This window comes from Pseudoxanthomonas putridarboris (genome assembly GCF_038321125.1).
Classification (GTDB): Bacteria; Pseudomonadota; Gammaproteobacteria; order Xanthomonadales; family Xanthomonadaceae; genus Pseudoxanthomonas_A; species Pseudoxanthomonas_A putridarboris.
Genome location: NZ_JBBWWT010000001.1, coordinates 437,501 through 493,403 on the forward strand (window position 1 = coordinate 437,501; position 55,903 = coordinate 493,403).

At 67.7% G+C, this 55,903-nt stretch carries 49 protein-coding genes, 2 tRNA genes, 2 rRNA genes and 1 pseudogene (2 of these 54 cut by a window edge); 27 read left to right on the top strand and 27 right to left on the bottom strand.

Features of this window, described 5'->3' with window-relative positions:
• The 5 genes from AAD027_RS01945 to tyrS all read right to left on the bottom strand — a co-directional run.
• Positions 1-2,053: ribosomal RNA gene (locus AAD027_RS01945) — 23S ribosomal RNA — on the bottom strand; it reaches 825 nt to the left of the window's first position.
• Positions 2,054-2,305: 252 nt separating this feature from the next.
• Positions 2,306-2,382: transfer RNA gene (locus AAD027_RS01950), tRNA-Ile, on the bottom strand.
• 15 nt (positions 2,383-2,397) lie between these two features.
• A tRNA-Ala gene (locus AAD027_RS01955) sits at positions 2,398-2,473 on the bottom strand.
• 129 nt (positions 2,474-2,602) lie between these two features.
• Positions 2,603-4,147: ribosomal RNA gene (locus AAD027_RS01960) — 16S ribosomal RNA — on the bottom strand.
• The 16S and 23S rRNA genes sit together here with 2 tRNA genes alongside, the layout of an rRNA operon.
• Positions 4,148-4,611: 464 nt before the next feature.
• Positions 4,612-5,820, bottom strand: coding sequence for a tyrosine--tRNA ligase (gene tyrS / locus AAD027_RS01965; protein ID WP_341724325.1), 1,209 nt, complete (start codon positions 5,818-5,820; stop codon positions 4,612-4,614).
• A gap of 185 nt (positions 5,821-6,005) precedes the next feature.
• Here tyrS and AAD027_RS01970 point away from each other — a divergent pair, with 185 nt between their 5' ends.
• Together AAD027_RS01970 and AAD027_RS01975 are read left to right on the top strand one after the other, a co-directional pair.
• A complete protein-coding gene (locus tag AAD027_RS01970) occupies positions 6,006-7,469 on the top strand; it encodes a peptidoglycan DD-metalloendopeptidase family protein (RefSeq protein ID WP_341724326.1) in 1,464 nt (487 codons plus the stop codon).
• Positions 7,470-7,544: 75 nt separating this feature from the next.
• Positions 7,545-8,708, top strand: a complete 1,164-nt coding sequence (locus AAD027_RS01975; RefSeq protein ID WP_341724327.1) for an anhydro-N-acetylmuramic acid kinase — start codon at positions 7,545-7,547, stop codon at positions 8,706-8,708.
• Positions 8,709-8,714: 6 nt separating this feature from the next.
• Here the strand turns inward: AAD027_RS01975 and AAD027_RS01980 are convergent, their stop codons facing one another.
• The 3 genes from AAD027_RS01980 to AAD027_RS01990 all read right to left on the bottom strand — a co-directional run bounded on the left by AAD027_RS01980 (position 8,715) and on the right by AAD027_RS01990 (position 11,199).
• Positions 8,715-8,942 (bottom strand): hypothetical protein, encoded by a 228-nt coding sequence (locus tag AAD027_RS01980; protein WP_341724328.1) that lies wholly within the window; start codon positions 8,940-8,942, stop codon positions 8,715-8,717.
• 95 nt (positions 8,943-9,037) lie between these two features.
• A complete protein-coding gene (locus tag AAD027_RS01985; RefSeq protein ID WP_341724329.1) occupies positions 9,038-10,429 on the bottom strand; it encodes an AmpG family muropeptide MFS transporter in 1,392 nt (463 codons plus the stop codon).
• Positions 10,429-11,199 carry an exodeoxyribonuclease III gene (locus tag AAD027_RS01990; protein WP_341724330.1) on the bottom strand — a complete coding sequence of 257 codons (771 nt, stop codon included), beginning with the start codon at positions 11,197-11,199 and terminating at the stop codon, positions 10,429-10,431. The genes AAD027_RS01985 and AAD027_RS01990 overlap by 1 nt, the downstream gene beginning before the upstream one ends.
• A gap of 124 nt (positions 11,200-11,323) precedes the next feature.
• Between AAD027_RS01990 and pyrE the strand changes: the two genes are divergently transcribed.
• The 3 genes from pyrE (at position 11,324) to AAD027_RS02005 (ending at position 13,827) form a co-directional block, all read left to right on the top strand.
• Positions 11,324-12,001, top strand: a complete 678-nt coding sequence (pyrE, locus tag AAD027_RS01995; RefSeq protein WP_341724331.1) for an orotate phosphoribosyltransferase — start codon at positions 11,324-11,326, stop codon at positions 11,999-12,001.
• 18 nt (positions 12,002-12,019) lie between these two features.
• Entirely contained in the window at positions 12,020-12,682 is a 663-nt protein-coding gene (locus AAD027_RS02000; RefSeq protein WP_341724332.1) for a hypothetical protein, read from the top strand.
• A gap of 254 nt (positions 12,683-12,936) precedes the next feature.
• Entirely contained in the window at positions 12,937-13,827 is an 891-nt protein-coding gene (locus tag AAD027_RS02005) for a LysR substrate-binding domain-containing protein (RefSeq protein WP_341724333.1), read from the top strand.
• Positions 13,828-14,062: 235 nt separating this feature from the next.
• On the opposite strand, the gene AAD027_RS02010 is transcribed toward AAD027_RS02005, so the two are convergent.
• The 3 genes from AAD027_RS02010 to coaBC are packed head-to-tail and all read right to left on the bottom strand — an operon-like array spanning position 14,063 to position 18,100.
• On the bottom strand, positions 14,063-16,393 hold the full coding sequence (locus AAD027_RS02010) for a phosphomannomutase/phosphoglucomutase (protein WP_341724334.1): 2,331 nt from the start codon (positions 16,391-16,393) through the stop codon (positions 14,063-14,065).
• Positions 16,394-16,406: 13 nt separating this feature from the next.
• Entirely contained in the window at positions 16,407-16,874 is a 468-nt protein-coding gene (gene dut, locus AAD027_RS02015) for a dUTP diphosphatase (protein WP_341724335.1), read from the bottom strand.
• Positions 16,871-18,100, bottom strand: coding sequence for a bifunctional phosphopantothenoylcysteine decarboxylase/phosphopantothenate--cysteine ligase CoaBC (gene coaBC / locus AAD027_RS02020; protein ID WP_341724336.1), 1,230 nt, complete (start codon positions 18,098-18,100; stop codon positions 16,871-16,873). The genes dut and coaBC overlap by 4 nt, the downstream gene beginning before the upstream one ends.
• Before the next feature lie 96 nt (positions 18,101-18,196).
• Between coaBC and radC the strand changes: the two genes are divergently transcribed.
• The 5 genes from radC to AAD027_RS02045 all read left to right on the top strand — a co-directional run bounded on the left by radC (position 18,197) and on the right by AAD027_RS02045 (position 22,759).
• Positions 18,197-18,871: a RadC family protein gene (gene radC, locus AAD027_RS02025; RefSeq protein WP_341724337.1), complete on the top strand. Its 675-nt coding sequence runs from the start codon at positions 18,197-18,199 to the stop codon at positions 18,869-18,871.
• A gap of 191 nt (positions 18,872-19,062) precedes the next feature.
• On the top strand, positions 19,063-20,751 hold the full coding sequence (argS, locus tag AAD027_RS02030; RefSeq protein ID WP_341724338.1) for an arginine--tRNA ligase: 1,689 nt from the start codon (positions 19,063-19,065) through the stop codon (positions 20,749-20,751).
• Between the two features lie 15 nt (positions 20,752-20,766).
• A complete protein-coding gene (locus tag AAD027_RS02035; protein ID WP_341724339.1) occupies positions 20,767-21,579 on the top strand; it encodes an SPOR domain-containing protein in 813 nt (270 codons plus the stop codon).
• Entirely contained in the window at positions 21,576-22,013 is a 438-nt protein-coding gene (locus tag AAD027_RS02040; protein WP_341724340.1) for a hypothetical protein, read from the top strand. Before AAD027_RS02035 ends, AAD027_RS02040 begins: the two co-directional genes overlap by 4 nt.
• The gene (locus tag AAD027_RS02045) at positions 22,010-22,759 is read left to right on the top strand and encodes an SDR family NAD(P)-dependent oxidoreductase (protein WP_341724341.1); all 750 of its coding nucleotides are present in this window, start codon (positions 22,010-22,012) and stop codon (positions 22,757-22,759) included. Before AAD027_RS02040 ends, AAD027_RS02045 begins: the two co-directional genes overlap by 4 nt.
• Positions 22,760-22,910: 151 nt before the next feature.
• Here AAD027_RS02045 and speA read toward each other — a convergent pair whose 3' ends face one another.
• Positions 22,911-24,812 carry an arginine decarboxylase gene (speA, locus tag AAD027_RS02050; protein ID WP_341724342.1) on the bottom strand — a complete coding sequence of 634 codons (1,902 nt, stop codon included), beginning with the start codon at positions 24,810-24,812 and terminating at the stop codon, positions 22,911-22,913.
• 291 nt (positions 24,813-25,103) lie between these two features.
• Here speA and speE point away from each other — a divergent pair, with 291 nt between their 5' ends.
• A complete protein-coding gene (gene speE / locus AAD027_RS02055; RefSeq protein WP_341724343.1) occupies positions 25,104-25,961 on the top strand; it encodes a polyamine aminopropyltransferase in 858 nt (285 codons plus the stop codon).
• Positions 25,962-26,036: 75 nt separating this feature from the next.
• Here speE and ppk2 read toward each other — a convergent pair whose 3' ends face one another.
• Positions 26,037-26,867, bottom strand: a complete 831-nt coding sequence (ppk2, locus tag AAD027_RS02060; protein ID WP_425605382.1) for a polyphosphate kinase 2 — start codon at positions 26,865-26,867, stop codon at positions 26,037-26,039.
• 312 nt (positions 26,868-27,179) lie between these two features.
• On the opposite strand from ppk2, the gene AAD027_RS02065 reads away from it, so the two are divergent.
• A complete protein-coding gene (locus AAD027_RS02065; RefSeq protein WP_341724345.1) occupies positions 27,180-27,332 on the top strand; it encodes a hypothetical protein in 153 nt (50 codons plus the stop codon).
• 42 nt (positions 27,333-27,374) lie between these two features.
• Here AAD027_RS02065 and AAD027_RS02070 read toward each other — a convergent pair whose 3' ends face one another.
• Positions 27,375-27,806 (bottom strand): helix-turn-helix domain-containing protein, encoded by a 432-nt coding sequence (locus AAD027_RS02070; RefSeq protein WP_341724730.1) that lies wholly within the window; start codon positions 27,804-27,806, stop codon positions 27,375-27,377.
• A 107-nt stretch (positions 27,807-27,913) separates the two neighbouring features.
• Here AAD027_RS02070 and AAD027_RS02075 point away from each other — a divergent pair, with 107 nt between their 5' ends.
• Positions 27,914-28,144, top strand: coding sequence for a hypothetical protein (locus AAD027_RS02075; protein WP_341724346.1), 231 nt, complete (start codon positions 27,914-27,916; stop codon positions 28,142-28,144).
• 222 nt (positions 28,145-28,366) lie between these two features.
• On the opposite strand, the gene AAD027_RS02080 is transcribed toward AAD027_RS02075, so the two are convergent.
• The gene (locus AAD027_RS02080; RefSeq protein ID WP_341724347.1) at positions 28,367-28,705 is read right to left on the bottom strand and encodes a P-II family nitrogen regulator; all 339 of its coding nucleotides are present in this window, start codon (positions 28,703-28,705) and stop codon (positions 28,367-28,369) included.
• 188 nt (positions 28,706-28,893) lie between these two features.
• Between AAD027_RS02080 and ubiK the strand changes: the two genes are divergently transcribed.
• The 4 genes from ubiK to AAD027_RS02100 all read left to right on the top strand — a co-directional run bounded on the left by ubiK (position 28,894) and on the right by AAD027_RS02100 (position 33,365).
• Positions 28,894-29,157 (top strand): ubiquinone biosynthesis accessory factor UbiK, encoded by a 264-nt coding sequence (gene ubiK, locus AAD027_RS02085; protein WP_341724348.1) that lies wholly within the window; start codon positions 28,894-28,896, stop codon positions 29,155-29,157.
• Between the two features lie 8 nt (positions 29,158-29,165).
• Positions 29,166-30,677 (top strand): YifB family Mg chelatase-like AAA ATPase, encoded by a 1,512-nt coding sequence (locus AAD027_RS02090; protein ID WP_341724349.1) that lies wholly within the window; start codon positions 29,166-29,168, stop codon positions 30,675-30,677.
• A gap of 128 nt (positions 30,678-30,805) precedes the next feature.
• The gene (locus tag AAD027_RS02095; RefSeq protein WP_341724350.1) at positions 30,806-32,872 is read left to right on the top strand and encodes an alpha/beta fold hydrolase; all 2,067 of its coding nucleotides are present in this window, start codon (positions 30,806-30,808) and stop codon (positions 32,870-32,872) included.
• Between the two features lie 79 nt (positions 32,873-32,951).
• Positions 32,952-33,365 carry a GFA family protein gene (locus tag AAD027_RS02100; RefSeq protein ID WP_341724351.1) on the top strand — a complete coding sequence of 138 codons (414 nt, stop codon included), beginning with the start codon at positions 32,952-32,954 and terminating at the stop codon, positions 33,363-33,365.
• Positions 33,366-33,475: 110 nt separating this feature from the next.
• Here AAD027_RS02100 and aceA read toward each other — a convergent pair whose 3' ends face one another.
• Both aceA and aceB read right to left on the bottom strand, forming a co-directional pair.
• A complete protein-coding gene (aceA, locus tag AAD027_RS02105) occupies positions 33,476-34,768 on the bottom strand; it encodes an isocitrate lyase (protein WP_341724352.1) in 1,293 nt (430 codons plus the stop codon).
• Between the two features lie 126 nt (positions 34,769-34,894).
• Positions 34,895-36,541, bottom strand: coding sequence for a malate synthase A (gene aceB, locus AAD027_RS02110; protein ID WP_341724353.1), 1,647 nt, complete (start codon positions 36,539-36,541; stop codon positions 34,895-34,897).
• A gap of 109 nt (positions 36,542-36,650) precedes the next feature.
• Here aceB and AAD027_RS02115 point away from each other — a divergent pair, with 109 nt between their 5' ends.
• The 3 genes from AAD027_RS02115 (at position 36,651) to AAD027_RS02125 (ending at position 38,763) form a co-directional block, all read left to right on the top strand.
• Positions 36,651-37,619 carry a LysR family transcriptional regulator gene (locus tag AAD027_RS02115; protein WP_341724354.1) on the top strand — a complete coding sequence of 323 codons (969 nt, stop codon included), beginning with the start codon at positions 36,651-36,653 and terminating at the stop codon, positions 37,617-37,619.
• A gap of 12 nt (positions 37,620-37,631) precedes the next feature.
• Complete coding sequence (locus AAD027_RS02120) at positions 37,632-38,342, top strand: helix-turn-helix domain-containing protein (RefSeq protein ID WP_341724355.1); 711 nt, start codon at positions 37,632-37,634, stop codon at positions 38,340-38,342.
• A gap of 70 nt (positions 38,343-38,412) precedes the next feature.
• On the top strand, positions 38,413-38,763 hold the full coding sequence (locus AAD027_RS02125; RefSeq protein WP_341724356.1) for a VOC family protein: 351 nt from the start codon (positions 38,413-38,415) through the stop codon (positions 38,761-38,763).
• Between the two features lies 1 nt (position 38,764).
• Here AAD027_RS02125 and AAD027_RS02130 read toward each other — a convergent pair whose 3' ends face one another.
• Both AAD027_RS02130 and AAD027_RS02135 read right to left on the bottom strand, forming a co-directional pair.
• The gene (locus AAD027_RS02130; RefSeq protein WP_341724357.1) at positions 38,765-39,715 is read right to left on the bottom strand and encodes an alpha/beta hydrolase family protein; all 951 of its coding nucleotides are present in this window, start codon (positions 39,713-39,715) and stop codon (positions 38,765-38,767) included.
• A 166-nt stretch (positions 39,716-39,881) separates the two neighbouring features.
• Positions 39,882-40,163: a hypothetical protein gene (locus tag AAD027_RS02135; protein WP_341724358.1), complete on the bottom strand. Its 282-nt coding sequence runs from the start codon at positions 40,161-40,163 to the stop codon at positions 39,882-39,884.
• Between the two features lie 153 nt (positions 40,164-40,316).
• On the opposite strand from AAD027_RS02135, the gene AAD027_RS02140 reads away from it, so the two are divergent.
• The 3 genes from AAD027_RS02140 to AAD027_RS02150 all read left to right on the top strand — a co-directional run bounded on the left by AAD027_RS02140 (position 40,317) and on the right by AAD027_RS02150 (position 45,908).
• A complete protein-coding gene (locus AAD027_RS02140) occupies positions 40,317-41,144 on the top strand; it encodes a CHAD domain-containing protein (protein WP_341724359.1) in 828 nt (275 codons plus the stop codon).
• Positions 41,145-41,408: 264 nt separating this feature from the next.
• On the top strand, positions 41,409-44,069 hold the full coding sequence (locus AAD027_RS02145) for a bifunctional diguanylate cyclase/phosphodiesterase (protein ID WP_341724360.1): 2,661 nt from the start codon (positions 41,409-41,411) through the stop codon (positions 44,067-44,069).
• Positions 44,070-44,312: 243 nt separating this feature from the next.
• Positions 44,313-45,908: a tetratricopeptide repeat protein gene (locus tag AAD027_RS02150; protein WP_341724361.1), complete on the top strand. Its 1,596-nt coding sequence runs from the start codon at positions 44,313-44,315 to the stop codon at positions 45,906-45,908.
• Between the two features lie 42 nt (positions 45,909-45,950).
• Here AAD027_RS02150 and AAD027_RS02155 read toward each other — a convergent pair whose 3' ends face one another.
• From AAD027_RS02155 to AAD027_RS02175, 5 genes are all read right to left on the bottom strand, one after another.
• Entirely contained in the window at positions 45,951-46,676 is a 726-nt protein-coding gene (locus AAD027_RS02155; RefSeq protein ID WP_341724362.1) for a hypothetical protein, read from the bottom strand.
• Between the two features lie 204 nt (positions 46,677-46,880).
• Entirely contained in the window at positions 46,881-47,909 is a 1,029-nt protein-coding gene (gene adhP, locus AAD027_RS02160; protein ID WP_341724363.1) for an alcohol dehydrogenase AdhP, read from the bottom strand.
• A gap of 236 nt (positions 47,910-48,145) precedes the next feature.
• A complete protein-coding gene (locus AAD027_RS02165; RefSeq protein ID WP_341724364.1) occupies positions 48,146-49,264 on the bottom strand; it encodes an alpha/beta fold hydrolase in 1,119 nt (372 codons plus the stop codon).
• A gap of 194 nt (positions 49,265-49,458) precedes the next feature.
• Positions 49,459-49,854, bottom strand: a complete 396-nt coding sequence (locus AAD027_RS02170; RefSeq protein WP_341724365.1) for a DUF1801 domain-containing protein — start codon at positions 49,852-49,854, stop codon at positions 49,459-49,461.
• A gap of 61 nt (positions 49,855-49,915) precedes the next feature.
• Positions 49,916-50,311: a hypothetical protein gene (locus AAD027_RS02175; RefSeq protein ID WP_341724366.1), complete on the bottom strand. Its 396-nt coding sequence runs from the start codon at positions 50,309-50,311 to the stop codon at positions 49,916-49,918.
• Positions 50,312-50,521: 210 nt separating this feature from the next.
• Between AAD027_RS02175 and AAD027_RS02180 the strand changes: the two genes are divergently transcribed.
• Entirely contained in the window at positions 50,522-51,631 is a 1,110-nt protein-coding gene (locus AAD027_RS02180; protein ID WP_341724367.1) for a sensor histidine kinase, read from the top strand.
• Positions 51,628-52,407 carry a LytR/AlgR family response regulator transcription factor gene (locus tag AAD027_RS02185; protein ID WP_341724368.1) on the top strand — a complete coding sequence of 260 codons (780 nt, stop codon included), beginning with the start codon at positions 51,628-51,630 and terminating at the stop codon, positions 52,405-52,407. The genes AAD027_RS02180 and AAD027_RS02185 overlap by 4 nt, the downstream gene beginning before the upstream one ends.
• Positions 52,408-52,629: 222 nt before the next feature.
• On the opposite strand, the gene AAD027_RS02190 is transcribed toward AAD027_RS02185, so the two are convergent.
• Positions 52,630-53,469, bottom strand: coding sequence for an arylamine N-acetyltransferase family protein (locus AAD027_RS02190; protein WP_341724369.1), 840 nt, complete (start codon positions 53,467-53,469; stop codon positions 52,630-52,632).
• A gap of 154 nt (positions 53,470-53,623) precedes the next feature.
• Between AAD027_RS02190 and AAD027_RS02195 the strand changes: the two genes are divergently transcribed.
• Both AAD027_RS02195 and AAD027_RS02200 read left to right on the top strand, forming a co-directional pair.
• Entirely contained in the window at positions 53,624-54,619 is a 996-nt protein-coding gene (locus AAD027_RS02195) for a DUF2272 domain-containing protein (protein ID WP_341724370.1), read from the top strand.
• Positions 54,620-54,727: 108 nt separating this feature from the next.
• Complete coding sequence (locus AAD027_RS02200; protein WP_341724371.1) at positions 54,728-55,225, top strand: hypothetical protein; 498 nt, start codon at positions 54,728-54,730, stop codon at positions 55,223-55,225.
• Between the two features lie 82 nt (positions 55,226-55,307).
• Here the strand turns inward: AAD027_RS02200 and AAD027_RS02205 are convergent.
• Together AAD027_RS02205 and AAD027_RS02210 are read right to left on the bottom strand one after the other, a co-directional pair.
• Positions 55,308-55,627: pseudogene (locus AAD027_RS02205) on the bottom strand (DUF3817 domain-containing protein).
• Positions 55,628-55,805: 178 nt separating this feature from the next.
• A protein-coding gene (locus AAD027_RS02210) for a hypothetical protein (protein WP_341724372.1) crosses the window boundary here: on the bottom strand, positions 55,806-55,903 show its 3' end. 280 nt of this gene lie beyond the right edge of the window; the window shows 98 of its 378 coding nt (coding positions 281-378); its start codon lies off the right edge, out of view; its stop codon occupies positions 55,806-55,808.

Genomic DNA, 55,903 nt, shown 5'->3' on the forward strand with positions numbered 1-55,903 from the left:
TAAAGGTTCACGGGGTCTTTCCGTCTTGCCACGGGAACGCTGCATCTTCACAGCGATTTCAATTTCACTGAGTCTCGGGTGGAGACAGCGCCGCTGTCGTTACGCCATTCGTGCAGGTCGGAACTTACCCGACAAGGAATTTCGCTACCTTAGGACCGTTATAGTTACGGCCGCCGTTTACTGGGGCTTCGATCAAGAGCTTCGCCTTGCGGCTGACCCCATCAATTAACCTTCCAGCACCGGGCAGGCGTCACACCCTATACGTCCACTTTCGTGTTTGCAGAGTGCTGTGTTTTTGATAAACAGTCGCAGCGGCCTGGTTTCTGCGGCCCTCGACAGCTCAGCTACGCATGTAGCCACCATCAAGGGCGCACCTTCTCCCGAAGTTACGGTGCCATGTTGCCTAGTTCCTTCACCCGAGTTCTCTCAAGCGCCTGAGAATTCTCATCCTACCCACCTGTGTCGGTTTACGGTACGGTCTGCGTGAGCTGAAGCTTAGGAGCTTTTCCTGGAAGCGTGGTATCGGTGACTTCGCCCAAAAGGGCTCGTCTCGGTGCTCGGTCTTAAAGGATCCCGGATTTGCCAAAGATCCAAACCTACCGCCTTTCCCCGGGACAACCAACGCCCGGTACACCTAACCTTCTCCGTCCCTCCATCGCACTCACGCGAGGTGCAGGAATATTAACCTGCTTCCCATCGACTACGGCTTTCGCCCTCGCCTTAGGGACCGACTAACCCTGCGTCGATTAACGTTGCGCAAGGAAACCTTGGGCTTTCGGCGTGCGGGCTTTTCACCCGCATTATCGTTACTCATGTCAGCATTCGCACTTCCGATACCTCCAGCAACCTTCTCAAGTCACCTTCAACGGCTTACGGAACGCTCCTCTACCGCGCACACAAAGTGTGCACCCCAAGCTTCGGTTCATCGCTTAGCCCCGTTAAATCTTCCGCGCAGACCGACTCGACCAGTGAGCTATTACGCTTTCTTTAAAGGGTGGCTGCTTCTAAGCCAACCTCCTGGCTGTCTGTGCCTTTCCACATCGTTTTCCACTTAGCGATGAATTTGGGACCTTAGCTGTGGGTCTGGGTTGTTTCCCTTTTCACGACGGACGTTAGCACCCGCCGTGTGTCTCCCGTACAGTCTGTCTTGGTATTCGGAGTTTGCCATGGTTTGCTAAGACGCGATGTCCCGCTAGCCATAACAGTGCTCTACCCCCAAGAAGATTCATACGAGGCGCTACCTAAATAGCTTTCGAGGAGAACCAGCTATCTCCGGGTTCGATTAGCTTTTCACTCCTAATCACACCTCATCCCCTACCTTTGCAACGGGAGTGGGTTCGGGCCTCCAGTACCTGTTACGGCACCTTCACCCTGGGCATGACTAGATCACCCGGTTTCGGGTCTACTGCCCGCGACTATGCGCCCTTATCAGACTCGGTTTCCCTTCGCCTCCCCTATACGGTTAAGCTTGCCACGAACAGTAAGTCGCTGACCCATTATACAAAAGGTACGCAGTCACCCTTGCGGGCTCCTACTGCTTGTACGCACACGGTTTCAGGGTCTATTTCACTCCCCTCTCCGGGGTTCTTTTCGCCTTTCCCTCACGGTACTGGTTCACTATCGGTCGGTCAGGAGTATTTAGCCTTGGAGGATGGTCCCCCCATGTTCAGACAGGGTTTCTCGTGCCCCGCCTTACTCGTCTTCACTGAAAAGGTCCTTTCGAATACCGGGCTGTCACCGTCTATGGCCAGTCTTTCCAGACTGTTCTTCTAAAACCAATCCAGCTTAAGGGCTGGTCCCCGTTCGCTCGTCACTACTCAGGGAATCTCGGTTGATTTCTTTTCCTCCGGTTACTTAGATATTTCAGTTCACCGGGTTCGCTTCCAGCAGCTATGTATTCACTGCAGGATACTGCCGAAGCAGTGGGTTTCCCCATTCGGACATTGCGGGATCAATGCTTGTTGCCAGCTCCCCCGCACTTTTCGCAGGCTGCCACGTCCTTCATCGCCTCTGACCGCCAAGGCATCCACCGTGTGCGCTTATTCGCTTGACCATATAACCCCAAGTCGCCTCGGAGCTACACGCCGTGCCGGTGGGGTACAAAGCCACCGACGCGAACATACGACTCAATTTACTAGGGACTCGAAGTCCCCGCCTTAGCCTCAACGACACGTCTAGATGAAAATCTAAAACGCTCGCTACGTCACAAGTTGTTAAAGAACACGAGGCCGGCTTCAGCGCCAACCCGTTTCAAATCTTTTAGTGTGCGGTGCAATTTCCAGAGAGTGCCATGGCTGACCTGGTTTGGTGGGTCTGGGAGGACTCGAACCACCGACCTCACCCTTATCAGGGGTGCGCTCTAACCACCTGAGCTACAGACCCAAAAGTCGTCCTCAGTGGTGGAGCCAGTCGGGATCGAACCGACGACCCCCTGCTTGCAAAGCAGGTGCTCTCCCAGCTGAGCTATGGCCCCGTAAGGCTTTCCCCTGGAAAGTCCGCACAGCGATGTGCGGGCTCTTGCGGAGGGACCCGCGTACGGGATTACTCTGAAAAATGCAGGTGTCTTGTGTGGGCGCCTGACAAGAAGCGCTTGTCGTGCTCAAAAGGAGGTGATCCAGCCGCACCTTCCGATACGGCTACCTTGTTACGACTTCACCCCAGTCATCGGCCACACCGTGGCAAGCGCCCTCCCGAAGGTTAAGCTACCTGCTTCTGGTGCAACAAACTCCCATGGTGTGACGGGCGGTGTGTACAAGGCCCGGGAACGTATTCACCGCAGCAATGCTGATCTGCGATTACTAGCGATTCCGACTTCATGGAGTCGAGTTGCAGACTCCAATCCGGACTGAGATGGGGTTTCTGGGATTGGCTCACCCTCGCGGGTTTGCAGCCCTCTGTCCCCACCATTGTAGTACGTGTGTAGCCCTGGTCGTAAGGGCCATGATGACTTGACGTCATCCCCACCTTCCTCCGGTTTGTCACCGGCGGTCTCCTTAGAGTTCCCACCATTACGTGCTGGCAACTAAGGACAAGGGTTGCGCTCGTTGCGGGACTTAACCCAACATCTCACGACACGAGCTGACGACAGCCATGCAGCACCTGTCTCACGGTTCCCGAAGGCACCAATCCATCTCTGGAAAGTTCCGTGGATGTCAAGACCAGGTAAGGTTCTTCGCGTTGCATCGAATTAAACCACATACTCCACCGCTTGTGCGGGCCCCCGTCAATTCCTTTGAGTTTCAGTCTTGCGACCGTACTCCCCAGGCGGCGAACTTAACGCGTTAGCTTCGATACTGGGTTCCAAGTTGAACCCAACATCCAGTTCGCATCGTTTAGGGCGTGGACTACCAGGGTATCTAATCCTGTTTGCTCCCCACGCTTTCGTGCCTCAGTGTCAGTGTTGGCCCAGGATGCCGCCTTCGCCACAGATGTTCCTTCCGATCTCTACGCATTTCACTGCTACACCGGAAATTCCGCATCCCTCTACCACACTCTAGTGATCCAGTATCCACTGCAATTCCCAGGTTGAGCCCAGGGCTTTCACAACGGACTTAAACCACCACCTACGCACGCTTTACGCCCAGTAATTCCGAGTAACGCTTGCACCCTTCGTATTACCGCGGCTGCTGGCACGAAGTTAGCCGGTGCTTATTCTTTGGGTACCGTCATCCCCATCGAGTATTAATCGATGGGATTTCTTTCCCAACAAAAGGGCTTTACAACCCGAAGGCCTTCTTCACCCACGCGGTATGGCTGGATCAGGCTTGCGCCCATTGTCCAATATTCCCCACTGCTGCCTCCCGTAGGAGTCTGGACCGTGTCTCAGTTCCAGTGTGGCTGATCATCCTCTCAGACCAGCTACGGATCGTCGCCTTGGTGGGCCTTTACCCCGCCAACTAGCTAATCCGACATCGGCTCATCTATCCGCGTGAGGCCCGAAGGTCCCCCACTTTCACCCGTAGGTCGTATGCGGTATTAGCGTAAGTTTCCCTACGTTATCCCCCACGAAAAGGTAGATTCCGATGTATTCCTCACCCGTCCGCCACTCGCCACCCAGAGAGCAAGCTCTCCTGTGCTGCCGTTCGACTTGCATGTGTTAGGCCTACCGCCAGCGTTCACTCTGAGCCAGGATCAAACTCTTCACTTAAAACTACATGCCCGAAGGCAAAAGCTTTGAATGCAGATCGCTTGATCACAAGCTTTACGTATCGCTTGCATTTCTACAATTGACAAGATGCTCATGAATCGAACGTCTGCAAGATGGACAGCTTGTCCTTCCTGCAGGCGCCCACACAAGTCACCTGCGCACACTGTCAAAGAGCTGCGAAGTCGGCCTCAGCGCCTTCCTTCGTGACCCCAACGTTTCCGTCGAGGTGAGCCGCACATTATGGCGGGTTTTTGCGTTTCGTCAACACCCTGTTTGGGAGGCTGTTGGCGATTCGTTTCCCTTCGTTCGTGGCCGTTGCCTTCCGGCAAAGCCCCTGGCGACGGGGGAGGGAAAGTATGACGGGTTCCACCCCGTTTGGGAAGGCCGCCCGCGAAAAATTTCACGCTGCCAGCCACCCCGTCCGGAGCCCCCTCGGCCGGCCCCGGCGGATGCCTTGCCAGGCCTTACTGCGCGACCAGCCGGACCCGGGCGAAGTTGCGCTTGCCTACCTGCAGGACACCCTCGAAACCGGGCGCCAGGGCCGTATTGGGGTCCTCCACCACGGCGCCGTCGATCTTCACGGCCCGTTCCTTCAGCTTGCGGCTGGCTTCCGAGTTGCTGGGCGTGATGCCGGCGGCGGTCAGCAGGGCGCCGATGCGCAGGCCCTCGGCCGGGACCGCGACATCCTTCAGCTCGAGCAGGGATGTATCGCCTTCGCCGCGGACGACGGCATGCCAGCCGGCGACGGCCTTTTCGGCCTCGGCCGCTCCGTGGAAGCGCGCGGCCAGTTCCTGCGCCAAGCGCAGCTTGACGTCGCGGGGGTTCAATTCGCCTGTGGCCACGGCCTGCTTGAGCGCGGCGGCTTCGGCCACGCCGATCTCGAAGCTGAGCAGTTCGATCCAGCGCCACATCAGGTCGTCGCCGATCTTCATGGTCTTGGTGACGATGTCGATGGCCGGTTCGTTGATGCCGATGTAGTTGCCCAGCGACTTGGACATCTTCTGCACGCCGTCCAGCCCTTCCAGCAGCGGCATGGTCAGCACGATCTGCGGCGGCTGGCCGAAGTGCTCCTGCAGGCCGCGGCCCATCAACAGGTTGAACTTCTGGTCGGTGCCGCCCAGTTCGACGTCGGCCTTCAGCGCGACCGAGTCGTAGCCCTGCACCAGCGGGTAGAGGAATTCGTGGATGGCGATCGACTGCTGCGCGGCGTAGCGCTTGGCGAAGTCGTCGCGCTCCAGCATGCGCGCCACGGTGTGCTGGGCCGCCAGCTTGATCATGTCGGCCGCCGTCATCTGGCCGAACCATTCGGAATTGAAGCGGACCTCGGTGCGCGCCTTGTCCAGCACCTTGAACACCTGGTCGGCGTAGGTCTGGGCGTTGGCCAACACGTCATCGCGGGTCAGCGGCTTGCGGGTGACGTTCTTGCCGGTGGGGTCGCCGATCATCCCGGTGAAGTCGCCGATCAGGAAGATCACCTGGTGCCCGAGGTCCTGGAACTGCCGCATCTTGTTCAGCAGGACGGTGTGGCCGATGTGCAGGTCCGGGGCGGTGGGGTCGAAGCCGGCCTTGATCCGCAGCGGGCGGCCCAGCTTGAGGCGGGCTTCCAGCTCTTCGGTCTTGAGGATTTCGTCGGCTCCGCGGCCGATCAGGGCAAGGGCATCTGCAGGGGACAAGGCATGGATTCCGGTGGGTGTGGCGCGCGTGAAGGCGAAGTCAGTTAGGTGAAGCTTATGTTAAAGCAGGACGAATCGTGATGCGGATCAAAAAAGTCAATCGGCTCAATGGTTTGACGCGAAGTCTTCGTGTGACTATGGTACGCCGATTGGGGCCTTGTTCTTGGGCCCGGGATGCAACCTTGATGCAATCTCATGGGGGCGGCAACGGCCGCAAGCAACAGTTCCGGGAACGCCTTGGGGTGCTTCGCGATACCGCGCTGCACGAGCGTGTGAAGCACGCGCTGCCGGCCGGCCGCTGGACGCGCCGCCACTGGATCCAAGCCAGCCTGTTCACCACCATCGGCGTACTGATGGCGACCATCGTGCCGGGCTTCTCCAATGCGATCCAGGCCCCGGTTTCCACGCCGCACGCCACCTTCGCGCTGGATCTCCCGGAATTGTCCGAAGCGCGCCAGGCCGACGCCGATGCCGACAGCTGGCAGATCGTGCGGGTGAAGCCGGGCCAGACGATGGGCGCGATCTTCGAGGAACTGGGCATTCCGGCCGCCACCCTGTACCGCCTGCTGGAGAACGCCGACGCCAAGCAGGCGCTGACGCGGCTGAAGCCGGGCGCCGAGATCGCCTTCGACCTGCCCGCCACCGGCGGCCTGCGCACGTTGCGCTACGACCGCGACCCCGGCCACCGGGTGGAACTGACGATCGGCCCGGACAAGATCACCGAACGCGTGATCGCCCGCGAGACCACCACCCGCACCGTGGTGCTCAGCGGCAAGGTGGGGCGTTCGCTCAACCGCTCGGCGCGCAAGGCCGGCCTGACGGCGGCGAACATCAACTCGCTGACCGACGAGATCTTCAAGTACGACATCGACTTCAATTCCGACCTGGGGCCGGAAGACCGCTTCAGCGTGGTGGTCGAACAGACCTGGCGCGAGGGCGAGCTGATCAGCACCGGCCCGGTGCAGGCGGCCACCTTCACCGTGAACGGCAAGCTGCGGTCGGGCTTCCGCTTCACCCGCCCGGGCGGCAAGCCGGAGTACTTCACCGCCGACGGCCGGCCGCTGAAGAAAAGCTTCATCCGCATGCCGATCCAGTACGCGCGCATGAGCTCCAAGTTCGGCGCGCGCCGCCACCCGGTGCTGGGCACGATGCGCATGCACAAGGGCGTGGACTACGCCGCCTCCACCGGCACGCCGATCATGGCCGCCGGCGACGGCCGGGTGCAGTTCGCCGGCTGGCAGGGCGGCTACGGCCGCACCGTGATCCTGGACCACGGCAAGGGCCACACCACGCTGTACGGGCACATGTCGCGGCTGGGCAACATCAAGCCCGGCCAGCGCGTGGCGCAGGGCACGGTGATCGGCTACGTCGGCACCACCGGCCTGTCCACCGGCCCGCACCTGCATTACGAATTCCGCATCAACGGCGTGCACCGCAATCCGCTGTCGGTGACGATGCCGCCGCCCGAACCGCTGTCCGGCGCCCAGTTGGCCTCGTTCCGCACCTATACCGCCAATGCGCTGGCGCGCATCCGCACGGTGGAAGACATCATCTACGCCGATGTCGGCCCGGCTGAGCCGGAGAACGCCAAGGTCACCGCGGCGGCCAAGCCTGCCGCCGCCGGCAGGAAGGGCAGCGGCAAGGGCTGATCCCTGCTGCCGCATGGCGATGAATCGCAAAAGGCGGGACACTGTCCCGCCTTTTTCTTTGCCCGCCGGATCCGCATGCCCCATTCCACCGATGCCGCCGCTCCCGAGCTTTACCTGGGCCTGATTTCGGGCACCAGCGCCGATGGCATCGACGCCGCCCTGGTGCGCTTCGAAGGCTCCGGGGAGTCGCTGCGGTGCGAACTGGTGCGCGGCAGGACCTATGCATGGCACGACACGCTGCGCGTGCCCTTGATCGCCCTGGGCCAAGGGGTGGACAACGTGTCGCTGGACCAACTCGGCTCGCTGGATGCGCGCGTCGCGCAGGCGTTCGCCGATGCCGTGCTGGCGCTGCTGGAGGAATCCGGCGTGCCGCGCGGCCGCGTGCGTGCGATCGGCTCGCACGGGCAGACCATCCGCCATCGTCCGCATGCCGATCCGCCGTTCACTTGGCAACTGGGCGATGGCAACGTCATCGCCGAACGCAGCGGCATCGACACGGTGGCCGACTTCCGCCGCCGCGATGTCGCCGCCGGCGGCCATGGCGCGCCACTGATGCCGGCCTTCCACGCCGCCTTGCTGGGTTCTCCGCATGAGGACCGCGCCGTGCTCAACCTGGGCGGCATCGGCAACTTCACCCTGCTGCCCGCCGCCAGCGAGCCCGGATCGAGTCCGGAGCGGGCGGTGCGCGGCTTCGACACGGGTCCGGCGAATGCATTGATGGATGGCTGGTGCGAACGCCATACCGGCCGGGCTTTCGATGCATCGGGCGCGTTCGCGGCCAGCGGCCAAGCGGACGCCGCGCTGCTGGCGCGCCTGCTGGCCGAGCCGTGGTTTGCGCTGCCGCCGCCCAAGAGCACCGGCCGCGAGCAGTTCCACCTGGATTGGCTGCAGGCACGGCTGGGCGACACGCCGCCGGCGCCCGCCGACGTGCAGGCCACCTTGCTGGAACTGACCGCGCGCACCGTGGCCGACGCGTTGGCGATGACCCAGCCGACCACACGACGCGTGCTGGTCTGCGGGGGCGGCGTGCACAACGCGGTACTGATGGCGCGATTGGCCGCGCACCTGCCGCAGGCGGTGGTGGAATCGACCGCGGCGCACGGGCTGGACCCGGACTACGTGGAGGCGATGGGCTTCGCGTGGCTGGCCCGCGAGACGCTGGCCGGGCGGCCGGGCAACCTGCCGGCGGTCACCGGCGCGCGCGGGCCGCGCGTGCTGGGCGCGGTGTATCCGGCGTGAGCGGCCTCAGAACCCCTTGCCGGCGGGCACGTCCTTCAGTGCGTTGATCGCGTCGGAAAGCACGTTGACCTCGGCGTCGTTGAAGCCGCCGCTCACTTCCGCCTCGCAGGTGAACAGGCCCTGCTCCAGCAGGTTCAGGATGGTGTCGTGGATGTTCCATCCGCGCGCCTGCGACACCCGGCGGATGCGATCGGCCAGGATCGGGTCGATGTCCTTCAGCACGATGTCGGTCATGGATTCCCCTGTGGTCCGGCGAGGCGTCGCCGCGCCCCGCGCCCACTAGATACGCGCCCGTCGATGATTCGGCAAGCCACCGCCCGTGCCCGCGCTCATGTCGCGGCGGTGGTGCCCATCCGCTTCCGGTCGTGCCAGATCAGCAGCAGGCAGAGCAACAGCACCGGCACGCCCAGCAGCGCGGTGCCGGTGAAGAACAGGCTGTAGCCTTCCAGCAGCGTGCGTCCCTGCGCGAGATATTCCACGCTGACGCCGGACAGTCCCTTCAATACCTTGCCCAGCAGCGCATAGAACGAACTGAGCAGGGCGTACTGGGTGGCGGTGTAGCCGATGCTGGTCAGGCTGGACATGTAGCCGATCAGCGCCACGCCGGCGAAACCGCTGCAGAAATTGTCGATGACCATCGTGGCGGTGAACACGCCCGCGTCGGCGCCGTGCAGCGCCAGGTAGGCGAAGGCCAGGTTCGAGCCCGGCCCCAGCACCGCGCCCGCCAGCAAGGTGGGAATGAAGCCGAAGCGCACCGCGCACAACCCCGCGGCGGCGATGCCGGCGATGGTGGCCACCAGGCCGAACGAACCGCGCACCGCGCCGACGGTCTCCTTGGCGATGCCCAGATCCGCATAGAACGGGTTGGCCATCGGCCCCAGCACGAAATCCGGCAGGCGGTACAGGCTGATCGCCAGCAGCATCAGCAGCGCCCACTGGCCGTGCTCGCGGAAGAACGCCACGAACGGCCCGATCAGCGCGTCGAACAGCCCGCGCGGCGTGAACAGCTTCGGGTCCGTCGCCGCCGCCAGCCGCGTGGCCTCGGGCTCGCGCGCCATGAACGTGGCCAGCACGCCCACCGCCATCAGCGCACCCATCAGGTGGTAGGACATCGACCAGCCGATGCCGGCGGCGAAGATCAGGATCAGCGCATCGGTGACCAGCAGCGCGCCGCGGTAACCCAGCGCCGCGGTGGAGGTCAGCAGACCCTGCTGCTCGTTGCTGTCGGCGATCTCGATGCGCCAGGCATCGACCACGATGTCCTGCGTGGCCGAGGCGAACGCCACCACCAGCGCCAGCGCGCCGAACACCAGCAACTGGTCCAGGGTGAAGCCGGCCAGCAGCAGCTGGCCTTCGCGCGGTTCCACCAGCGCCATGCCGACCAGCGCCGCCGCCGCGACCACCTGCGACCACAGCATCCAGCCACGGCGACGGCCCAGCCAGCGCCCCACCAGCGGCGCGTCCAGCTTGTCCACCAGCGGCGCCCACAGGAACTTCAGCGAGTACGCCAGGCCCACCCACGACAGGAAACCGATCATGGACAGCTCGATGCCGTTCTCGCGCATCCAGAAGCCCAGCGTATTGCCCACCAGGTAGATCGGCATGCCCGAGCTGAAGCCCAGCAGCAGCATCACCAGCACCTTGGGCTGGCGCAGGTTCAACAGCACTTCCTGCCAGGGCTTGCGGCGGCGGGCGGGCGCCGCGTCGGCGGACTGGCTCATCAAGCGTAGTCCACCGTGAACGGCGCATGGTCGGAGAAGCGCTGTTCGCGATAGATCGAGCACGCCTTCAGGCGATCGCGCAGCGACGGCGTGACGAACTGGTAGTCGATGCGCCACCCCACGTTGTTGGCGCGCGCCGCGCCGCGATTGCTCCACCAGGTGTAGTCCTGGCCCTCGGGGTTCAGCACGCGGTACGCGTCCACCCAGCCGCCATCGTCCACGCACAGACCGTTCAGCCAGTCGCGTTCGGGCGGCAGGCAGCCGGAATTCTTCTGGTTGCTGGTCCAGTTCCTGATGTCCAGCCGGCTGCGCACGATGTTCCAGTCGCCGCACAGCACGTAGTGGCGGCCGCTGCGGCGCCACTCGTCCAGGATCGGCGCCAGCCAGTCCATCACCTTGAACTTGAAGCCCTGCCGCTCGTCGCCGGACGAACCCGACGGAATGTAGAACGACACCACGCTCAGGTCGCCGAAGCGCGCCTCGATGTAGCGCCCTTCCTCATCGAACTCGGGCCAGCCCAACGCCGTGCGCACCTCGTCCGGCTCGCGCCGTGCGTAGATCGCCACGCCGCTGTAGCCTTTCTTGGTGGTGGCGTCGCGATAGAAACAGTGGTGGCCATCGGGACGGAAGGCGGCGTCGGTCAACTGGTTTTCCTGCGACTTGGTTTCCTGCACGCAGACCACGTCGGCCTGCTGGGCCCGGAGCCAGTCGAAGAAACCCTTGTTGGCGGCCGAGCGGATGCCGTTGGCATTGAAGCTGATGATGCGCATGGGAAGCCGGGATTCGGGAATCGGGATTCGCAAAGCGTACCGCATGCGCCGGAAAGGCATGCGCCAAGACAGGCTATGCTTCTTGCCAATCCCCATTCCCGAATCCCCAATCCCGGCTTCTCCCATGTCCAGCCATCGCTCCCGCTTCCTCCAGCTCGCCCTGCACGCCCAGGCCCTGCGCTTCGGACAATTCACGCTGAAATCGGGGCGGTTGAGCCCGTACTTCTTCAACGCCGGCCGCTTCGACAGCGGCGCCAAGCTGGCCGACCTGGCCGCGTGCTACGCCGATGCGGTCGAAGAATCCGGCGTGTCGTTCGACCTGCTGTTCGGCCCGGCCTACAAGGGCATCCCGTTGGCCACCGCGCTGGGCTGCGAGTTCGCCCGCCGCGGCCGCGACCTGCCGGTGGCCTTCAACCGCAAGGAAGCCAAGGACCACGGCGAGGGCGGGCTGCTGATCGGCGCGCCGCTGGAGGACCGCCGCGTGCTGATCGTGGACGACGTGATCACCGCCGGCACCGCCATCCGCGAAGCGTTGGGTTTGATCCGTGCCGGCGGCGGCACCCCCGCCGGCATCGTCGTGGCGCTGGACCGGCAGGAGGTGCTGGGCGACGCCGGCGACGATACCGACACTCCACGCCGTTCCGCCGCCCAGGCCGTGGCCGAGGAAACCGGCGTGCCGGTCGTCGCCGTGGCCAGCCTGCACGACCTGCTTGCTTTTGCAGGCGAAAGCGCCGACCTTGTGCAGCATCGCGACGACCTGCTGGCCTACCGGGCCCGCTACGGCAGCGCGCTCCAGGGTTGATTGCAGCAGGGGGCTGCCATGACGATCCGTTCGACACTCCTTCTGGCCGGCGCCTTGCTTGCGCTGGCGCCCGCCGCCATCGCGCAGAAGGCGCCCAAGAAGCTGTTCTGCTGGGAAGAGAACGGCCGACGCGTCTGCAGCGACGCATTGCCGCCCGAAGCCGTCAACGCCGCGCGCGAGGAAATCAGCGCCGCCAGCGGCCTGCGCACCGGCGAAATCGGCCGCGCCCTGACCGACGAGGAACGCGCCCAGGCCGCCGTCGAGGCGCAGCAGCGCATGATGGACAAGGCCGCCGAGGAAACCCGCCGCCGCACCGACGCGGCCATGCTGCTGTCGTATCGCAGCGAGGACGACTTGCGCCGGGTGTTCACCGAGCGCACCACCATCGTCGACAACAACGTGCGCACCGCGCGTTACAACGTGGTCAGCCTGCGCGAGGGCCTGGTCAGTCTGCTGCAGACCGCCGGCGACCGCGAACTGGCCGGCCGCCCGGTCGCGCCGGAAATGGCCGCCAACATCCGCCAGCGCCACGCCGAACTGGTCCGCACCCGCCGCCTGCAACAGAGCTTCGAGACCCAGCGCGCGGAGCTGGACGTGGAGATCGCCGACATCCTGCAGCGGTACCGCACGATGACGGGCACGGCGCCGTCGGCAAGCCAGGCCCCGCCGCGGCAGCCATAGCCTCCCCGCCCCCGGATCACGTCCGCATCCGCCGAAGGCTCATCGCCGGTACCGCCTCCGGGCGGCCGTTTCCGTGCGTTCCCTGTCCCACCCTGCCGACAGCGACTGACAGGTGAGGGTCCGCAACACGTCCACCAGCACTTCGTACACCTTGTTCCACATGGCCGCACTCCCTGTTTGCCGGCCATTGCAGGCGACTTGCGGCCCGCGCTCAAACGAGTTTATCGTCGCCCTGCCATAACCTGAGGTTGTGCATGAGACGCGGACGCATCCCCCTGACCGCCTTGCGCAGCTTCGAGGTCGCCGGACGCCTGCAAAGCTTCACCCGGGCCGCGGAGGAACTGTGCATTTCGCAGGCGGCGGTCAGCCGCCAGGTCAATGAACTGGAACAGCGGCTGCAGCGTCCGCTGTTCGTCCGCATGCACCGTGGCGTGCGGCTTACGGACGACGGACGCCAACTGCTCGGCGTACTGACACGCTGCTTCGACGAAATGGGCGATGCCCTCGATGGCCTGGATGGCATGAAGGCGGGTTCGACGATCACCATCAGCTGCGAACCGTCGTTCGCGGCCTGCTGGCTGGCGCCGAACCTGGCGGAATTCCAGCGCGTCCATCCCGCCATCGACGTGGAACTGGATTCCGATCCGCGGCTCACGGACTTCCGCGGCGGCCGACCCGCATTGGCGATCCGCTACAGCGCCACCGCCACGCATTGGCCGAGAAGCGAGAGCCGGCACCTGGCCGACGTGGAGATCCTTCCGGTGGCCGCACCGTCGTTGCTGGAGCAGGCCGCCCCCTTGCGGCAACCGCGCGACCTGGCCGACTTCACCCTGCTGCATGAGGAAAACCGCGACCTGTGGCGCGCCTGGCTAAGCCGGACAGGCGTGTCCGTCGCCGCCAATCGCGGCCCCATCTTCGCCGACGGGGGCCTGGTGCTGCAGGCCGTGTTGCGAGGACAGGGCGTGGCGCTGATGGATGCGCTTTTCGCGGCCGAGGAAATCGAGGCAGGCCGCCTGGTCCACCTGTTCGATGCTGCGCCGATGCCGCACGGCGCCTATTGGCTGGTCGCCCGCCGCTTCGGCGCATTGCCCGTGCCGGCATCGTCGTTCGTCGACTGGATCGGGACACGCCTGGGCGCGGCCTGATCGTGCCGTTGCATCTGTCGCCCGCCGGGCCTCGGAACCTGTTCACGATCTCGAGCGGCGCGGCCGGCTCGAGCAGCGCGGCCGGTATTCGAGAAAAAAGGCCCGTCATTCCGGCGCAAGCCGGGACCCAGTGTCTTTAGCTCTTCGGAATGCTCGCGTCGACTCAATGAAAGTCGCTGGGTTCCGGCTTGCGCCGGAATGACGAACTCACTTTTTCGAGAGCGTGAACAGGTTCTCAGAAGGTCATGGTCAATTCCGGCGCCAGCGCCTGCAGGCGGGTGCGGAATTCGGTCTTGATGCGTTCCAGCGCCTGGTTGTTGTCGGCCTCGAAGCGCAGCACCAGGATCGGCGTGGTGTTGGACGCGCGCACCAGTCCCCAGCCGTCGTCCCAGTCGGCGCGCAGGCCGTCGATGGTGGACAGGCGGGCACCCTCGAAACTGGCGCCCTCGACGAAGCGCTCGACGATGGCGTGCGGCGTGCCTTCGTCCACCGCCACCTTGATCTCCGGCGTGGACACGCCGTCGGGCAGTTCGGCCAGCACCTCGGACGGGGTTTCGGCGCGGTTGGCCAGGATCTCCAGCAGGCGCGCGGCGGAGTACAGGCCGTCGTCGAAGCCGTACCAGCGTTCCTGGAAGAAGAAGTGGCCGCTCATCTCGCCGGCCAGCTCGGCGCCGGTCTCGCGCATCTTGGCCTTGATCAGCGAATGGCCGGTCTTCCACATCATCGGCGTGCCGCCGTGGCGCAGCACCCAACCTTGCATCTTTCCGGTGCATTTGACGTCGTAGATGATCAGCGCGCCGGGGTTGCGTTCCAGCACGTCGGCGGCGAACAGCATGAGCAGGCGGTCGGGGAAGATGATCGCGCCTTCCTTGGTCACCACGCCCAGGCGGTCGCCGTCGCCGTCGAAGGCCAGGCCAATGTCCGCGTCGAACCGCTTCACGGTCTGGATCAGGTCCTCCAGGTTGTGCGGCTCGCTGGGATCGGGATGGTGGTTGGGGAAAGTACCGTCCACGTCGCAGTACAGCGGGATCACTTCCGCGCCGATGGTTTCCAGCAGTTGCGGGGCGATGTCGCCCGCCACGCCGTTGCCGGCGTCCACCACGACCTTCAGCGGACGGTCCAGCTGCACGTCGTCGGCGATGCGCTGGATGTAGTCGCCCGAGACGTCGCGCTGCTGCAGGTCGCCGCGCACGTTGGCCACGTGCAGGCGGTTGTCGCGGATGCGCTCGTACAGGTCGGTGATGGCGTCGCCGGACAGGGTCTGCCCGCCGACGACGATCTTGAAGCCGTTGTAGTCCGGCGGGTTGTGGCTGCCGGTCACCGCCACGCAACTGCCGGTGCGCAGGTGATAGGCGCCGAAGTAGGCCACGGGCGTGGGCGCCAGGCCGATGTCGATGACGTTGCGGCCGGCCTTGCGCAGGCCTTCGATCAGTCCGCCGACCAGGTCCGGGCCGGACAGGCGGCCGTCGCGGCCGACGACGATGTCGGCAAGGTCTTCCTCGCGCATCACCGAACCGATGGCCAGGCCGATCAGTTCGGCCACGTCCACGCTCAGGGTCTGGCCGACGATGCCGCGGATGTCGTAGGCGCGGAAGATGCCCGGGTCCACTTCCACCGCCTTGGGTTCGGCCTGGGTGTAGGTGTCCTTCGGCGCCGTCGCGGCGCGGCTGCTGGGCGGCGGCGGCGGCTCGCGCAGCAGGGCTTCGCCGAGGGTGGGTTCGTCCGCCTCTTCCACGACCGCCGCTTTCTTCCCGAACGTCGGCAGGCGCACCCCGCCGCGCATGACCAGCAACGCCAGCACCGCCAACGCCGCCAGCACCACGGCGGCCACCAGCGCCGGGATCGCCTCCAGGCCCAGCGGGCCGGATTCGCTGTCGGGCACGGCGGCGGCCACGCGCAGGCCGGTCCTGCCGACGGCATGGGCCATCACCTCGGCGCCGTCCCGCAGCCCGGCATTGCCGCGCTCGCGCACGCTGAAGCCGCCCTGGCGCAGCGCCAGGTAGCCACCGCCTGAAATCGCGACCGCATCGAAGCCCTGGGTCAACTGCGACAGAGGCAGGCGCACATAGACCACGCCCTGCGGCACGGCGGCGGCCAGGCCGAAGGCGGTGGCCTCGCCGTCCTTGATCACGCGCGCGGCGACGGCATCGCCCTGCATGGCGGCTTCCAGCAGCGCCAGCTTGGCGAAACCGTAGGCGGCCGGGTCCTGGTAGGCGGCATCGAGGCTGCCTTCGAGGATCTCCGCGTGCTCCACGCCGGCCCACCCCTCGCGCAGCGCGGCCACGGCGGCGGCGGTGTCGCCGGCGGCCAAGGCGGCCTTGACCGGTTCCGACGCCAACCGGCTGGCCAGTTGCCGGGTCTGCGCGTCGTAGGTCGACAGCACGGCCGCAGCGGCGGCATCGCGTGCGCGCTCCACGTCTTCGCCCAGGCGGGCATCGCGCCACTGGCGCACGCCGCTCCATGCCATCAGGCCGGCCAGCAGGGCCAGCAGCACGGTCGCCAGCGGCAGCGCGCGGCGCAGGTCGCCCACGGGAATCCGTGTACGGCTCTCGTTCGTCGTGTTCATAGGTTGTCCCCTGTCACCGCACGCCGGTGTGGCCAAAGCCACCCGTCCCCCGTGCGCTGTCGGCGAAAGTATCCACCACCTGCAGGGTCACGCGCACTATCGGCAGCACCATGACCTGGGCGATGCGGTCGCCGGGCTGGATGGTGAAGGTCTCGTGGCCCCGGTTCCACACGCTGATCAACAGCGGACCCTGGTAGTCGGCGTCGATCAGGCCGGTGCCGTTGCCCAGCACGATGCCGTGGCGGTGCCCCAGGCCGGAACGCGGCAGCACCACCGCGCACAGTTGCGGATCGCCCAAGTGCAGGGCGATGCCGCTGGGCACCAGCGCGGTGTCGCCGGGCTGCAGCACCAGCGGGGCCTCGATGGCGGCGCGCAGGTCCATGCCGGCGCTGGCTTCGGTGGCGTAGGCCGGCAGCGGCCATTCGTCGCCGAAGCGCGGGTCGAGCAGCTTCACTTCCACGGCGTGCGGGGCAGGGGTCATGCGTCCAGGCGCTCCACGATCAGGTCGATCAGTTCTTCGGCCAGTTGCGTCTTCGGCGCGGAAGCGAAGGCGCGCTCGCCGTCCTTCCAGTACGCGGTCATCGCGTTCTGGTCGCTCTCGAAGCCGCCATCGGCGATGCCGACGCGGTTGGCGACGATCATGTCCAGGCGCTTGGCGATCAGTTTCTTGCGCGCGTATTCGGCCACGTTGTTGGTTTCGGCGGCGAATCCCACCACCAGCTTCAGCGCCTGCGTCTGCGCCGCCACCTCGGCCAGGATGTCGGGCGTGCGCACCAAGTCCAGCGCCAGCGATTCGCTGGACTTCTTGATCTTGTCGGCGGCCGGTTCGCGCGGCGTGTAGTCGGCCACGGCGGCGGCGCCGATGTAGATGTCCGCCGGCAGGGCGGCGAACACCGCGTCATGCATCTGCGCGGCCGAGCGGACGTCCACGCGGGTCACCCCCGGCGGCGTGGGCAGGCCGACCGGACCGGCGACCAGGGTGACCTGCGCGCCGCGCCGCGCCGCGCTGGCGGCCACCGCGAAGCCCATCTTGCCGCTGCTGCGGTTGCCCAGGTAGCGCACCGGGTCCAGGTCTTCGTAGGTGGGACCGGCGCTGACGACGATCTTCAGGCCGCCCAGTTCCGCGCTGATGCCGGCCGGCGCACCCATGGCCTCCGCCAGCGCCGCGACGATCTCGTCCGGCTCGGCCAGCCGGCCGGGCCCGGATTCGCCTTCGGCCAGCGGGCCGTCGTTCGGCCCCACCACCTGCACGCCGCGCGCGCGGAGCGTGGCCAGATTGGCCTGCGTGGCCGGGTGCTGCCACATGCGGTGGTTCATGGCCGGCGCCACGCTCAACGGCGCCGTGGTGGCCAGGCACAGCGTGGTCACCAGATCGTCGGCCAGACCGTGAGCGAGGCGCGCCAGCAGGTCGGCGGTGGCCGGGGCGATGACGATGCGCTCGGCCCAGCGGGCCAGTTCGATATGGCCCATCGCCTGCTCGGCGGCGCCGTCCCACAGGCTGGTGCGAGTGGGCTGGCCGGACAGGGCCTGGAAGCTCAGCGGGGTGACGAACTGCTGCGCGCCGGCGGTCATCGCGACCTGCACCTCGGCGCCGGCGTCCTTCAGCCTGCGCACCAGCTCCAGCGATTTGTAGGCGGCGATCCCGCCCCCCACGCACAGCAGGAGACGACGTCCTGCCAGGCCCAGCGCCTTGTTCGATCCACTCACGTCGGCCCTTTCCTACGTCCGTACAGGCGATTAGCTTACCCGAACGCCCCGTGAAGCCCGATGGCCCGCACGCCGGCGCGGGTCGAGACTGCCGCCATGCACATCCGCGACTGGCCCCACCACGAACGTCCCCGCGAAAAACTGCTCGACCGCGGGCCCGGCAGCCTCAGCGACGCCGAACTGCTGGCGGTCTTCCTCGGCTCCGGCCTGCGCGGCCGCGATGCCGTCGCCACCGCGCGCGAGCTGCTGGCCACCCACGGCTCGCTGCGCGCCCTGCTGGAACGCCCGGCATCCGAACTGACCACGTTGCCCGGGCTGGGGCCCGCCCGCGCCAGCGCCTTGGCCGGCGCGCTGGAACTGGGCACGCGCCTGCTGCATTCGGCGCTGGAGCGCGGCGACGCCATCAGCGACCCGCAGGCCGCGGGCCGCTACTTCGCCCAGCGCCTGCGCGGCCGGCCGCACGAGGTGTTCGCGGCGCTGTTCCTGGATACACGGCACCGCGCGCTGGCCTTCGAGGAGCTGTTCCAGGGCTCGGTGGACAGCGCTGAGGTGTATCCGCGCGAAGTGGCCCGCCGCGCCCTGGCGCACAACGCCGCCGCGCTGATCGTGGGCCACAACCACCCCTCCGGCTGTGCCGAGCCTTCCACCGCCGACCGCGCCGTGACCGTGAAGCTGAAACAGGCCCTGGCGCTGGTGGACATACGGCTGCTGGACCATTTCGTCATCGGCGACGGCAGCCCGCAGTCGATGGCGGCGCGGGGGTGGGTGTGAAGTGGATGGGGGTTTCTGGTTCCTGGTTGCTGGATGGCAGGCTGATGGAGTGGGGCTGACATAGCGGTCTGGACGAGAACCACCGCAACTTCCCGGAACCCGCAACCAGAAACCAGCAACCCCTTCGCAAGAACACGGAAAAACCTGCGAGAAGCTAGAATGGCCGGCCTGATGCCATCTCCAGCCACTCCGTGAAAGCCTCCCTCCGCGCCCTGATCACCCGGGGCATCGACGCCCTGCGCACCGCCGGCACGCTGCCGGCCGATACCGCCACGCCGGACTTCGTGGTCGAACGCCCCAAGACGCGCGAGCACGGCGACTTCGCCACCAACGCCGCCATGCAGTTGGCCAAGGCCGCGCGCAGCAATCCGCGCGCCATCGCCACCGCCCTGGTCGCCGCACTGCCGGCCAGCGATGACGTGGCCAGGGTCGAGATCGCCGGCCCGGGCTTCATCAACTTCCACCTCACGCCCGCCGCCTACCAGCGCGAAGTGGCCACGGCGCTGTCGCAGGGCGCGGCATATGGCCGCAATGCCACCGGCGCCGGCAGGACGGTCGGCGTGGAATACGTGTCCGCCAACCCGACCGGCCCGCTGCATGTCGGCCACGGCCGCGCCGGCGCCATCGGCGACTGCATCGCCCGGGTGCTGGAAGCCAACGGCTGGAACACCCGGCGCGAGTTCTACTACAACGACGCCGGCGTGCAGATCGACAACCTGGCCAAGTCCACCCAGGCCCGCGCGCTGGGCAAGGCGCCGGACAGCGAAGGCTGGCCGGAAGACGGTTACCGCGGCGACTACATCGCCGACGTGGCGCAGGCCTACCTCGACGGCGAAACGGTCGACGTGGAAGGCCATTCGGTCACCGGCGAGAAGGACCCACAGAACCTGGACGCGATCCGCCGCTTCGCCGTGGCCTACCTGCGCCGCGAGCAGAACCTGGACCTGGAAGCGTTCGGCGTGTCGTTCGACACCTACTTCCTGGAAAGCTCGCTGTATACCGGCCAGAAGGTGGAGGAGACCGTGCGCAAGCTGGTCGCCTCCGGCCACACCTACGAGGAAGGCGGCGCGCTGTGGCTGCGCAGCACCGATTTCGGCGACGACAAGGACCGCGTGATGCGCAAGTCCGACGGCAGCTACACCTACTTCGTGCCGGACGTCGCCTACCACCTCAGCAAGTGGCAGCGCGGCTACCAGCGCGCGATCACCGAACTGGGCGCCGACCACCACGGCTCGCTGGCGCGCGTGAAGGCCGGCCTGCAGGCGCTGAACGAAGGCATCCCCCCCGGCTATCCCGAGTACGTGCTGCACCAGATGGTCACGGTGATGCGCGGCGGCGAGGAAGTGAAGCTCTCCAAGCGCGCCGGCAGCTACTTCACCCTGCGCGACCTGATCGAGGAAGCCGGCCGCGACGCGACGCGCTGGTTCCTGATCGCGCGCAAGCCCGATTCCCAACTCACATTCGACATCGACCTGGCGCGCCAGCAGAGCAACGACAACCCGGTGTTCTACGTGCAGTACGCGCACGCCCGCGTGTGCAGCCTGCTGCGCCAGGCCGCCGAAAAGGGCTACACGTACGACCAGGGCCATGCGCTGAACCATCTGGCGCTGCTGGACGACGACACCTCGCTGTCGCTGATGGTCGAACTGTCGCGCTACCCGGAAGTGGTGGAAGCCGCCGGCGAATCGCTGGAACCGCACACCATCGCGCAATACCTGCGCGACTTGGCCTATGCTTTCCACACGTGGTACGCCGGCACGCCGGTGCTGGTGGAGGACGCCGCCCTGCGCGATGCGCGGCTGGCGCTGGCGCTGGCGGTGCGCCAGGCACTGGCGAACGGCCTGGACCTGTTGGGCGTCAGCGCCCCTGAAAAGATGTAAGTGGAGACGCAGTAGATGGCAGCAAGGCGCGGCAAGAGTCAGGCCACCCGCAATTCCAACCAGGCCACGCCCGCATGGGTATGGCTGATCCTGGGCCTGTTGATCGGCCTGGCGATCTATTTCGTCCTGCCCGGCCTGGGCAAGAAGGACGGCGACGGTTTCTTCCGCCCGCAGCCCAACCCGGACGCACAACCCGCGCCGGTCGACAGCGCCGACGTCGACGCCGTGGTGCCGGAAACGCAAACCACGGAATCGCCCGCCGTGACGGCGCCGACGGGAGACAACGCGCCGAAGGAAACCCAGTACGACTTCTACACCCTGCTGCCCGGCAAGGAAGTGCGGATGTCCGACGCCGAACTGGCTGCCAGCGCACGCGAGGAAGAGGCCCGCAGGGCGCGGGCGGCACTGGCCGGCCAGTCGCCGGTGGCCGCGCCGACGCCGTTGCCGGACACCGTTTCCACGCAACCGGCCCCCATCGTGGAAACGCCGGCCGCCACGCCCACGCGACCGCCCGCCGTCGCTACAAGCACCCCGCCGCCACCGGCCCAGCCCGCCTCCACCGCTACCGCCACCGCCGTGGCCAGCGCCGACAGCGGCGCACGCTACATCCTGCAGGCGGGCGCGTTCGGCGCCTCCGGCGACGCCGAGGCCACAAAGGCCAGGATCGCCCTGCTGGGCCTCAGCGCCCGCGTCGAATCCGCGCAGATCGGCGGCAAGACCGTCTACCGCGTCCGCATGGGCCCGTACGGCACCGCCAGCGAACTGGCCGAAGCCAAGCAGAAACTGGCCAACAGCGGACTGCCGGCGATGGCCATCAAGGCGCAATGAAACTGCCGGTCGAGTACTGGAAACGGGCGGTCCTGGGCGCCACCGCGGCGATGGCCCTGGTGCTCGTCCTCTCCTGGGCGGGTAGCCGCGTGCTGCCGATCGCCTGGCTGGAGCCCCTCAATACACGCCTGGGCTATCTCAGCCCGCTGAACTACCTGTTCGTGGCGGCAGGCATGGCGGCGGGCGGCCTGATCGCCGGCACGCGCTTCGTCCCCTGGGCGGCGGCGCTCGCCCTGGTCATCTGGCTGGCGACGCTCGCCGTGCTGGCGGGCGCCGTGCCGAACGCCCTGGATGCGCCTTCGCCGGGGCTGGGCAAGCTGGTTTCCCTCAACCTCGCGAGCATCCTGCTGACGATCGCCGCCGCCGCAGCGGGCGCGCTGGCGGGCGCACGCTGGGGAGGCAGCCGCCCGAACCCGATGAGGCACGCACCATGACCCGTACCGCGCTCATCACCGGCGCCACGTCCGGATTCGGCGCCGCCGCGGTCCGCCGCTTCGCCGCCGCCGGCTGGCGCGTCGTCGCCACCGGCCGCCGCGCCGACCGCCTGCAGGCGCTGGTGGACGAACTGGGGGCCGACAACGTGCACGCGGCCGCGTTCGACATCCGCGACGAGGCGGCGATGGACGCGGCGCTGGCCGCCCTGCCGGCAGGCTTCCGCGACATCGACCTGCTGGTCAACAACGCCGGCCTGGCGCAGGGCACCGCGCCGGCGCAGAACGCGCTGCTGTCGGACTGGCGCACGATGATCGACACCAACATCACCGCGCTGGTCACGCTGACCCATCGGCTGCTGCCGCAGTTGGTGGAACGCAAGGGCGCGATCATCAACATCAGCTCGGTGGCCGGCGTGTACCCGTATCCGGGCGGCAATGCCTACGGCGGCAGCAAGGCCTTCGTCAGCCAGTTCTCCCTCGGCCTGCGCAGCGACCTGCACGGCACCGGCGTGCGGGTGACGGCGATCGAACCGGGCATGGCCGAAACCGAATTCACCCTGGTGCGCACGCATGGCGACCGGGACGCATCGGACAAGCTCTACACCGGCGCCCACCCGATGACCGCCGAGGACATCGCCGAGACGATCTTCTACGTGGCCACGCTGCCGCCGCACCTCAACATCAACCGGCTGGAGATCATGCCGGTGACGCAGTCGTTCGCGGGATTCCAGGTGGCGCGCACGTAATTCGCCCGAACTCCTGTCCCGACAACGACGCCATCATCTCGGCGAAAGCCGGGACCCAGCGCCTTCCGGGACGCATGCTGGACAGCCGAGTCGTATGCGAAAGCAAAGGCACTGGGTCCCGGCTTTCGCCGGGATGACGGCTTGCGTGGCCTCAGCCCAACGGTTCGTCGGACAAATAGGTATAGCCGGTCAGGCCCGCTTCGAGCGCATCCGCCAGCGTTTTCGACTCCTCCGCCGGTAGCTGCGCCTCCGCAACGCGCTGACGGTACACCGCACGCAGGTCGTCCAGTTTGTAACCCACGTAATCCAGCATCACGTCGGTGGTGTCGCCGCGGCGCTGCTGGGTGAGCAGGTAGCCGGTACCGGCGTCGGCGCTGACCTCCACCGCGTCGGTGTCGCCGAACAGGTTGTGGATGTCGCCCAGGATTTCCTGGTAGGCGCCGACCAGGAAGATGCCCAACCGGTAGCTTTCGCCCGGCTTCAGCGCATGCAGCGGCAGCGAGGAATCCAGCCCCTCGTTCTCCACGTAGGTTTCCACCATGCCGTCCGAATCGCAGGTCATGTCGGCGATCACGCCGCGGCGGTCCGGCGCTTCGTCCAGGCGTTCGATCGGCACGATCGGGAACACCTGGTCGATGGCCCACACGTCGGGGATCGACTCGAACACGCTGAAGTTGACGAAGTACTTGTCCACCAGCCGTTCGTTCAATTCGTCCAGCAGGTCGCGATGGCTGCGCTCGTCGCTGCTCAGGCGGCCGCGCACGGCATGCGCGATGGCGTAGAACAGGTCGTCGATGCGCGCACGGTGCACCAGGTCGATCTGGCCCAGCGCGTACAGCGACAGGCCTTCGCTGTGGTGGTGCTGCGCTTCGTGGAACAGCTCTACCGCCGGGCGCGTGTCGAGTTCGGCGTGGATCTCGCGCAGGTGACGGATCACCGCCGGCTCGTCGTCGTGCGCGGGCGGCACGCGCCCTTCCGGCGCCTGCTCCACTTCCGCCACGTTGACCACCAGCACCGCGTGGTGCGCGGTCATCGCGCGGCCGCATTCGGTGACGATGCGCGGCGGCGTGAGGCCGTTCTGCTCGCAGGCTTCGGCCAGCGGCTGCACGATGTTGCTGGCGTACTGGGCGATGCCGTAGTTGATCGAGCAATAGCTGCGCGAGCGGGTGCCTTCGTAATCGATGCCCAGGCCACCGCCGACGTCGACGTGGCTGATGGTCGCGCCCAGCTTCGACAGCTCGACGAAGTAACGGGTCGCCTCGCGCATGCCGTTGGCGATGTCGCGCACGTTGGATATCTGCGAGCCCATGTGGAAGTGCAGCAGGCTCAGCGTGTCCTGCAGGCCGGCTTCGCGCAGCTGCTTCCACAGGTCCAGCACCTGGCGCGGAGACAGGCCGAACTTGGCCTTGTCGCCGCCGCTGTTCTGCCACTTGCCGGCGCCCAGCGTGGCAAGGCGCATGCGCACGCCCAGGCCGGGCCTGACGCCCAGCTTGCGCGCTTCCTCGATCACCAGCGGCAGCTCGGAGGGTTTTTCGATGACGATGAAGGTCTGCAAGCCCAGCTTGCGGCCGATCAACGCCAGCCGGATGTACTCGCGGTCCTTGTAGCCGTTGCAGACGATCAGGCCGCCGGGCCGCGACAGCGCCAGCACCGCCATCAGCTCCGGCTTGCTGCCGGCTTCCAGGCCGAAGCCCTCGCCGGCATGCGAGGCCAGGGTGCCGGCCACGCCGCGGTGCTGGTTGACCTTGATCGGGTACACGGCGGTGTAGCCGCCGGCGTAATCCCAGTCGGCCTGCGCCTGCGCGAACGCGGCCTGCAGCTTGCCCAGCCGGTCGCCCAATATGTCCGGGAAGCGCACCAGCAACGGCAGCTTGGCACCCTGCGCCCGGGCGGCGTCGACCACGTCCGGCAGCGGGATCGCCGGGCCGTCCGTGCCCTTGGGCGAGACGACGATGCGGCCGGCGGCGTCCACGTCGAAATACCCCTCCGCCCAGTGCGGCACGGAGTAGGTCTTGCGGGCTTGGTCGGGTGACCAGGTAGGGCTGGAGGTCATGGCTATTCGCTGTGCTGGCGCGTGGCGACGCGTTCTTCATTACCGTGGTGGAGAGTCCGCCGCGGCGCGGACGCGCATTCTACAGGCTGCGGTCATGGGGGTCCGTTACAATGCGCGCCCGCGATCCACCCCCTCCCCTGCTTGCGGGGGAGGGCTGGGGAGGGGGCGGACCGAAGCCCGTCGCACCTGCAAGACGCAGCGCGCGAGGCTGCGTGATCCGTTCGCTCCCATCCCAACCTTCCCCCGCCGGCGGGGGAAGGAGCCGATCTCTTTCACCCGAGGATTCATGCCATGACCGCCAACGACAACTGGTACATCGAACACTTCCAGCCCACCGGCTCGGCCATCGGCTACCGCATCGCCGGCAAGCTGGACGAGGTGCAGTCGCCGTTCCAGAAGATCGAGATCTACGACACCACCGACTGGGGCAAGTTGATGATCATCGACGGCGCGGTGATGCTGACCACCCGCGACAATTTCTTCTACCACGAGATGATCAGCCATCCGGCGCTGTTCACCCACGCCGCGCCCAGGCGCGTGGTGATTATCGGCGGCGGCGATTGCGGCACCCTGCGCGAGGTGCTGAAGCACCCGGGCGTGGAGAGCGCCACCCAGTGCGACATCGACGAGCAGGTCACCCGTATGTCGGAGAAATACTTCCCCGAGCTGTGCGAATCCAATGGCGACCCGCGCGCCGAGCTGCTGTTCGACGACGGCGTGGCCTACATGGCCAACTGCCCGGCCGGCAGCGTGGACATCGTGATCGTCGATTCCACCGATCCGGTCGGCCCGGCCGAGGGCCTGTTCAACAAGGCCTTCTACGAAAGCTGCTTCCGCGCACTGAAGGACGACGGCCTGCTGGTGCAGCAGTCCGAATCGCCGCTGGCGCTGCTGGACCTGATCAAGGAAATGCGCGCGGAGATGGGCAAGGCCGGCTTCCAGTCGTTCAAGACGCTGCCGTTCCCGCAGCCGTGCTACCCGACCGGCTGGTGGAGCGTGACGATCGCCAGCAAGCAGGGCGGTGCCGACTTCGCCTTCCGCCAGCAGGACGCGGCCGGCAAGGGCTTCGATACGCTCTACTACAGCGCGCACCTGCACACGGGCGTGCTGGTCGCGCCGCCGTTCGTGGCCAAGGCGCTGGGCGAATAGGACCTGCCGCCCCCGGCATGTACGGAAAAGCCCCGCGATGCGGGGCTTTTCCTTGCGGGACCGCGTGCCGGGCGGTCAGTACACTTCCGGGACGTACATGTCGGCCGGCACCGGGTGCCGGAGATAGTCGGGATGGTGCTCGCGCGCCGGCAGCGTGATGCTCTCGTGATCCACCTCCTCGTAAGGCACCTGGCACAGCAGGTGGTGGATGCAGTTCAGCCGGGCGCGCTTCTTGTCGTTGCCGTCCACCACCCACCACGGCGCCTCGGGGATGTGGGTGCGTTCCAGCATCTCTTCCTTCGCCTTGGTGTAGGCCTCCCATCGCCGGCGCGATTCCAGGTCCATCGGCGAAAGCTTCCACTGCTTGAGCGGATCGTGGATGCGCATCTGGAAACGGCTGTGCTGCTGGTCGTCGGCGATGGAGAACCAGTACTTGATCAGGATGATGCCCGAGCGCACCAGCATCTTCTCGAACTCGGGCACGCTGCGGAAGAACTCCTCCAACTCCTCGGCCGTGCAGAACCCCATCACCCGCTCCACGCCGGCGCGGTTGTACCAGCTGCGGTCGAACAGCACGATCTCGCCGCCGGCCGGCAGATGCGGCACGTAACGCTGGAAGTACCACTGCGTCCGCTCGCGCTCGCTGGGCGCCGGCAGCGCGGCCACGCGGCAGATGCGCGGGTTGAGCCGCTGGGTGATGCGCTTGATCGCACCGCCCTTGCCGGCCGCGTCGCGCCCCTCGAACAGCACCACCACCTTCAGTTTGCGGTGGACCACCCAGTCCTGCAGCCTGACCAGTTCGGCCTGCAGCCGCAGCAGCTCGCGGAAATACCGGCTGCGCGGCAATTGCGAACCTTCGACTCCGTCCCCGTCATCGGGGTCCAGCCGGCGGTCGTCCAGCTCCATCTCCAGCTCTTCGTCCAGATCGTCGAGGATCTCGGCCTGGAGCAGCCGGGTGTATTCGGCCATGTCGTCGCGGCGAGGCATGCGGTCATTCCATCATGTGGCATCCCATGCTCGGGAACCCGCATGACAGCGATGTGACACAAGCCGGGCACTGGTCGGGGAATCGCCGCCCGTGCGACCGACGTCAGCCCCGGAAGTCCTCCCACAAGGGAATGCCGTGCCGGATACCGTGGCGTCGCAGGTACCACGCCATGACCGTTCCATTTTCCATTCCCGCAGCCGTGCCATCCGGCCGGCGGGTGGAGCGTGACAATGGCGAGCAAATATACTGATGGAAAGCAGGGCGGCTTCGTATTCTGCCGGGACGACGCGGCCAACAACCCATTCGATGCGCAGTACCACAGCGTGCGCCTGCACAAGGGCATGCTGGTGGCATCGCTGTTCGTGGCGGCGTTGGGCGAGTGAGATGCTGTGCCTTGAGATGTCGCGCATTGCGGCACCCATCTTTCAAAAATGCCAGAAAATTCTGGCGCTTCCTACTCCCTCCCATGCAGAAGGGTAACCGCCAAGCAAGTTTGGCTGCACACGATAACCACCATCCACCTTGCTCAGCGAATCCGGATCGAGAATTATCACGCCCTCCTGCTGAACCCGTCGCTTTCCTGTTTTCACGGGGGCATTCCCGACCCCGGTAAATACCCATAGGGCATCGGCGCCCGTCATCACTGCTATCCGATGGAGCATGCGATAAGCTGGTTCGTGTCTGCCCGTTTCCCAGTGCCCCAAAGTGCTGTGGCAAACGCCCAGTGCGCTCGCAAGCTCACGAATCGTCATGCCAGCACTCATGCGCGCAATTCTCAGTCTCGTTCCTAAACCAAGCATGCTTATCTCACAATAAATCGTAGCCAAGTAGGCCCCTTGTCTAGCCATACTAGACATATTCGCGCCATGTCTTGCAACGCTTTTAGATGCATTCAATCATCGTTGATGCTGGAGTATTCCAGCGACAATTGCATTAAACAAGGAGACGAAAAACAATGCGGGCCATGACATTTGAGGAAGTCAATGCATGCAGCGGTGGCGATGTCGGAGGAATGAGCGGGCAATGTGTTGCGGAGGGCGCGCTTAACTACGTGGTCACCGCAGGCGCGATTGCCATTACGCTTGGAACAGGAGGGCTGGCTGGCGCTGCCGCGCTTGCAGGTGCAGCCTTGAGCTGGAGCAGTTGGTATCGCGATTGCGGCCCCTCCGCAAACTACGGCACCAAGCCGCAGTAATCGAAACGCGCCCTTGATCTCCGAACCAAGGGCGCATCTAAGGATCCAACATGTTGAATCGGATAGTAGCTGTAGTTTTTATAGTGGCTGCTTGCTGGAATCTTTATGCCGGCACTCAAGCTTGGGGAGCTGGAGACTCACCATGGCTCCGCTTCTCAGCGGCAATCGTCCTCTTTCTGCTGGCCGCATATTTGTTGTTCAAGCGCAGGCTCTGAGGGGTCTTCACAGCGCGTCCGCATCCAGTTCGCCCGTGCGGATGCGCACCACCCGCCCAAGGTCGTAGACGAAGACCTTGCCGTCGCCGATCTTGCCGGTGCCGGCGGCCTTGACGATGGCTTCCACCACGCGCTCGGCCTGGTCGTTGGTGACCGCCACTTCCAGCTTCACCTTGGGCAGGAAATCGACCACGTATTCCGCGCCGCGGTACAGTTCGGTGTGGCCCTTCTGGCGGCCGAAACCCTTGACTTCCGTGACCGTGATGCCGGCGATGCCGGCTTCGGCCAGCGCCTCGCGCACGTCGTCCAGCTTGAACGGCTTGATGATGGCCATGACCATTTTCATGCAGGTTCCTCCCGTCGATGCTGCACGCAGGATAACGCGGTTGCCGGCCGCGCGGTTGCGGCGCGGCGCCCACTCGCGGTTCAATGGACGCCCCGCCGCTCGGATTTTTCCGACAGCACCGCGCAGCGAACGCCGATGGCGGCCGCATGGCCGCGACGGCAAGCTCGGGGCACTGCCGGAGAACTGACATGATCGACCTCAACCACATCGACGACCTCGCCCGCCGCCTCAGCCAACTGGTGCCGCCCGGCCTGCGCGAATCGCAGGAAGAACTGCAGCAGACCTTCAAGTCCGCGCTGCAGGCCGGCCTGTCGCGGCTGGACTTGGTGACCCGCGAGGAATTCGACGTGCAGCAGGCGGTGCTGCTGCGCACCCGCGAGAAGCTGGAAGCCCTGGAACGCACGGTCGCCACGCTGGAAGCGCAGCTGGCCGACAAGCCCGCCCAGTCCTGAGTCCCGCCATGAGTCTTGCCCTGGTGCACAGCCGGGCACGGGCGGGCGTGTCCGCGCCGCCGGTGCGGGTGGAAGTGCACCTGTCCGGCGGCTTGCCGCAGACCCACATCGTCGGCCTGCCCGAAGCGGCGGTGCGCGAATCGCGCGACCGCGTGCGCGCCGCGATCCTCTGCGCGCAGTTCGAGTTTCCCGCCCGCCGGATCACCGTGAACCTGGCGCCCGCCGACCTGCCCAAGGACGGCGGCCGCTTCGACCTGCCGATCGCACTGGGCATCCTGGCGGCGAGCGGGCAGATCCGGCGCGAGACGCTGGCCGACTACGAATTCCTCGGCGAACTGGGCCTGACCGGTGAACTGCGCACCGTGGACGGCGTGCTGCCTGCCGCGCTGGCCGTGGCCGCGGCGGGACGCAAGCTGATCGTACCCACCGGCAGCGGCGCCGAAGCCGCGCTGGCACGGCAGGGCGAAGCCTTCACCGCACGCACGCTGCTGGAAGTCTGCGCCGCGCTGGAAGGCCGCAAGGAACTGCCGGCCGCGCTCGCGCCGCCACCCCAGCCCAGCACGATCCCCGACCTGTCGGACGTGCGCGGACAGGCGCACGCGCGGCGTGCGCTGGAAGTCGCGGCGGCGGGCAACCACCATCTTCTTTTCATCGGTCCCCCGGGTTGTGGCAAGACGCTGCTCGCTTCCCGCCTGCCCGGCCTGTTGCCAGAAGCCAGCGAGGCCGAAGCGCTGGAAAGCGCCGCGATCGCCTCCGTGAGCGGGCGGGGACTGGACCCGGCCCGATGGCGACAGCGCCCCTACCGGGCTCCGCACCACACCGCCAGCGCGGTGGCCTTGGTCGGCGGTGGCGCGCAGCCCCGGCCCGGGGAAGTTTCGCTTGCGCACCACGGCGTGCTTTTCCTCGACGAACTTCCCGAGTGGGACCGGCGCGCGCTGGAAGTGCTGCGCGAGCCGCTGGAATCCGGCACCGTCACCGTCTCGCGCGCGGCGCGCAGCGCGGAGTTCCCCGCGCGCTTCCAACTGGTGGCCGCAATGAATCCGTGCCCCTGTGGCTGGGCCGGCGACCCCAGCGGACGTTGCCGTTGCAATCCCGACCTGATCCGTCGCTATCGCGGCCGTATCTCCGGCCCGTTGATGGACCGCATCGACCTGCACGTGGAAGTGCCGCGACTGCCGCCGCACGAACTGCGCCCAGACGCGGCCGAAGGCGAGTGCAGCGCCACCGTGCAGGCGCGCGTGGTAAGGGCGCGCGCACGTCAGCTTGCCCGCACCGGCAAACCCAACGCGCAGATCGGCCAATCCGAAACGATGGCGCACTGCCGCCTGCAGCCACGCGACCAGGCGCTGCTGGAACGCGCCATCGAACGCCTGCAGCTCTCCGCCCGCAGCATGCACCGCATCCTGCGCGTGGCTCGCACCATCGCCGACCTGGCCGGCAGCGACGGCATCGCCACCGCGCATCTCACCGAGGCGCTGGGCTACCGCAGCGCGGATCGCGGCGGCAAGATCGCTCCCTGAGGCCACGAATCGCAGGGCAACGATCCCCGAATGGAGGGTATGGTCTACTCGGCGGTCACACGCGATTCGATGCGGTCGTCCCGTCCGCACAGCCACCATCCTTTCCGTCCACCGCCAAGGAGTTCGCCATGCGAAATACCGTACTGTCCGCCACCGGCCTGCTGTTGTCCCTGTCCATCTCCACCTGCCTGGCCGCCTCCGCGTCGCCCAGCGCGGCGGACCGCATCGCGGATACGGAACTGATCCCGCGCGAAGCCCTGTTCGGCAATCCCGTGCGCGCCAACGTGCAGATCAGCCCCGACGGCCGATACCTCAGCTGGATCGCGCCGGTGGACGGGGTGATGAATCTCTGGGTGGCGCCGGCGAACGATCTGGACAAGGCGCGCGCCATCACCCGGGACAAGGCGCGCGGCATCCGCAGTTATTTCTGGTCCTACCGCCCCGGCACCCTGCTGTACCTGCGCGACACCGGCGGCGACGAGGATTTCCACCTGTACGCCGTCGATCTGGCGACCGACAAGGCCACCGATCTCACGCCTTTTCCCAAGACCCGTGCGCAGGTGTCCGGCGTCAGCGCCAAGCAGCCGGGCGCCATCCTGGTGGGCATGAACGACCGCGATTCCCAATGGCACGATCTGTACCGTGTCGATCTGGCCAACGGCCAGCGCACGCTGGTGGAGAAGAACACCCAGCAGATCGGCGGCTACCTGGCCGACGCCGACTACCGGGTGCGCTACGCCACCCGCGCGCGTCCCGATGGCGGCCTGGACGTGCTGGAACCCGACGGCCAGGGCGGCTGGAAGAAATACGACGACATCCCGTTCGAGGACGTGGCGAGCACGCAGCCCAGCGGGCTGACCACCGACGGCAAGACGCTCTACTTCACCGACTCGCGCAACCGCAACACGGCGGCGCTGTACGCCATCGACGTGGCCAGCGGCAACAGGACGCTGGTGTTCGAGGATGCGCGCGCCGACATCGACGGCACCCTGACCCATCCGGCGACCGGCCAGGTGCAGGCGGTCTCGGTCGACTACCTGCGCGAGGAATGGAACCCCATCGACGCCGGCATCGACGCCGACCTGAAGAAGCTGAAGACGCTGGGCCCCGGCAACATCGGCGTCAACAGCCGCACCTACGACGACAAGACCTGGATCGTGGCGTACTCGGCCGCCGAGTCGCCCCTGGTCTATTACCGCTACGACCGCGATGGCGGCCAGCTGACCCGGCTGTTCTCGGCGCGCCCGCAGCTGGACGGCAAGCCGCTGGTGCCGCAGTGGCCGCAGGAAATCAAGTCCCGCGACGGGCTGACCCTGGTCAGCTACCTGACCTTGCCCAGGAGCGCGGATGCCGACAAAGACGGCAAGGCCGATGCGCCGACGCCACTGGTGCTGTTCGTGCACGGTGGTCCGTGGGCGCGCGACAGCTACGGCTACAACGGCTATGCACAATGGCTGGCCAACCGCGGCTATGCCTCGCTGGCGGTGAACTACCGCGGCTCGACCGGCTTCGGCAAGGACTTCACCAACGCCGGCAACGGCGAATGGGCGGCGAAGATGCACGACGACCTGCTGGATGCGGTGCAATGGGCGGTCGGCGCGGGCGTCACCACGCCCGACCAGGTCGCCATCATGGGCGGCAGTTACGGCGGCTATGCCACGCTGGTCGGGCTGACCTTCACGCCGGATACCTTCAAGTGCGGCGTGGACATCGTCGGCCCGTCCAATCTCAATACCTTGCTCAGCACCGTGCCGCCCTACTGGGCCAGCTTCTTCGAGCAGTTGGCCAAGCGCATGGGCGACCCGCGCACCGGGGAAGGCAAGCAGTGGCTGGCGGAACGCTCCCCACTGACGCGCGCCGACCAGATCAAGAAGCCGCTGCTGATCGGCCAGGGCGCCAACGACCCGCGCGTGAAACAGGACGAGAGCGACCAGATCGTCAAGGCGATGACCGCGAAGAACATCCCGGTGACCTACGTGCTGTTTCCCGACGAGGGCCACGGCTTCGCCCGCCCGGAGAACAGCAAGGCGTTCAACGCGGTGACCGAAGGCTTCCTGGCGCAATGCCTCGGCGGACGCGCCGAACCGATCGGCGGCGACTTCGCCGGTTCCAGCATCAGCGTGCCGACCGGTGCGGACGGCGTTCCCGGGCTGGAGGCGGCGCTGAAGGACCACACCCAGGACGTGCGCAAGTAATCGTAATCGCCGGATGCCTTCGGGGAGACGGGCAGCCTGTCCGTCTCCCCACGGCGGTTACCGAAACGAGACATCGGACATGATGGAACAATTCCCCCGGACCGCGCGCGCCCAATGCCTGTGCGGCCGTGTTTCGCTCGAGGCCGACCTGCCCAGCCTGTGGGCGGCGCACTGCCACTGCACCCTGTGCCGGCGTGCCCATGGCGCGGCGTTCGTCACCTGGGTCGGGATGGAGGAAGCGCGATGCCGCGTCCACGATGCCGGCGGCAACCTCCAATGGTACGCATCATCGGCCGAAGGCGAGCGCGGCTTCTGTCGCCATTGCGGCTGCATGATGCTGTTCCGCGGCACGCGCTGGCCAGGCGAACTGCATGTCGCGATGGCGCACTTCACCACGCCCGTGGATCGCATGCCGCAGGTGCACGTGTACTGGGACGAGCATGTGCCCTGGGCCGCGGTGGACCCGGGCGATGGTCTTCCGCGCAAGCCATAGGCGGAATGGAGCCGCATGCGGCAGGACACCGTTGCGTCCAAGTCGCGCGCGCGGCGGAAGCGGAAAGGGCCGGCAATGCCGGCCCTTCCTGCTTTTGGCATGCCGCGGGTTCAGGCCGCCTTTTCCGCCTGGAACTGTTCTTCCTCGGTCGAGCCCTTCAGCGCGGTGGTCGAGGACTGGCCCTGCTGGATGGCCTGGGTCACCGCGTCGAAGTAGCCGGTGCCGACCTCGCGCTGGTGCTTGACCGCGGTGAAGCCGCGGTCGGCGGCGGCGAACTCGGCTTCCTGCAACTCGACGAAGGCGCTCATCTGGCGGCGCGCATAGCCGTGCGCCAGGTTGAACATCGAGTAGTTCAGTGCGTGGAAGCCGGCCAGGGTGATGAACTGGAACTTGTAGCCGTAGCCGGCGATTTCCTTCTGGAACTTGGCGATGGTGGCGTCGTCCAGGTTCTTCTTCCAGTTGAAGCTGGGCGAGCAGTTGTAGGCCAGCAGCTTGCCGGGGAACCTGGCATGGATGGCCTCGGCGAACTTGCGCGCGAACTCCAGGTCCGGCTTGCCGGTCTCGCACCACACCAGGTCGGCGTAGGGCGCGTAGGCCAGGCCGCGGCTGATCGCCTGGTCCAGGCCGTTCTTCGTCTTGTAGAAACCCTCCACCGTGCGCTCGCCGACGATGAATGGCCTGTCGTTGTCGTCGATGTCGCTGGTCAGCAGGTCGGCGGCCTCGGCGTCGGTACGCGCCACCAGCAGCGTGGGCACGCCGGAGACGTCGGCGGCCAGCCGCGCGGCGTTCAACTTCTCCACCGCCTCGCGGGTGGGCACCAGCACCTTGCCGCCCATGTGGCCGCACTTCTTCACGCTGGCCAGCTGATCCTCGAAATGCACGCCGGCCGCGCCGGCCTCGATCATCGCCTTCATCAGCTCGAACGCGTTCAGCACGCCGCCGAAGCCGGCCTCGGCATCGGCCACGATCGGCTGCAGGAAGTCGATGCTGTCGTCGCCCTCGGCATGGCTCAACTGGTCGGCGCGCAGCAGCGTGTTGTTGATGCGCTTGACCACCGCCGGCACCGAATCGGCCGGGTACAGCGACTGGTCCGGGTACATCTGGCCGGCCAGGTTGGCGTCGGCGGCGACCTGCCAGCCGGACAGGTAGATCGCCTTCAGCCCGGCCTTGACCTGCTGCATGGCCTGGTTGCCGGTCAGCGCGCCCAGCGCGTTGACGAAGTCCTCGGTCTGCAGGTAGTTCCACAACTTCTCCGCGCCGATCCTGGCGACGGAATGCTCCACCGGGACGGTGCCGCGCAGGCGCACCACGTCGGCGGCAGTGTAGTTGCGGGTGATGCCCTTCCAGCGCGGGTTGGTGTCCCAGTCGTTCTGGATCTGTTCGGCGGTCGGCAGCTTGGTCATGGTGGTGGTTCCGTGTTGTGGACAGCAGGGGCTTTGTAGGAGCGGCCTCGGCCGCGATGCTCTTGATGCAGCAGGTACGGACAGGAAAGCATCGCGCCCGAGGGCGCTCCTACAAGATGGAAGGGTTCAATCGATGCGTTCGTAGGCCGGCAGGGTGAGGAACTCGGCCAGTTCGTCGGCGCGGCTCAGTTCGTCCAGCAGCGCGATGGCCTCGGCGATGCGCGCGCCGCCCGGCAGCTTGCCGTGGTCGCCGAGCCTGGCCGGCAGCGCGGCCAGCGTGCGCTGCAACAGCGCGTCGTCGATCAGCGTGCCGTCGGCCAGGTGCAGGTCGTGCGTGTGCAGCCACTGCCAGATCTGCGTGCGCGAGATCTCGGCGGTCGCCGCGTCCTCCATCAGCCAGTGGATCGGCACGCAACCGTTGCCGTCCAGCCAGGCGGCCAGGTAGCGCACGCACACCTCCACGTTGCCCTCGAAACCGGCGCGGGTGATGGTGCCGAACGAGGGCCTGATCAGGTCGTCGCGGGTCACCAGCACGTCCTCGCGCAGCACGTGGTGCTGGTGCGGCTGCGGCATGTGCTCGTCGAAGATCGCGCGGGCGATGGGAATCAGCGCCGGGTGCGCCACCCAGGTGCCGTCGTGGCCGGCGGTGACTTCGCGCAGCTTGTCGGCGCGCACGCGGGCCATCGCCTGCTCGTTGGCGGCTTCGTCGTGGCCGATCGGGATCTGCGCGGCCATGCCGCCCATCGCATGCGCGCCGCGGCGGTGGCAGGTCTGGATCAGCAGTTCCGAATACGCCTTCAGGAACGGCTGCGTCATCGTCACCTGGCTACGCTCGGGCAGGACCTTGTCGGCATGGCGGCGGAAGGTCTTCAGGTAGGAGAAGATGTAATCCCAGCGCCCGCAGTTCAGGCCGACGATGCGGTCGCGCAGCGCGTGCAGGATCTCGTGCATCTCGAACACCGCCGGCAGCGTCTCGATCAGCACGGTGACCTTCATCTGCCCGTGCGGCAGGCCCAGCGTGGCCTCGATGTGCGACAGCGCGGTCTCCCACAGCGCGGCCTCTTCCATGCTCTGCAATTTGGGCAGGTAGAAGTACGGGCCGCGGTCCTGCGCCATCAGCGCGCGGGCGTTGTGGAAGGCGAACACGGCGATGTCGAACAGCCCGCCGGCCATCGGCGCACCGTCCACGCGCACGTGCTTCTCGTCCAGGTGCCAGCCGCGCGGGCGCACCAGCAGCACGGCCTGCTCGTCGCGCGGCTTCAGCGCGTAGCGCTTGCCGGGCACGCCGTCGGTGGCGGGCGCGGTGAACGTCAGGTCGCCCTTCACCGCACCGATCAGCGCGCGCTGGCCGGTCAGCAGGTTGTGCCAGGTCGGCGACGTGGAATCCTCGAAATCGGCCATGAACACCTTGGCGCCGGAATTCAGCGCGTTGATGACCATCTTCGGGTCGACCGGGCCGGTGATCTCCACGCGGCGGTCCTGCAACGCGGCCGGCAGCGGCGCCACCGTCCAGTCGCTTTCCCGTATCGACCGCGTGTCGTCGCGGAAGTCCGGCAGGCCGCCGGCGTCGAAGAAGGCCTGGCGCTGGCGGCGGGCCGCCAGCCGGGCCTGGCGCTCGGGTTCGATCGCACGGTGCAGGGAGACCAGCAGGGCCAGCGCCGCCGGGGGAAGCAGGCCTTCCTGGCCGGCCACGTTGGCGGTCAGGGCGATGCCGGGGGTCGGGCGGTCCGCGGCGATATCGCGCGGTGGCGGGGCGAAAGCGGTGGCGTGCATGGTCGGCTCCTTGCGTCTTGCTGGAGTCGTACGCTGCGCTGCAACCAACTATTTGACAAAGCAGTTTTGTCAATGCATTAAATAAGCTGAACTTATATCTATTGGAACAATGGCGGACCCAGTCGTCCCAACCCCGCGATTTCCCTACAAATCCGACCGGCTCAAGCCCCTGCGGGCGTTCTGCCAGACGGTACGGCTGGGGTCGGTGTCGCGGGCGGCCGAGGCGCTGTTCGTCAGCCAGCCGGCCATCACCCTGCAGTTGCAGGCGCTGGAACGGGAGCTGGGGGTCACCTTGTTCGAACGCAGCGGACGCCGGCTTGCACCCAGCCGCGAGGGCCAGTTGCTCTACGAACTGGCGCAGCCGCTGGTGGAAGGCGTCGACGGCCTGGACGCGCTGTTCCGCGACAAGGTCAGCGGGCTGGACTCGGGCGAACTCAACATCGCCGCCAACAGCTCGACCATCCTGTACCTGTTGCCGAAGATCGTGGAGAACTTCCGCCGCCAGCACCCGGAGGTGCGGCTGACCCTGCACAACGCCGTCACCGCCGACGGCACCGACCTGCTGCGCTCGGACGCGGTGGACCTGGCCATCGGCTCGGTGCTCGACGTGCCGGCGGACCTGAGCTACGCGCCGGTGTACCGCTTCGAGCCGCTGCTGATCACCCCACCGAACCACCCGCTGGCGAAGAAGCCCGACCTGCGCCTGGAGGACCTGTCGCCCTACGGCCTGATCCTGCCGCCCAAGCGGCTGATCACCTACCGGCTGGTGGACCTGGTGTTCCAGCAGAACCGCGTGCCCTACACGGTGGCGCTGGAAGTCGGCGGCTGGGAGGTCATCAAGCAGTACGTGGCGATGGGCATGGGCATCTCCATCATCACCTCGATCTGCCTGACCGACGCCGACCGCGACCGGCTGACGGCCCGCTCGCTGGCGCAGTGGTTCCCCGCGCGCAGCTACGGCGTGGTGGTGCGCAAGGGTAAGTACCTGTCGCCGCAGGCGCGCGACTTCATCGAACTGATCCAGCCGCACCTGTTCGAGCGGCGGGATTACGATGAGAGCGGGCATTCCGAACGCTAGCGCGATGCGTCCATGAGCGGCCGTTACCGACAACACGACTATGCGCCAGGCCAGGCCTTGCGCTGCCATTGGCAGTACGTGCAGGGACCGCGGGCAGCACCGGCCCTCGTGCTGCCGGATGCCTGCGTCGACCTGTTGTGGGATGGCGCGCGGTTGAGCATCGCCGGGCCTGATCGGCGCGCACAGTACGCCCACCTCGCTCCGGGCAGCCGACTTCAGGGACTGCGGTTCGCGCCGACCGCGGCCGCACGCTGGCTGGGCGTGCCGCTGCATGCCCTCGCCGACCAGCGCGTCGAGCTGCGCGATCTCGGCGTCCGGCACCTCGCGCGGCTCGCCGACCGGATGGCGGATCGCGAACCCGGCGACGCGATGGCCTGGCTCGCCGACCGGATACTGGGCGAAGGACATCGCGGCGATGCGATGCAGGCCGTGCATGCGCAGCTGTCGCGGGCACACCCTGCCTCGATCGCGCAGCTCGCCGGCGAGCTCGGCATCACCGAGCGCACACTGCTTCGCCGGTGCGACGAAGCGTTCGGGTACGGGCCGAAACTGCTGGCCCGCATCCTGCGGCTGCAGCGCTTCCTGCAGGCGCGCCACCACCGCGCCACCCTGCTGGAGGCCGCGCTGGACGCCGGCTATTACGATGCCGCCCAACTGGCGGGCGACACGCGCCAACTCACCGGACTGACGCCGACGCAACTGGTGGCGCGGGTCGCGGACTGACTGTCCGATTTCGCCAAGACAGCGCGACCGTGGTGTCGCAGACTGCCCGCCTCTTCCACGGATGCCCGCCATGAGCAACGCCGAGCGCCACCACCGCATCGACTACATCGAATTCACCGTCGCCTCCATCGCCGCATCCAAGGCGTTCTATGGCGGCTCCTTCGGCTGGACGTTCCAGGACTACGGCCCGGACTACTGCGAGTTCCGCGATGGCCGGCTCGCCGGCGGCTTCGCGCATGGCACGCCGCAACCGGGCGGCGCGCTGGTGGTGCTGTATTCCACCACGCTGGAGGACAGCCTGGCGAAGGTGGAGACCGCCGGCGGCAGGATCACGAAGCCGATCTTCCCGTTCCCCGGCGGACGGCGCTTCCAGTTCGCCGACCCGGACGGCTACGAACTGGCCGTGTGGTCGGACGCCTGAATCACTGCGCCACGTAGCGCGCCAGCAGGTCGCGGTGGCGCGCGGTCCAGTCGTTCATTTCCTTGCGGTCGGCGCCGTACGCATCGTCGATGAAGGCGAGCGACAGTTCCTCGGTCGCCTGCTTCACCTGCGTGCTGACATCCTGCGAATCGAAATAGCGGTGGTCGGTGAACACGTTGTGGGTGCCGTGCTTGTAAATGGCCAGCACCTTTTGCGCGCCGCCGGTGGCCTCGTACACCTTCAGCCGGTCCTCCACGCCGGAACCGAAGCCCGGGATGCGGATGATGTCGTCGGCCGTGGTGACGTGCAGGGTGGGGATGGTCACTCCGCCCAGGATCGGACGGAAGTCGTCGTCGCCGTAGAACGGCGGCGCGGAGATCACGATGGCGGCGGTGACGCGCGGATCGCGCAGCCAGATCGCCTTGCCGTGACGCATCACCCGCGCGCCGGCCGACATCAGCGTGGTGTTGGCCCCGTACGAATGCCCGGCCGCCACGATGCGCGCGCGGTCGATGTGCGCGCCCCATTCGCCGGCCAGCAGCCGGTCCAGCGCGAAGCGCTGATCGCCCACGCGGGCGACCGCCTCCGATTCGCCGGCGGCGCGCTGGAACCGCGCGACCAGTTGCAGCGGGTTGCCCTGCCACAGCGCGCGGTCGCTGCCCACGTGCTGCAAGTGGATGCTGGCGATGCCGTGCCGCGCCCAGTAATGGCCCAGGTAGGTATAGCCGTCGCGCGAGCTGCCGATGCCATGCGAGAACACCACCAGCGGTACCTGGCCGTCCCGCGCCGCCTTCGGCCAGAACAGCTTCACCGGTACCGCGCGGCCGCGCTCGGCATCCTGCCAGTCGAGGTCGCGCACTTCGTAGTCGGCGTGCGCCTGCCATGCGCCCGTCGGGGACGCCGGCACGCGCGGGGACACCGCCAGCACCGGCGCCAGCAGCAGGACGGACAACAGGACCGCCCAGCGTCGGCGGCGGAGGAAAGCGGGAACGTTCATCGGAAAACGAAACGTAATCGACTGGGGAGGAACCGCGGGCCGCCATGGCGGCCCGCGAACGGCAACGACGGGATTGCAGGCGCCGGCACACCCGTACCGGCAACGCACGCCGGGCGTGCGTTCACTTCTTCTTCGGGCGCCCGGCCTTGACCGGCGCCAATGCCTCCAGCGCCTTGGCCAGCGCCGCCGGCGACAGGCCATGCAACGCATGCAGGCCGGCGCGCAGCAACTCACTCTTCTTGGCCGGCCGGCGTGCTTCCAGCGCGCGCGCCTTCAGCACCGACACCAGCGCGAAATCCGCGGCCGGCATGGTGAAACTGTCGCGCACGGGCTTCTGCGGCTTGTCGGCCTTGCCCACAGCGACGTCGGCATCGGCAGGGCGCTTGCGGGGCTTGGACATCATGGCGGCCAATAATTGTATAAATCATTTATACCTTTTAACGTCGCCCGCGCCAAGCGCCGGCCAGCCGACGAACGGCGGGCGTTAAGCCCGGGTTGCCCACGCGGCGCCCTCGCCCGGGCATTAGACTGGCAGCCCGCGCTCCGGAACCCTCCGATGAGTCGTCGTGCCGCTTCCCCCGCCACCGGCGAACAGATGGCCGCCCTGGTCGCCGAGGATGCCGCCGTCCTGACCGCATCGCTGGCGCGCGCGCCCTCGGATCCGCGCGGGGTGCACGAAGCCCGCAAGGCCGTGCGCCGGCTGCGCTCCGTGCTGGCGCTGGCGCGCGACCCGCTGGGCGAGCCCGCGCGCGCGCTGGACCGCCAGCTGCGCGGCATCGCCAAGGGATTGTCGGCGCTGCGCGATGGCCAGGTCGTGCAGGAAACCGCCGCATCGATCGCACGCGAAAGCCAGGACTCGGAAGACGCCGCCAACTGGCGGCTGATCGTCGACGCGCTCGCGCAGCGTCAGGCGCGCCTGCTGGCGTCCACCCTGGAGAAAGACCCCGGCTTCGCCCGTCGGCAGACGCAGGCCCACCGCCATGCGGAGCGCCTGGGCCAATTGCCCTGGCAAAACGTGCACGCCGCCGACCTGCGCCGGGCATTGGAGAAATCCGCGCGGCGCCAGCAGCGCGCGCAGCATGCCGCCCTGGCCAGCGGCCAGGCCGACGACCTGCACGACTGGCGACGCAAATCGCGGCGCCTGCGCATGCAGCTGAACGCGATGAAGAAACTCCGCCTGCGCGCCCTCCCGCACGGCACCCAAGCATTGCCCGGATCGGCCAAGCACATCACGCAGCTCGTCGACCAGTTGGGCGCTCTGCAGGACCTGGAGCTGCTGCACAAGGCGCTGCGCGCGCTGGAGCGCGAACGTCCGCCGGCGGCAACCACCCTGCCCACCCGGCATGCGGCCCCGGTCCGCGAACAGGTCCTGCCACTGGCATGACCCGCCACAGGCGGACGCGCAGGCCGTACCGCAAGCCGTCAAGAACGCCACCGCCAGGCCGATAGTGACCCATACGGCCATACGGCCGGGACGGTCGCGCGCCTCGGCAACGGCCTTCGCGCCAATGGACGCGGACCCGGCACGCACCGTGCATCGTCACAAGGCCGGCCCGGCCCGGAACGGGCGGCCCGGCATCCCCCGTACCCAGGACACCAGGCAGAGCAGGTGGAAGCAACAACCCCGACCCCGCCGTCGGATACGCGCATGGCGCGTGCCGACGACCCGACCCGACGACGGGGCCTGCCGCCCATGGCGTGGGCGGCGGCCGTGCTGCTGGGCGGCCTGCTGCTGACCGGATGGGTGGCGCACCGCGAATGGCGCGACCTGCACGCGCATGCCGAACGCATGCGGCACGCGCGGGCCGACGCCGGCGCCGCTCGCCTGCGCGTGCCACTGGAGCAGGCCGCCTCGACGTTGCGGGCGATGCAGACGGTGTTCCTGTCCAGCGACACGATGGACCAGGCCAAGTTCGCCCAGTACCACGCCAACCTGCGCAGCCCGCTGCCGGAGGGCGCCTACACGTCGGTCGCCTTCGCCCGGCGCGAACCCGCCGGACAGCCGCTGGCGGACCATGTTTCCTATCGTTACCGGTTCGTCACGCCGTACGAACCCAATGCCACGCTGCTGGGTTTCGACACGGTGTCGCAGAAGGCCAACCTGGCGGCGCTGCTGCAGGCGCGCGACACCGATACCGTGGTGGTCTCGGCCCCGTTCACGCTGCGCCAGGGCGCGCCGCACGGGCAGAATCCGCTGGGCGTCACCCTGCGCCTTCCGGTCTATTCCAACGGCCCCACGCCCGCCACGCCCAACCAGCGGCGCGCGCGCGAGATCGGTGCGCTGGCCATCGGCATGCGCATCCAGCCGATGGTGGAAACCGCGCTGGAAGGCGCCGTGCTGGACGGCTTCCGCGTGCGCCTGTACGACACCGGCAGCGGCACGGCCGAACCGTTCTACGACTCCGGCACTGCCATCGCCGCCGGCATGCCCGTGCAGACGCGCGTGCTGGCCTTCGGCGGGCGCCAGTGGCGCATCGACATGCAGCCGCGGCCCGCGCCGCTGGACATGGGCCGGCTGGAAGCGGTCGTCGCCGGCGGCGTCACCATCAGCCTGTTGCTGTCGGCGTTGGCCTGGTCGCTGACGACCACCCGCCGTCGCGCGACGGCGCTGGGCCGGCAGATGAGCGACCGCTTCCGCGAAAGCGAGATGCGCTTCCGCACGCTCAACGAGCTGCTGCCCGCGCTGGTGCTGCTGGCCGGCACGCGCGACGGGCGCATCGTCTACGCCAACCAGGCCGCGCGCCTGCGCCTGGGCGATCCCACCGGCCTGCCGCTGGCCGCGCTGTTTTCCGATCCGCTGCTGCGGCACCGCGCCGGCGACGCCGCCACGGTCGGCAACGACTGGGGCAACCTGGAAGCCGTGCTGCTAAGCCCCGTCGGCGACGCGTTCTGGGCCAATGCCTCGATCGCGCGGGTCGACATGGACGGCGATGCGCACCTGCTGATGGTGGCCACCGACATCTCGGAACAGCGCGAACTCACCGAACGCCTCAGCCACCAGGCCACGCACGATGCACTGACCGAGCTGTGCAACCGCCGCGAGTTCGAGCGCCGACTCGAACAGGCGCTGGCCGAGCGCAAGGCGCGTCCCGGCAACGATCCCTGCGCGCTGCTCTACATCGACCTGGACCAGTTCAAGCTGATCAACGACGTCTCCGGCCACATGGCCGGCGACCAGTTGCTCGCCCAGCTCGCGCTGGCGATGCGCCAGCAGCTGCGCGGCGGCGACGTGCTGGCGCGGCTGGGCGGCGACGAATTCGGCCTGATGGCCTTCCACGTGGACGCCGACGGCGCGCGCGCGTTGGCCGAGCGCCTGCGCGAGACCATCGAGAGCCTGATGTTCGTCTGGCAGGACCGCACCTACACCGTCAGCGCCAGCATCGGCGTGGTGGTGGTGGACCAGAACGAGGCCACGCTGAGGGATCTGCTGGCCTGGGCCGACACCGCCTGCTACCTGGCCAAGGAGAACGGACGCAACCGCGTGCACGTGTACCGCGAGGACAACGAGACCACGCGCCGGCGGGGCGAAATGGAATGGGCCAGCCGCCTGCGCTGGGCGATGGAGCAGGACCGCCTGCTGCTGGACTACCAGCAGATCGTGCCGCTGGACGGCGGCGGCGACGCGCCCAGCATCGAACTGCTGCTGCGCCTGCGCGACGAGGACGGCGGCATCGTGCTGCCGGGCGCGTTCCTGCCGGCCGCCGAACGCTACGGCCTGATGCCGGCGATCGACCGCTGGGTGATCCGCACCGCGCTGGCGCATTTCTCGCATCTGCACGAGACGGGCCGGAAGCTGGGCACCTGCGCGATCAACCTGTCCGGCGCCAGCATCGAGGACGACGGCCTGGCCGATTTCATCCTCGCCCGCATCGCCGAGTACGCGGTGCCGGCGCACAAGCTGTGCTTCGAGATCACCGAAACGGTGGCCGTGCGCAACCTGCTGAAGGTGGTGCACGTGATCGAACGCCTGCGCCGCGCCGGCTGCCTGATCGCGCTGGACGATTTCGGCGCCGGCATGTCCTCCTTCGGTTACCTGAAGAACCTGCCGGTGGACCTGATCAAGATCGACGGCAGCTTCATCCGCGACCTGGAAAGCGACCCGATGAGCCGCACCATCGTCAGCGCCATCGCCCAGATCGGCCACCAGCGCGGCCTCAAGGTGGTCGCCGAATGGGTCAGCAGCCAGCACCTGTCCGACGCCCTGCGTTCGCTGGGCGTGGACTACGGCCAGGGCTTCGCCCTGCACCGCCCCGAGCGCGTGATGTTCCAGCGCCCCGTACCGCCACGCCGGCTGGTCGCGGTGCGCTGACCGTTCTTGCGCCCTGTGGGAGCGACGTGAGTCGCGACGGCAAGGACCGAGCGATTCCCTCCCCACCATAGGAGTCCGTGCGAGCCGCGCCGACATGCCGGCGCGAATCGACCGCAATCGGGAGAGCAACGTCGCGACTCGCGTCGCTCCCACAAGGGTGCCCTGCGTAGACGCGCACCCGCACCTTGCCGATGGTGCGGCTCCGGCCTTACTGTCGCCGCATCGCACGCGGGGGAATGACGGATGCAAGGCTGCCTCAAGGGATTGATCGCATTGTGCGCGGTGCTGGGCGCCGTGCCCGTGCAAGCGGAGGAGGATGTCTCCCTGCCCGCCGTGCACGACGCGCGGCATGCGCAGCCCACGCCGGCCAGCCCTTTCTCGAAGGACGCGCCGCGCGCGCATGGCAAGCAGAAGACCGGCGGATCGCTCGCCTTCCAGCGGCAACGCCACGCCGCGATGGCCCTGGGCGAGAACGACGACGAAGCCGACGCCGACCGCGCGTTGACCGACGTGATCGCGCACGCCGAGTTCGGCGGCCTGCCGGCCGGCGAGCAGCGCGACATCCTCTCGCGGGCCGGCTGGATGGCCATCCGCGTCGACGACTATCCGCGCGCGCGCCGCCTGCTGCTGCGCGCCACCGCGAACGGCTCGGACAATCCGGACGACTGGTACTTCCTGGCCAACCTGGAGGCGCAGCGCGGCGACCATGCCGCCGCCGCGCGCCACCTGCAACGCTTCGTGCACGGCTGGCCGTCCCTGCTGGAGCATGTGGATACGCCCTCGGTGCTGCGCATCGTCCATGGCATGGACGACGACGCGCCCGCGCGCCCGGAGCTGCTGCAGTCCCTGTTCGACAGTGGCTGGGACAACCGTGGGCTGGGACTGAGCGGCCTGTGGTACGAACTGGCCCGGCTGCGCGTCGAGCGCGGCGAGCGGGACGCCGCGCGCGCCGCCATCGCCCGCGTCGTCGAACCGGCGGCGCTGGTGAAGCTGCGCGCGGACCGCCGTTTCGATGGGCTGGTCGATCCGCACGCTCCGGCTTTCGATGTCGAGGCCGCCGCCCGGCGCCGCGTCGATGACCTGCGCGTCCTGGCAAGCGAACGCACCAACCTCTTGGAAGCGCGCACGGAACTGGGCCTCGCCCTGCTGATGCTGGGCCTGCACGAAGAAGCCCTGCGATCGACCGACCAGGCGCTTGCCATCATCCGGGAGGCGCCGCGGGACACACCCGCCTTCCAGGACATGGACCAGCACGCCTGGCTGCTCAACAACCGCGCCATCGCATTGCGCCGGCTGGGCCGCATCGATGAGGCGCATGCCGACCTGCTGGCCGCCAGCCGCATGAGCGAGCAGGGCATGCCCAACGTCAGCCAGGCGCTGAACCTGGGGCAGTTCCTGTGCCAGCTGGGCCGTCCCGCGGAAGCGAAGGCCGCCATCGCGCCGGCAGAGGACCTGAGCGGCTACGGGCGGATGGTGAAGGTCCACGTCGAACTGTGCGCGGCGGTGCAGACCGGCGACCGCGCGGCGGCGAAGCGGGCGCTGGCGTACCTGCGCAAGCACCGTGCGGACTCCGCCGCCATCTGGATCGAAGCGCTGGTGGAAAGCGACCGGCTGGATGCCGCCGCCAAGGCGCTCGCCGATGCGCTCGCCGCGCCCCGCACCCGCGGCGAGATGCTGGCATGGCTGCAACAGTACCGCGAAGCGGATCCCCTGCCCGCCTATGCGTCCACCCGCGAACGTTGGCGCACGTTGATGGCGCGCGCCGACGTGCAGCGGGCCTTCTCGAAGGTGGGGCGCATCCAGCGCTACGACATCTTCTTCGGCTACGGCACGGAATAGGCGCGCCGCCGGCCCGTCGCGGGCCGTGCGAGATCGAGACGATCAGCGATGGGAATCGCGCTCGTCGTCCATCGCCTGGCCTCCGCCGGCGCCCATGCCGCCCCCCATCCCGCCGCCCGCGCCGCCACCGCCCCGGCCACCACCCTGCTTCGCATCGTCCTTCGCTCCGCCGCCCTTGCCGCCGGAGCCCGACGGCCGCGCCGGACCCTGCCTGGGGATGGGCAACTGCTCCGGCACGGGCGCCAGGTCCAGCACGTCGCGGATGAAGTCGCGCAGCGACACGACCAGTTCGGCGGTATGGACGGGGCGTCCGGCCGCCAGTTCGGTCGCCGCCTGCGCGGCGAGCCGGACCTGCTCGTCGGTGCCGAGCAGGATGATGTCGGACAGGGCGGCCTCGACCGCATCGCGTATCCGCCGCGCACGATCCGAGCCGGCCGGGTCGCCCTGCGTGGACAGGTCCGCCACGGCATGATCCGCTTCCGTCGCATCCTCGCCGCCGGTCCCGGCACTGGCCGCGCCGCGGCGGCGCAGGTCGCGCAGGTGGGTGGGATCGACCGCGAGGCTGCCGGTGAAGGAACCGCCCAGCGTCTTGTACGCCGCGATCAGCGTGCGAAGGCGCTCGTTGATCTGCCGGTTCTCGCGCTCGCGCCGCTGTTGCATCGTCTGCATGACGATCAGGCGGATGCCGACGCCGATCAGCGTGATCACGGCCAGCCCGAGCAGCGTCGAAAGCAATGTCTGCCAGGAACTGAAATCCAGGTTGCGCATGCCACGGCTCCGAATCCTTGGGGACTCACTTTATGCCAGGCGCGACCCGTTTGCTTGCGGCCAGGCGATGCGGCATTCCCGCTTCGTCATCCGGCTGCAAGGCCGGCACGGCCATGCCGGAGCCGCAAGCGTCACGGGTCCTCGACACCGATCTCGGCGCCATCTCGTCGCTGAGGCCCGCCTCGAACGCGAGCGCGGCCCGCGTCAGGCCGCCATGTCCAGCACGATGCGGCCTTCGATCTGGCCCTTGTGCATGCGCGCGAACACGTCGTTGATGTTCTCCAGCTTCTCGGTGGCCACCGTCGCCTTGACCTTGCCCATCTCGGCGAATTCCAGCGACTCCTGCAGGTCCAGGCGGGTGCCGACGATCGAGCCGCGCACGGTCACGCCGTTGAGCACCATGCCGAAGATGTCCAGCGGGAACTGGCCCGGCGGCAAGCCGTTGAGCGAAACGGTGCCGCCGCGGCGGACCATGCCGATGGCCTGTTCGAAGGCCTTCGGCGATACCGCGGTGACCAGCGCGCCGTGGGCGCCGCCGATCTCCTTCTTCAGGTAGGCCACCGGATCGGTGGTCTTCGCGTTGACGGTGACCGTCGCGCCCAGGCGCGTGGCGAGGTCCAGCTTGGCGTCGTCCACGTCCACCGCCGCCACGTTCAGGCCCATCGCCCTGGCGTACTGCACCGCCATGTGGCCCAGCCCGCCGATGCCGGAGATCACCACCCAGTTGCCGGGCTTGGTGTCGGTGACCTTCAGGCCCTTGTAGACGGTCACGCCGGCGCACAGCACGGGCGCTATCTCGATGAAGCCGATGTTCTTCGGCAGATGGCCGACATAGCCCGCGTTGGCCAGCGCGTATTCGGCGAAGCCGCCGTTGACCGAGTAGCCGGCGTTCTGTTGCTGCTCGCACAGCGTCTCCCAGCCGCCCAGGCAGTGCTCGCAATAGCCGCAGGCCGAATACAGCCACGGGATGCCGACGCGGTCGCCTTCCTTCACGTGGGTGACGCCGGCGCCGACCGCGACCACGTGGCCGACACCCTCATGGCCCGGGATGAACGGCGGGTTCGGTTTCACCGGCCAGTCGCCCTCGACCGCATGCAGGTCGGTGTGGCAGACGCCGCAGGCCTCGATCTTCACCAGCAGGTCGCCCGCGGCGGGGCGCGGCACCGGCACTTCCTCGATCGCCAGCGGCTGGCCGAACGCGCGGACCACCGCAGCCTTCATCGTCTTGTCCATGGGAAGTCCTCTTGTTCGTGGGGGAGGACCCACCGTACGCCTCGCGTCGTGACGGTGCGTTGATCGTGATCAAGCCGCGAGGATGGCGTCGGACGCGGCCCGCTTGTTCCAATGCGGCGAACCGGTCGGCGTTGCCCGCGCGGTTGCGTACATCGCGGCGCAACGCATCCCGTACGCCGAGACCACCCAGGATTCCGACAAACCGGATTCCCGGCCGGGACATCGATGCGCCGCGATCAATGCGCGGCGGCATCGCCCTCGACCGCCAGCGGCCGCACGGTCTCCAGCAGGCTGGCCAGGGTCTTGCCGGGTTCCTCCCATGGCATCATGTGGGCGGAGTGCTCGAACCACACGCCGCGCTTGTACGGCGCATCCACCTGCCGCAGCCACTGTTCCGTGGGCTCCGACGGCGTGGTGTAGTCGTGGCGGCCCATGAACATCACCACCGGGATCGGGAAACGCTTCACGCCGGTGAAATCCACCTGCAGGAATTCGTCCAGCAACCGCCCCAGCGAGAACACGTTGCCGGCGTCGATCGCGCAGCGGTCGGCATCAGTGTAGTCCGGCGACAGGCGCGGGCCCCGGTAGAAGTACTTCGACTCGTCGCGGTACGCGGTCAGGCCGCCGTAGAACTGCGGCCACTTGCGCGCGATGATGATGCGCTCGCGGGTGATCGGCCGGTCGCCGGGATACGGCGCGATGGATTCCATCTCGCGCACCGCTTCGGCGTTGCCTTCCGCGCGTGCCCGCGCCAGGCCGTAGTCGAAGCTCACGCGTTCGTTGGTGCGCACGTTGACGACCTGGCCGATGCCGACGTAGGCATGGAACAGGTCCGGCCGCTTCAGCGCTGCGTGCATGCCGACCACCGTGCCCCAGCTGTGGCTCATCAGGACCAGCTTGCGCTTGCCGTATCGCGCGCGCAGATGTTCGGCGATCTCGATGGCGTCGTCCACGTAGCGCTCGATGCGGAGCGTGTCGGCCACGGCCTCCTGCGGGTTGATGGCGAAGGTCCTGCCGGAGCCGCGCTGGTCGTAGTTGACGAGGGTGAAGTATTCCTCGAGCGGTCGCTGGAACTGCCACAGCGTGGGCGTGATCGGCGAGGCCGGGCCGCCGTGCACGAACAGCACCATCGGGTTGTCGCGATCCTGCCCGCGCACGTTGATCCACTGGTCGATGCCGCCGATGCGCGCGGCGTACGCTTCCTGCACGCCGTTGGGCGACGCGATGCGGCCCAGGTCGGCGATGATCTCGCGCGCGGGTTCGTAGCTGGAACGATCGGGGCAGGCGTCCTGCGCCCGTACCGCCGGCGCCAGCAGCGTCATGGCCAGGACGAAGACGGATACGCAAGATTTCATCGGTGCTCCCGGGGTCAGGCATCCACGCGCAGTATCCCCGTTCCCCCCGCACGCGACGTGTGCCCATCGTCGTGGTCGGCCGGCCAGGGATCACGCTTTCTTCTTCTCTCCACTTGCGGGGAGAAGGAGAAGAACCCTGCGAACAGCGCTGTCTTGATGTTGCGGCTACGACGCGCAGACGAAGCGATCCACGCTCAGACGTACGCCATCCATTGCCGCAGCACGGGCTGCCAGGCATCGCGCGTGGCGATCACGTCGTCGGCGCTGGCGAACGCGAGCAGGGCGCGGTCTTCGCCACGCCAGTCGAGCAGGCCCTGCGGGTCGTCGATGGCCGGTTTCGGCATGGCGCGTTTCCTGGCGCCAAGGTGCAGGACCAGCTGCAACCGGGTGCCACGCAGGTGCATGGTGGCGAAGTGCGCGCCGCCGACGTGGAAGCTGGGCGCGTTCCATTTCACCGCTTCGCCGATCGCGGCGTCGGTGGCCAGGATCGCCTCGCGCAGCGCCAGCACGATGGACCGGTGCGGCAGCGCAGCATCGGCGAGCAACGCGGCCACGTCGGGTGCGGTGGAAAGGGTCTTCTTCGCGACCATGGCGGCTCCCGGCAACAGGTGGCCGCCACGATAACGCAGCGACGCATCCGGCCGGCTGCGTTCAGGACGGGTCGGCGGCGTCCACCAGCGCGCGTTCGGCATCCGTACGGTCGCGGCGCGGCAACGGGCGCACGGTCAGCCGGTCGTGGCGGCACACGTCCACGTCCGGATAAAGCATTCCCCGGCCGTTGCGGAACACGAAACGCACGTCGTAGCGGCACGCATCGCCGGCGATCTCGACCGTCGCGGAACCACCACCCCCGGGCAGCGGTTCGCCCAGGGGCAGCGGACGGAAGTCCTGGCTGCCGGGCGCGGCCACTGCCACCGAGACCAGGCGGTCGTGGGCGCGATTGACCAGGTGCAGGTACCGCATCGGGGCCTGCGCATGCGCGGGCGGCAGGGCGGCGAGCAGCAACGGAAGGGCAACGGCGAGGGAAAGGACGCTGGACGGGCGCATGGCAGGCATCTCCGCAAGGGTGGGATTCCGCCGTGCGGCGCGGATCGCGGCGCGGGCGGTGCCGGCATCACGCCCGCGCGCGGCGCGCCCGGCAACGGATGCGGGACGAATCGTCGTGGCGCCGTGGCGAATCGTAGTGACGCGACGCGGCGCTTCCCGTCGCGCGGCCCGCCGCCTACGATGCCTCCGTCCCCGATGGGTGCGCCCACGATGAAGATCCGCCTCGGCAGCATGGAGATCCGCCTGTCCCGCTACCTCGGCCTGTGGTCGGTGGTGGTGGTGCTGTTCGCCATGCAGGGCTGCATGAACGATGCGGTCAACGCGCACGTATGGTCGCCCGCGGATTACCTGCGCTGGTCGGCGATCCAGTGGCTGACCTGGGCCGCCCTGGCGCCGCTGGTGTTCCGGCTCGGCGAACGCCATCCGATCCAGTTCCCGCTGCGGCTGCGTGCGCTGGGCCGGCACGTGATGGCCAGCCTGGGCATGACGCTGCTGGCGATCGTGATCGGCGCGATGGTCTCCGCCATCTTCGAGCCCAGCACCTTCGGCCAGCAGTTGTGGCAGTTCATCAGCAAGTACGTGGCCATCGGCCTGTTGACCTACTGGGCGTTGCTGGCCGTGCAGCACCTGCTGTATTTCCAGGCCGAGAAGGCGCGCCGCGAACTGGAAGCCAGCCGGCTGGCGACGGAGCTGGCGCAGTCGCGCCTGCAGGTACTGAAGACGCAGTTGCAGCCGCACTTCCTGTTCAACACGCTGCACGCCATCGTCACCCTGCTGGACGAGGACACGCTGTCGGCCGAGGACATGCTGCTGCGCCTGAGCGAACTGCTGCGCGCCTTCCTGGAGGACTACGACGGGCAGGAGATCAGCCTGCGCCGCGAGCTCGAGCTGCTGGACCTGTACCTGGGCATCCAGCGGCGGCGCTTCAAGGACCGGCTGAGCACGCAGATCTACGTCGCGCCCGAGGCGATGGAGGCCGCCGTGCCCAGCCTGGTGCTGCAACCGATCGTGGAGAACGCGATCCGCCACGGCATCGGCCGGCACGTCGGCGAAGACTGCATCGAGGTGGACTGCCGACGCGAGGACGATACGCTGTGCATCGACGTGCGCAACCGCAACAGCGCGCTGGACGCGGAACGCAGCCCTTCCGGCCACGGCATCGGCCTGTCGAACACGCGGCTGCGGCTGAAGGAACTCTACGGCGAGGCCGCCGACCTTCGCCTGGACGTGATGGTCCCGCGGGGCGTGGCCTGCCGCATCCGCCTGCCCTACCGCGAAATCGAAGCCGACGACGACCTGCCGGAGCACGTGCCCGCATGAGCCTGACCGCGCTGGTCGTGGACGACGAGCCGATCGCGCGGCACGCCATCGTGCGGCTGCTGGGCGACGACCCGGACGTTGAAGTGATCGGCGAGTGCGGCGATGGCGTGTCGGCGGTGGAAGCGATCCGCGGCCACTCGCCGGACCTGGTGTTCCTGGACATCCAGATGCCGGCGATCACCGGCCTGGACGTGCTGGCGACGATCGGGGCGCAGCGGATGCCGGCGACGATCTTCGTCACCGCCTACGAGCAGTACGCGGTGCGCGCGTTCGAAGCGAACGCGGTGGACTATCTGGTCAAGCCCTTCAGCCGTGAGCGCTTCGCCGAGACGCTGCGGCGGGCCAAGCAACGCCTGGCCGCCGCGCGCGGCGCGGACGCCGACACCACCGCGCGCATCATGCAGGCGCTGGACTCGCTGCGGCAGCGCGACGACTACCTGCAGCGCCTGCCGGTACGCGTGGACGAACACGTGGTCTTCATCGACGTGGACGACATCGTCTGGATCAAGGCCAGCCGCAACACGGTGCTGGTCCACCTGGCCGACCGCGCGCACGAGCTGCGCGAGACGATGGCCGCGCTGGCCGCACGGCTGGACCCGCGCCACTTCGCCCGCGTGCACCGCTCGGCCATCATCAACGTGCGCCGGGTCACCGCCATCCACCCGTGGTTCAACGGTCACCACGTCGTCACCCTGGACACCGGCCAGCAGCTGCGCATGAGCCGCTACCAGCACGAAGCCTTCCTGCGGCTGGCGACGCTGCGGCGGGAGGAGTGACGCCGCGCCGGGCGCTCCGTGCGCATGCTTCGCGCTGGCGCCGGCTGAAGGGTTCGCCGCACTGGCGGCAAGGACAACCGGAGCAGGCTTCGAATGTGTACTTCATGTTCCCGCCGGATGCGGGTGGCGATGCCGCCCCCTGTCGGTCCGCCCGCCTGCCGCATCCGGCGCCTTCATTCCGGATAACGCACGCATCCTTGCCGGGCGGCAACGTCACAGGGGTTACGTCGTGACCGGCGTCTCCGCTTCCAGTCGCGCCTCGATGGCGGCATGCAGGCCGGGATGGGCCGGCACGCGGATGCCGAATTCGTCCCGCAGCACCGCGATCACGGCGGCGGCATCGGGCAGGGCGCGCCGCTCGCTGGCCTGGCCGATGCGATGGATGGCGAAGCTGCCGTTGTAGAGGGTCCTGCGCCATCCCGGCCCGGTGCGCGCCGCGCGCAGCTGGCCCAGGAACGGCGAGTCCGGATGCGTGCTGACGTACCAATTGCCGACGATGTAGTCGATCTCGGCCTGCGGTTGCAGGTCGAACACGTACATCGCCCGCCATTCGCCGGCGACGAAGGCGCGCAAGCTGTACCGGCCATCGCGGTGTGTGATGCGGTACGGCTCGTGCGGGGTGGATTGTTCATCCTCGGTATCCAGCCGCAACGGCGCGGTCGGCACCATGCCGCCGAAGCCGACGTCGGCGATATAACGCACACCGTCGAGGACCACCAGCACCAGCAGATGGGTACGTGCGGTGAGTGCGTCCTCCGGCCCGCCCATCACCACGCGGCCGGTCAGCCCGCGCGCATCGAATCCCAGTTCCTGCAACAGCGCCAGGAAGACGCGGTTGAGTTCATAGCAGTAGCCGCCACGCCCGGCATGCAGCAGCTTGTGCTGCACCGCCGGCAAGTCCATCGGCACGGGAAGGCGAAGCAGGGTGGAGAGTGTTTCGAAGGGGAAAACCGCAGTGTGGCGCTGCTGCAGTTCGCGCAAGGTGGCCAGCGTGGGCGGCGGTGCCTGGTCATAGCCCAGGCGATGCAGGTAGAGCGCGGCTTCGGCAAGGGAGGCGGTCATGGCGGGCTCCTGGAATGACAGGCGGCCACTGTGCGACCTCAAGCGCGATTGAGGTCAAGAGCGGCCTCACCGCGGATGCGACCCTGCGGTCGTGCGCGCCACCGGTTTTGCGGCATCATGGGGCGGGGGAATGAAGTGCCATGCGGGAGCGCCAATGCGTACATGGAGACTGGTCCCTTTGCTGCTGTTGGCCTCCGCGTCGACGTGGGCGGGCGATGCGTGCCCCTTGCTGCGCACGCAGACCGCTTCGCCCGACCCCGCCACGCGCATCGCCGCCATCGCGTGCCGCGAGCACGCAGCGTGGTTCCGCCCCTTCATCGATCGCAACGGCCGCTTGGCCAGCATGACCACGATGGAGGCGGAATCCAGTCCGTTGTCGGACGGGCAGGAATCCGCCTGGCAGCGCGTGGCGCGCTACTGGCGCGACAGCGGCCTGCTGGGCGGCATGGGACACCGCAGCGGCGCGTCGGATTGCCAGTACGGCGCGCTGGCGGGCCCATCCGCGACGGCATGCCGCGCCTTCGTCGTCGACACGCCCTGGTCGGCGGCGTTCATCTCGTGGGTGATGCGGCAGGCGGCGCTGCCGGGCTTCCGCGGTTCCAGCCGGCATTACAGCTACGTGCGCGATGCCTACCTGCAACCGGCGACGCATGCCTACGACGTGCTGGACATCGCCAAGGCGAAGCTCGCCGTCGGCGACCTGCTCTGCTACGTGCGCCATGCCAACCGCGTTTATGCGCACGAAGGCCTGCTCGCCGCCGCCCGCGGCCACGACATCCTGGACATGCACTGCGACATCGTGGTGGCCGTCAACCCGGACAACGACAGCATCGCCTACCTGATCGGCGGCAACGTGCAGCAGGGCGTGACCATGCGGATGCTGCCGCTGAACCGCAACGGCGAGTTCTGGGGCCTGCCGCTGCGCGTGGGCGACGGCTCGCTGTGCGCGCCCGACAACGAGGCTGCGTGCAGCTTCAACCGCCAGGACTGGGCCGCGTTGCTGAAACTCAAGCCCGCGGACGAGCTGGCGAAACTGCCCGGCGCGTTGCCGCCCACGCCTGAAATCGTGCCCGCGGAGGAACAGAAATGCTGCGTGCACTGCGTGGTGGGGGCGGGAGTGCCGCGTTGCCCGAAGCCGGAGACGCCATGATCCGCCACTCGCGTGAATTGGCTCCCTGCGAAGGACGGGAAACGGTGCTCGCCAAGGGCCGTTGACGCCTGTGTAATCCCGCTCATCGCAACCTGCGGGAACCCTTCGATGACGGCAGCCCGATTCATGGCGTCCCATGCGTCCGCTTCACCCCACCGCGCCGTGGTGCTTGGTGGCCTCATCGCCGGCGCCCTGGACATGGTGTGGGTCTGCACCCTGTGGGGCACGCTGGGCGTCACGCCGAAACGCATCTTCCAGGCCGTGGCATCGGGCTGGCTGGGCAACGACGCGGCCGTGGCCGGCGGCTGGGCCACGGCATTGCTTGGCGCCGTATCGCACTTCGCCATCACCATCGCGATGGCCTACGCCTACTACCTGGCGGCACGGCGCCTGCCCACGCTGGCGCGCCGGCCGGTGCTTTACGGTGCGCTCTACGGCATCGTGCTGTACGTGGTCATGATCCACGTGGTGGTGCCGCTGTCGGCCGCGCCCTCCAACCAGTCAGCACCTTGGGGCTGGGTGCTGTGGGCCAACATCGCCGCGCATATGTTGTTGGTGGGTGTGCCGTGTGCGCTGGGTGCGCGGATGGCGTTGCGGGCGCGGTAGTCGCAGAAGTCCCAACCAAGCCGCAGCGCAGGTTGGGTTGAAGCCGGCTTCGTAGGATGGGTATCGTTGCGCACAACCCATCCTACCGGCTGCCAAGCAAGCCGATGCGCCGGAACCATATCTCCAACGGCACGGTCACCAACGGCGGCACAGCCGCCAACACCACGAGCATCGTGGCCCACCACGGCCAGCGCAGGCGCAACGCGGAGAGCGCGGTGACTACCACGTAGGACAACAGGAAGGCGGCCCCATGCAGTGGGCCGAAGATCTTCACGCCCAGTTCGTTGGCCACCGGCCCGTACTTGAGGAACATGCCGATCAGCAGACCGGTCAGGTGAATCCTTCCAGAAAGGCCGCGACGGCGAACAGGCGCCCGGCGGCGCGAGGGGTCGTGACATGCAGGAACTCCAGTGGAGGGATGCCCCGCCGCGATGGCGGATGCGACGCCTGCCAGCGTTAGGGATTCTAGCAACTCAACTCATAAATACGCCGGGCGTTCCCGGACCAGAATATCCGTCATCTAAACTAATCAGCCGGCGCGATAAGCCATTGCCACCCTCCGAAAGCGCGCCAGACTGGGTCAAAGACTACTATTTGGAGACAGAAGCACATTCCAGCTGCCAGCTGCCTCGCGAAATCGCTCGATGAAAGTAGCCAGGTCAGCTTCAGGCGATAGAG

Excerpts from the sequence above, each read along its gene's own strand:
- AAD027_RS02155 (WP_341724362.1), bottom strand. The coding sequence starts at position 46,676 with ATGCGCAACCTGGATTTCAGTTCCTGGCAGACATTGCTTTCGACGCTG.
- AAD027_RS02195 (WP_341724370.1), top strand. The coding sequence starts at position 53,624 with ATGCGTACATGGAGACTGGTCCCTTTGCTGCTGTTGGCCTCCGCGTCG.
- AAD027_RS02075 (WP_341724346.1), top strand. The coding sequence starts at position 27,914 with ATGACATTTGAGGAAGTCAATGCATGCAGCGGTGGCGATGTCGGAGGA.
- AAD027_RS02000 (WP_341724332.1), top strand. The coding sequence starts at position 12,020 with ATGACGATCCGTTCGACACTCCTTCTGGCCGGCGCCTTGCTTGCGCTG.
- AAD027_RS01975 (WP_341724327.1), top strand. The coding sequence starts at position 7,545 with ATGCCCCATTCCACCGATGCCGCCGCTCCCGAGCTTTACCTGGGCCTG.
- AAD027_RS02040 (WP_341724340.1), top strand. The coding sequence starts at position 21,576 with ATGAAACTGCCGGTCGAGTACTGGAAACGGGCGGTCCTGGGCGCCACC.
- AAD027_RS02070 (WP_341724730.1), bottom strand. The coding sequence starts at position 27,806 with ATGTCTAGTATGGCTAGACAAGGGGCCTACTTGGCTACGATTTATTGT.
- AAD027_RS02175 (WP_341724366.1), bottom strand. The coding sequence starts at position 50,311 with ATGCGCCCGTCCAGCGTCCTTTCCCTCGCCGTTGCCCTTCCGTTGCTG.
- aceB (WP_341724353.1), bottom strand. The coding sequence starts at position 36,541 with ATGCACGCCACCGCTTTCGCCCCGCCACCGCGCGATATCGCCGCGGAC.
- speE (WP_341724343.1), top strand. The coding sequence starts at position 25,104 with ATGACCGCCAACGACAACTGGTACATCGAACACTTCCAGCCCACCGGC.
- pyrE (WP_341724331.1), top strand. The coding sequence starts at position 11,324 with ATGTCCAGCCATCGCTCCCGCTTCCTCCAGCTCGCCCTGCACGCCCAG.
- AAD027_RS02045 (WP_341724341.1), top strand. The coding sequence starts at position 22,010 with ATGACCCGTACCGCGCTCATCACCGGCGCCACGTCCGGATTCGGCGCC.
- AAD027_RS02125 (WP_341724356.1), top strand. The coding sequence starts at position 38,413 with ATGAGCAACGCCGAGCGCCACCACCGCATCGACTACATCGAATTCACC.
- AAD027_RS02185 (WP_341724368.1), top strand. The coding sequence starts at position 51,628 with ATGAGCCTGACCGCGCTGGTCGTGGACGACGAGCCGATCGCGCGGCAC.
- AAD027_RS02005 (WP_341724333.1), top strand. The coding sequence starts at position 12,937 with ATGAGACGCGGACGCATCCCCCTGACCGCCTTGCGCAGCTTCGAGGTC.
- AAD027_RS01970 (WP_341724326.1), top strand. The coding sequence starts at position 6,006 with ATGCAATCTCATGGGGGCGGCAACGGCCGCAAGCAACAGTTCCGGGAA.
- AAD027_RS01985 (WP_341724329.1), bottom strand. The coding sequence starts at position 10,429 with ATGAGCCAGTCCGCCGACGCGGCGCCCGCCCGCCGCCGCAAGCCCTGG.
- AAD027_RS02190 (WP_341724369.1), bottom strand. The coding sequence starts at position 53,469 with ATGACCGCCTCCCTTGCCGAAGCCGCGCTCTACCTGCATCGCCTGGGC.
- ppk2 (WP_425605382.1), bottom strand. The coding sequence starts at position 26,867 with ATGGAGCTGGACGACCGCCGGCTGGACCCCGATGACGGGGACGGAGTC.
- AAD027_RS02065 (WP_341724345.1), top strand. The coding sequence starts at position 27,180 with ATGGCGAGCAAATATACTGATGGAAAGCAGGGCGGCTTCGTATTCTGC.
- radC (WP_341724337.1), top strand. The coding sequence starts at position 18,197 with ATGCACATCCGCGACTGGCCCCACCACGAACGTCCCCGCGAAAAACTG.
- AAD027_RS02170 (WP_341724365.1), bottom strand. The coding sequence starts at position 49,854 with ATGGTCGCGAAGAAGACCCTTTCCACCGCACCCGACGTGGCCGCGTTG.
- AAD027_RS02135 (WP_341724358.1), bottom strand. The coding sequence starts at position 40,163 with ATGATGTCCAAGCCCCGCAAGCGCCCTGCCGATGCCGACGTCGCTGTG.
- AAD027_RS02140 (WP_341724359.1), top strand. The coding sequence starts at position 40,317 with ATGAGTCGTCGTGCCGCTTCCCCCGCCACCGGCGAACAGATGGCCGCC.
- AAD027_RS02200 (WP_341724371.1), top strand. The coding sequence starts at position 54,728 with ATGACGGCAGCCCGATTCATGGCGTCCCATGCGTCCGCTTCACCCCAC.
- AAD027_RS01980 (WP_341724328.1), bottom strand. The coding sequence starts at position 8,942 with ATGACCGACATCGTGCTGAAGGACATCGACCCGATCCTGGCCGATCGC.
- AAD027_RS02145 (WP_341724360.1), top strand. The coding sequence starts at position 41,409 with ATGGCGCGTGCCGACGACCCGACCCGACGACGGGGCCTGCCGCCCATG.
- AAD027_RS02180 (WP_341724367.1), top strand. The coding sequence starts at position 50,522 with ATGAAGATCCGCCTCGGCAGCATGGAGATCCGCCTGTCCCGCTACCTC.
- AAD027_RS02090 (WP_341724349.1), top strand. The coding sequence starts at position 29,166 with ATGAGTCTTGCCCTGGTGCACAGCCGGGCACGGGCGGGCGTGTCCGCG.
- speA (WP_341724342.1), bottom strand. The coding sequence starts at position 24,812 with ATGACCTCCAGCCCTACCTGGTCACCCGACCAAGCCCGCAAGACCTAC.
- AAD027_RS02010 (WP_341724334.1), bottom strand. The coding sequence starts at position 16,393 with ATGAACACGACGAACGAGAGCCGTACACGGATTCCCGTGGGCGACCTG.
- AAD027_RS02150 (WP_341724361.1), top strand. The coding sequence starts at position 44,313 with ATGCAAGGCTGCCTCAAGGGATTGATCGCATTGTGCGCGGTGCTGGGC.
- ubiK (WP_341724348.1), top strand. The coding sequence starts at position 28,894 with ATGATCGACCTCAACCACATCGACGACCTCGCCCGCCGCCTCAGCCAA.
- AAD027_RS02120 (WP_341724355.1), top strand. The coding sequence starts at position 37,632 with ATGAGCGGCCGTTACCGACAACACGACTATGCGCCAGGCCAGGCCTTG.
- AAD027_RS02165 (WP_341724364.1), bottom strand. The coding sequence starts at position 49,264 with ATGAAATCTTGCGTATCCGTCTTCGTCCTGGCCATGACGCTGCTGGCG.
- AAD027_RS01990 (WP_341724330.1), bottom strand. The coding sequence starts at position 11,199 with ATGCGCATCATCAGCTTCAATGCCAACGGCATCCGCTCGGCCGCCAAC.
- dut (WP_341724335.1), bottom strand. The coding sequence starts at position 16,874 with ATGACCCCTGCCCCGCACGCCGTGGAAGTGAAGCTGCTCGACCCGCGC.
- AAD027_RS02115 (WP_341724354.1), top strand. The coding sequence starts at position 36,651 with ATGGCGGACCCAGTCGTCCCAACCCCGCGATTTCCCTACAAATCCGAC.
- AAD027_RS02095 (WP_341724350.1), top strand. The coding sequence starts at position 30,806 with ATGCGAAATACCGTACTGTCCGCCACCGGCCTGCTGTTGTCCCTGTCC.
- AAD027_RS02100 (WP_341724351.1), top strand. The coding sequence starts at position 32,952 with ATGATGGAACAATTCCCCCGGACCGCGCGCGCCCAATGCCTGTGCGGC.
- AAD027_RS02080 (WP_341724347.1), bottom strand. The coding sequence starts at position 28,705 with ATGAAAATGGTCATGGCCATCATCAAGCCGTTCAAGCTGGACGACGTG.
- aceA (WP_341724352.1), bottom strand. The coding sequence starts at position 34,768 with ATGACCAAGCTGCCGACCGCCGAACAGATCCAGAACGACTGGGACACC.
- adhP (WP_341724363.1), bottom strand. The coding sequence starts at position 47,909 with ATGGACAAGACGATGAAGGCTGCGGTGGTCCGCGCGTTCGGCCAGCCG.
- AAD027_RS02035 (WP_341724339.1), top strand. The coding sequence starts at position 20,767 with ATGGCAGCAAGGCGCGGCAAGAGTCAGGCCACCCGCAATTCCAACCAG.